At 72.4% G+C, this 57,474-nt stretch carries 49 protein-coding genes and 1 pseudogene (2 of these 50 only partly in view); 23 read left to right on the forward strand and 27 right to left on the reverse strand.

Annotation, left to right across the window (positions count from 1 at the left end):
* On the forward strand, positions 1–150 hold the 3' end of the coding sequence (locus tag IE140_RS14860) for a DM13 domain-containing protein (protein ID WP_150194033.1). Its footprint begins 429 nt before the window's first position; the window shows 150 of its 579 coding nt (coding positions 430–579); its start codon lies beyond the left edge, outside the window; its stop codon occupies positions 148–150.
* Positions 151–192: 42 nt separating this feature from the next.
* Here IE140_RS14860 and IE140_RS14865 read toward each other — a convergent pair whose 3' ends face one another.
* Together IE140_RS14865 and IE140_RS14870 are read right to left on the reverse strand one after the other, a co-directional pair.
* Complete coding sequence (locus tag IE140_RS14865; protein WP_150194031.1) at positions 193–1,011, reverse strand: PaaX family transcriptional regulator; 819 nt, start codon at positions 1,009–1,011, stop codon at positions 193–195.
* Positions 1,012–1,020: 9 nt separating this feature from the next.
* Positions 1,021–2,751, reverse strand: a complete 1,731-nt coding sequence (locus IE140_RS14870) for an AMP-binding protein (RefSeq protein ID WP_150194029.1) — start codon at positions 2,749–2,751, stop codon at positions 1,021–1,023.
* Between the two features lie 150 nt (positions 2,752–2,901).
* On the opposite strand from IE140_RS14870, the gene IE140_RS14875 reads away from it, so the two are divergent.
* From IE140_RS14875 to IE140_RS14915, 9 genes are all read left to right on the forward strand, one after another.
* Positions 2,902–4,098 carry an acyl-CoA dehydrogenase family protein gene (locus IE140_RS14875; protein ID WP_150194027.1) on the forward strand — a complete coding sequence of 399 codons (1,197 nt, stop codon included), beginning with the start codon at positions 2,902–2,904 and terminating at the stop codon, positions 4,096–4,098.
* A complete protein-coding gene (locus IE140_RS14880; RefSeq protein WP_030581469.1) occupies positions 4,095–4,496 on the forward strand; it encodes a RidA family protein in 402 nt (133 codons plus the stop codon). The genes IE140_RS14875 and IE140_RS14880 overlap by 4 nt, the downstream gene beginning before the upstream one ends.
* 299 nt (positions 4,497–4,795) lie before the next feature.
* On the forward strand, positions 4,796–7,699 hold the full coding sequence (locus IE140_RS14885; RefSeq protein WP_150194025.1) for a Na+/H+ antiporter subunit A: 2,904 nt from the start codon (positions 4,796–4,798) through the stop codon (positions 7,697–7,699).
* Complete coding sequence (locus tag IE140_RS14890) at positions 7,696–8,316, forward strand: Na(+)/H(+) antiporter subunit C (protein ID WP_032777493.1); 621 nt, start codon at positions 7,696–7,698, stop codon at positions 8,314–8,316. The genes IE140_RS14885 and IE140_RS14890 overlap by 4 nt, the downstream gene beginning before the upstream one ends.
* Positions 8,313–9,965: a Na+/H+ antiporter subunit D gene (locus IE140_RS14895; RefSeq protein WP_150194023.1), complete on the forward strand. Its 1,653-nt coding sequence runs from the start codon at positions 8,313–8,315 to the stop codon at positions 9,963–9,965. The genes IE140_RS14890 and IE140_RS14895 overlap by 4 nt, the downstream gene beginning before the upstream one ends.
* Complete coding sequence (locus IE140_RS14900) at positions 9,962–10,588, forward strand: Na+/H+ antiporter subunit E (protein WP_032777497.1); 627 nt, start codon at positions 9,962–9,964, stop codon at positions 10,586–10,588. Before IE140_RS14895 ends, IE140_RS14900 begins: the two co-directional genes overlap by 4 nt.
* Positions 10,585–10,989, forward strand: a complete 405-nt coding sequence (locus IE140_RS14905) for an MrpF/PhaF family protein (RefSeq protein WP_229826796.1) — start codon at positions 10,585–10,587, stop codon at positions 10,987–10,989. Before IE140_RS14900 ends, IE140_RS14905 begins: the two co-directional genes overlap by 4 nt.
* Entirely contained in the window at positions 10,986–11,339 is a 354-nt protein-coding gene (gene mnhG / locus IE140_RS14910; RefSeq protein WP_150194020.1) for a monovalent cation/H(+) antiporter subunit G, read from the forward strand. The genes IE140_RS14905 and mnhG overlap by 4 nt, the downstream gene beginning before the upstream one ends.
* Positions 11,340–11,429: 90 nt before the next feature.
* Positions 11,430–12,167, forward strand: coding sequence for a CDP-alcohol phosphatidyltransferase family protein (locus tag IE140_RS14915; protein ID WP_150194018.1), 738 nt, complete (start codon positions 11,430–11,432; stop codon positions 12,165–12,167).
* Here the strand turns inward: IE140_RS14915 and IE140_RS14920 are convergent.
* The gene (locus IE140_RS14920) at positions 12,136–12,585 is read right to left on the reverse strand and encodes an FAD synthase family protein (protein WP_006128276.1); all 450 of its coding nucleotides are present in this window, start codon (positions 12,583–12,585) and stop codon (positions 12,136–12,138) included. The genes IE140_RS14915 and IE140_RS14920 overlap by 32 nt on opposite strands.
* A gap of 151 nt (positions 12,586–12,736) precedes the next feature.
* Between IE140_RS14920 and IE140_RS14925 the strand changes: the two genes are divergently transcribed.
* Genes IE140_RS14925 through IE140_RS14935 form a run of 3 tightly spaced genes read left to right on the forward strand, consistent with a single transcriptional unit; the run spans position 12,737 to position 16,928 of the window.
* Positions 12,737–13,999, forward strand: a complete 1,263-nt coding sequence (locus tag IE140_RS14925) for a glycosyltransferase (RefSeq protein ID WP_189460423.1) — start codon at positions 12,737–12,739, stop codon at positions 13,997–13,999.
* Entirely contained in the window at positions 13,996–15,687 is a 1,692-nt protein-coding gene (locus IE140_RS14930) for a lipopolysaccharide biosynthesis protein (protein ID WP_189460425.1), read from the forward strand. Before IE140_RS14925 ends, IE140_RS14930 begins: the two co-directional genes overlap by 4 nt.
* Positions 15,684–16,928, forward strand: coding sequence for an MATE family efflux transporter (locus IE140_RS14935; RefSeq protein ID WP_150194409.1), 1,245 nt, complete (start codon positions 15,684–15,686; stop codon positions 16,926–16,928). Before IE140_RS14930 ends, IE140_RS14935 begins: the two co-directional genes overlap by 4 nt.
* Here the strand turns inward: IE140_RS14935 and IE140_RS14940 are convergent.
* Positions 16,897–18,429 (reverse strand): hypothetical protein, encoded by a 1,533-nt coding sequence (locus IE140_RS14940; RefSeq protein WP_150194407.1) that lies wholly within the window; start codon positions 18,427–18,429, stop codon positions 16,897–16,899. The two genes, IE140_RS14935 and IE140_RS14940, sit on opposite strands and share 32 nt — an antisense overlap.
* Before the next feature lie 108 nt (positions 18,430–18,537).
* Here IE140_RS14940 and IE140_RS14945 point away from each other — a divergent pair, with 108 nt between their 5' ends.
* Positions 18,538–19,701, forward strand: coding sequence for a glycosyltransferase (locus tag IE140_RS14945; protein ID WP_109180423.1), 1,164 nt, complete (start codon positions 18,538–18,540; stop codon positions 19,699–19,701).
* 12 nt (positions 19,702–19,713) lie between these two features.
* On the opposite strand, the gene IE140_RS14950 is transcribed toward IE140_RS14945, so the two are convergent.
* The 4 genes from IE140_RS14950 to gmd all read right to left on the reverse strand — a co-directional run bounded on the left by IE140_RS14950 (position 19,714) and on the right by gmd (position 24,898).
* Positions 19,714–20,553, reverse strand: a complete 840-nt coding sequence (locus tag IE140_RS14950) for a glycosyltransferase family 2 protein (protein ID WP_032768627.1) — start codon at positions 20,551–20,553, stop codon at positions 19,714–19,716.
* Entirely contained in the window at positions 20,550–21,281 is a 732-nt protein-coding gene (locus tag IE140_RS14955; protein WP_189460427.1) for an Rv1352/Rv1906c domain-containing protein, read from the reverse strand. Before IE140_RS14955 ends, IE140_RS14950 begins: the two co-directional genes overlap by 4 nt.
* Before the next feature lie 3 nt (positions 21,282–21,284).
* The gene (locus tag IE140_RS14960) at positions 21,285–23,543 is read right to left on the reverse strand and encodes a LamG domain-containing protein (RefSeq protein ID WP_150194405.1); all 2,259 of its coding nucleotides are present in this window, start codon (positions 23,541–23,543) and stop codon (positions 21,285–21,287) included.
* Between the two features lie 341 nt (positions 23,544–23,884).
* Positions 23,885–24,898, reverse strand: coding sequence for a GDP-mannose 4,6-dehydratase (gmd, locus tag IE140_RS14965; RefSeq protein ID WP_150194421.1), 1,014 nt, complete (start codon positions 24,896–24,898; stop codon positions 23,885–23,887).
* Between the two features lie 114 nt (positions 24,899–25,012).
* Here gmd and IE140_RS14970 point away from each other — a divergent pair, with 114 nt between their 5' ends.
* The gene (locus IE140_RS14970; RefSeq protein WP_150194402.1) at positions 25,013–25,996 is read left to right on the forward strand and encodes a GDP-L-fucose synthase family protein; all 984 of its coding nucleotides are present in this window, start codon (positions 25,013–25,015) and stop codon (positions 25,994–25,996) included.
* A gap of 74 nt (positions 25,997–26,070) precedes the next feature.
* On the opposite strand, the gene IE140_RS14975 is transcribed toward IE140_RS14970, so the two are convergent.
* The 9 genes and pseudogenes from IE140_RS14975 to IE140_RS15010 all read right to left on the reverse strand — a co-directional run bounded on the left by IE140_RS14975 (position 26,071) and on the right by IE140_RS15010 (position 39,439).
* A complete protein-coding gene (locus IE140_RS14975) occupies positions 26,071–27,630 on the reverse strand; it encodes an exopolysaccharide biosynthesis polyprenyl glycosylphosphotransferase (protein WP_189460436.1) in 1,560 nt (519 codons plus the stop codon).
* A gap of 376 nt (positions 27,631–28,006) precedes the next feature.
* The gene (locus IE140_RS14980) at positions 28,007–30,373 is read right to left on the reverse strand and encodes a hypothetical protein (protein ID WP_150194400.1); all 2,367 of its coding nucleotides are present in this window, start codon (positions 30,371–30,373) and stop codon (positions 28,007–28,009) included.
* Positions 30,374–30,457: 84 nt separating this feature from the next.
* Positions 30,458–30,994, reverse strand: coding sequence for a hypothetical protein (locus tag IE140_RS14985; RefSeq protein ID WP_093443778.1), 537 nt, complete (start codon positions 30,992–30,994; stop codon positions 30,458–30,460).
* A 215-nt stretch (positions 30,995–31,209) separates the two neighbouring features.
* Positions 31,210–33,876 (reverse strand): SpoIIE family protein phosphatase, encoded by a 2,667-nt coding sequence (locus tag IE140_RS14990; RefSeq protein ID WP_150194399.1) that lies wholly within the window; start codon positions 33,874–33,876, stop codon positions 31,210–31,212.
* Between the two features lie 96 nt (positions 33,877–33,972).
* A pseudogene (locus IE140_RS36020) lies at positions 33,973–34,146 on the reverse strand (alpha-ketoglutarate-dependent dioxygenase AlkB); the annotation flags it as partial.
* A gap of 90 nt (positions 34,147–34,236) precedes the next feature.
* Complete coding sequence (locus IE140_RS14995; RefSeq protein WP_229826797.1) at positions 34,237–34,764, reverse strand: alpha-ketoglutarate-dependent dioxygenase AlkB family protein; 528 nt, start codon at positions 34,762–34,764, stop codon at positions 34,237–34,239.
* Positions 34,765–34,803: 39 nt separating this feature from the next.
* The gene (locus IE140_RS15000) at positions 34,804–36,381 is read right to left on the reverse strand and encodes a GMC family oxidoreductase (RefSeq protein ID WP_150194397.1); all 1,578 of its coding nucleotides are present in this window, start codon (positions 36,379–36,381) and stop codon (positions 34,804–34,806) included.
* 14 nt (positions 36,382–36,395) lie between these two features.
* On the reverse strand, positions 36,396–37,973 hold the full coding sequence (locus IE140_RS15005) for an APC family permease (RefSeq protein WP_189460438.1): 1,578 nt from the start codon (positions 37,971–37,973) through the stop codon (positions 36,396–36,398).
* Positions 37,970–39,439, reverse strand: coding sequence for an aldehyde dehydrogenase family protein (locus tag IE140_RS15010; RefSeq protein ID WP_032768613.1), 1,470 nt, complete (start codon positions 39,437–39,439; stop codon positions 37,970–37,972). The genes IE140_RS15005 and IE140_RS15010 overlap by 4 nt, the downstream gene beginning before the upstream one ends.
* A 226-nt stretch (positions 39,440–39,665) precedes the next feature.
* Between IE140_RS15010 and IE140_RS15015 the strand changes: the two genes are divergently transcribed.
* Complete coding sequence (locus IE140_RS15015) at positions 39,666–40,076, forward strand: hypothetical protein (protein WP_189460440.1); 411 nt, start codon at positions 39,666–39,668, stop codon at positions 40,074–40,076.
* Between the two features lie 126 nt (positions 40,077–40,202).
* Positions 40,203–41,420, forward strand: coding sequence for an FAD-dependent monooxygenase (locus IE140_RS15020; protein ID WP_150198144.1), 1,218 nt, complete (start codon positions 40,203–40,205; stop codon positions 41,418–41,420).
* 16 nt (positions 41,421–41,436) lie between these two features.
* Here the strand turns inward: IE140_RS15020 and IE140_RS15025 are convergent, their stop codons facing one another.
* The 6 genes from IE140_RS15025 to IE140_RS15050 are packed head-to-tail and all read right to left on the reverse strand — an operon-like array spanning position 41,437 to position 49,157.
* Positions 41,437–42,165 carry an ABC transporter ATP-binding protein gene (locus IE140_RS15025; RefSeq protein ID WP_093813233.1) on the reverse strand — a complete coding sequence of 243 codons (729 nt, stop codon included), beginning with the start codon at positions 42,163–42,165 and terminating at the stop codon, positions 41,437–41,439.
* 10 nt (positions 42,166–42,175) lie between these two features.
* On the reverse strand, positions 42,176–42,988 hold the full coding sequence (locus tag IE140_RS15030) for an ABC transporter ATP-binding protein (RefSeq protein WP_150198146.1): 813 nt from the start codon (positions 42,986–42,988) through the stop codon (positions 42,176–42,178).
* A complete protein-coding gene (locus IE140_RS15035; protein ID WP_150198148.1) occupies positions 42,985–45,009 on the reverse strand; it encodes a branched-chain amino acid ABC transporter permease in 2,025 nt (674 codons plus the stop codon). Before IE140_RS15035 ends, IE140_RS15030 begins: the two co-directional genes overlap by 4 nt.
* 1 nt (position 45,010) lies before the next feature.
* Positions 45,011–46,225 carry an ABC transporter substrate-binding protein gene (locus tag IE140_RS15040; RefSeq protein ID WP_093443760.1) on the reverse strand — a complete coding sequence of 405 codons (1,215 nt, stop codon included), beginning with the start codon at positions 46,223–46,225 and terminating at the stop codon, positions 45,011–45,013.
* Positions 46,226–46,269: 44 nt separating this feature from the next.
* Positions 46,270–46,674, reverse strand: coding sequence for a roadblock/LC7 domain-containing protein (locus IE140_RS15045; RefSeq protein WP_093443758.1), 405 nt, complete (start codon positions 46,672–46,674; stop codon positions 46,270–46,272).
* On the reverse strand, positions 46,671–49,157 hold the full coding sequence (locus tag IE140_RS15050; RefSeq protein ID WP_150196859.1) for a sensor histidine kinase: 2,487 nt from the start codon (positions 49,155–49,157) through the stop codon (positions 46,671–46,673). The genes IE140_RS15045 and IE140_RS15050 overlap by 4 nt, the downstream gene beginning before the upstream one ends.
* 413 nt (positions 49,158–49,570) lie before the next feature.
* Between IE140_RS15050 and IE140_RS15055 the strand changes: the two genes are divergently transcribed.
* Genes IE140_RS15055 through IE140_RS15070 form a run of 4 tightly spaced genes read left to right on the forward strand, consistent with a single transcriptional unit; the run spans position 49,571 to position 53,286 of the window.
* Complete coding sequence (locus IE140_RS15055; RefSeq protein ID WP_229826798.1) at positions 49,571–50,227, forward strand: TetR/AcrR family transcriptional regulator; 657 nt, start codon at positions 49,571–49,573, stop codon at positions 50,225–50,227.
* Entirely contained in the window at positions 50,134–51,384 is a 1,251-nt protein-coding gene (locus tag IE140_RS15060) for a non-ribosomal peptide synthetase (RefSeq protein ID WP_229826822.1), read from the forward strand. The genes IE140_RS15055 and IE140_RS15060 overlap by 94 nt, the downstream gene beginning before the upstream one ends.
* On the forward strand, positions 51,381–52,565 hold the full coding sequence (locus IE140_RS15065) for an acyl-CoA dehydrogenase family protein (RefSeq protein ID WP_150196860.1): 1,185 nt from the start codon (positions 51,381–51,383) through the stop codon (positions 52,563–52,565). The genes IE140_RS15060 and IE140_RS15065 overlap by 4 nt, the downstream gene beginning before the upstream one ends.
* A complete protein-coding gene (locus IE140_RS15070) occupies positions 52,558–53,286 on the forward strand; it encodes a thioesterase II family protein (RefSeq protein WP_150196861.1) in 729 nt (242 codons plus the stop codon). The genes IE140_RS15065 and IE140_RS15070 overlap by 8 nt, the downstream gene beginning before the upstream one ends.
* 147 nt (positions 53,287–53,433) lie before the next feature.
* Here IE140_RS15070 and IE140_RS15075 read toward each other — a convergent pair whose 3' ends face one another.
* Genes IE140_RS15075 through IE140_RS15085 form a run of 3 tightly spaced genes read right to left on the reverse strand, consistent with a single transcriptional unit; the run spans position 53,434 to position 55,805 of the window.
* The gene (locus IE140_RS15075; protein ID WP_150196862.1) at positions 53,434–54,207 is read right to left on the reverse strand and encodes a hypothetical protein; all 774 of its coding nucleotides are present in this window, start codon (positions 54,205–54,207) and stop codon (positions 53,434–53,436) included.
* A gap of 48 nt (positions 54,208–54,255) precedes the next feature.
* Positions 54,256–55,164: a PaaX family transcriptional regulator C-terminal domain-containing protein gene (locus tag IE140_RS15080; RefSeq protein ID WP_150196863.1), complete on the reverse strand. Its 909-nt coding sequence runs from the start codon at positions 55,162–55,164 to the stop codon at positions 54,256–54,258.
* On the reverse strand, positions 55,161–55,805 hold the full coding sequence (locus IE140_RS15085; RefSeq protein ID WP_189460442.1) for a GNAT family N-acetyltransferase: 645 nt from the start codon (positions 55,803–55,805) through the stop codon (positions 55,161–55,163). Before IE140_RS15085 ends, IE140_RS15080 begins: the two co-directional genes overlap by 4 nt.
* A 131-nt stretch (positions 55,806–55,936) precedes the next feature.
* Here IE140_RS15085 and IE140_RS15090 point away from each other — a divergent pair, with 131 nt between their 5' ends.
* Together IE140_RS15090 and IE140_RS15095 are read left to right on the forward strand one after the other, a co-directional pair.
* Entirely contained in the window at positions 55,937–56,956 is a 1,020-nt protein-coding gene (locus IE140_RS15090; protein ID WP_229826799.1) for an alpha/beta hydrolase family protein, read from the forward strand.
* 51 nt (positions 56,957–57,007) lie between these two features.
* Positions 57,008–57,349: a hypothetical protein gene (locus IE140_RS15095; RefSeq protein ID WP_150196866.1), complete on the forward strand. Its 342-nt coding sequence runs from the start codon at positions 57,008–57,010 to the stop codon at positions 57,347–57,349.
* 41 nt (positions 57,350–57,390) lie between these two features.
* Here IE140_RS15095 and IE140_RS15100 read toward each other — a convergent pair whose 3' ends face one another.
* On the reverse strand, positions 57,391–57,474 hold the end of the coding sequence (locus IE140_RS15100) for a MarR family winged helix-turn-helix transcriptional regulator (RefSeq protein ID WP_150196867.1). The gene runs 420 nt beyond the window's last position; only the last 84 of its 504 coding nucleotides appear in the window; its start codon lies beyond the right edge, outside the window; the stop codon is at positions 57,391–57,393.

A 57,474-nucleotide genomic window follows, 5' to 3' on the forward strand; every position in this document is an offset into this window, starting at 1 on the left:
CACGAGAGCCTCGGCAAGCTCAAGGGCAACAAGGGGTCCCACAACTACCGGCTGCCCGAGGGCCTCGACCCGGCGGGCTTCACGAGCATCAGCATCTGGTGCGACCGGTTCGACGTCTCCTTCGGCGCTGCCGAGCTGGTCCGCGCCTGACAGCCGACGTGTCCGTCCCTTCTGCGCGCCGGGCCGCCGCCCTCACTCCCGTACGTACCGCTCCCCGGCGTCCCGCAGCCGCTCGTGCAGCCGGCCGAACACCTCCGCCGACCGGCGGCCCGGCCAGTCCGCGGGCAGCAGCTCCGCCGGCAGACCCGGGTCCGCGTACGGCAGTTGGCGCCAGGAGTCCAGCCCCAGCAGATAGTCCCGGTAGGCGGTCTGCGGGCGGGGCGGTCCGTCGGCCCCGGACGCCTCCCAGTCGCGCAGTACCGGCTCGTGCAGCTCCAGGAAGTCGTGGTGCAGCCGCGCCACCGTGTCCAGGTCCCACCAGCGGGCGACCGCCTCGCGGGTGGCGGCGAAGCCGAGGTGCTCACCCCGGAACAGGTCGACGTACGGGTCGAGTTCGAGCCGTTCCAGGGTGTGCCGGGTCTCCTCGTACAGCCCGCCCGGAGCGATCCACACCCCGGGCGCGGCCGTGCCGAAGCCCAGCCGGGCCAGCCGGGAGCGCAGCACATGGCGCTTGCTGCGCTCGGCCTCGGGCACGGAGAACACGGCGAGCACCCAGCCGTCGTCGAGGCTCGGCGCGGGGTGCCGGTAGATCCGCCGGTCCCCGTCGTCCAGCAGCTGCCGGGCTTCCGGGGAGAGCGCGTACCCCGCCGAGCCGTCCCCGGCCCGGGCGGCCACCAGCAGCCCGCGCCGTTTCAGCCGCGACACGCACGAGCGTACGGACGGGGCGTCGACGCCCACGGCGTGCAGCAGGCGGATCAGCTCCGACACCGCGAACGGGGCGCCGTCCGCCGGACGGCCGTAGGCGCCGTAGAGCGTGATGATCAGGGAGCGGGGGGTGCGCAACTCGGCCACGTGATCACTCTAGGCTCTGTCCTCCCGGAGGTCTTCCCGGAGATCTTCCCGAAGGTCTTCCCGGAGCAGGAACCGCTGGAGTTTGCCGGTCGCGGTGCGCGGCAGCGACTCCTCGAACACGAAGAGGCGCGGGCACTTGTGCGGGGCCAGGTTGGCCTTCATATGGGCGCGCAGCGAGTCCGCCGTCTGCTCCGAGCCCTCGGTCAGCACCACGTGCGCCACCACGATCTCGCCCCGCAGTTCGTCCGGCCGGCCCACCACGGCCGCCTCAGCGACCTCCGGATGGCGCAGCAGGGCGTCCTCCACCTCGGGGCCCGCGATGTTGTAGCCGGAGGAGATGATCATGTCGTCGGCGCGGGCCACGTAGCGGAAGTAGCCGTCCGGTTCGCGGACGAAGGTGTCGCCGGTCAGATTCCAGCCGTGCCGGACGTACTCCGTCTGCCGGGGGTCTGCGAGATAGCGGCAGCCGACCGGGCCGCGCACGGCGAGCAGCCCCGGCTCGCCGTCCGGCAGTTCCTCCCCGTGCTCGTCCACCACCCGGGCCTGCCAGCCCGGCACGGGCACCCCGGTCATGCCCGGCCGGATCGCCTCGTCGGCCGCGGAGATGAAGATGTGCAGGAGTTCGGTGGCCCCGATGCCGTTGATGATGCGCAGACCCGTGGCCTCGTGCCAGGCCCGCCAGGTCGCCTCCGGCAGGTTCTCCCCGGCCGACACACAGCGCCGCAGCGCCGACAGGTCGTGGCCGTTCAGCTGGCCGAGCATCGTGCGGTAGGCGGTCGGCGCGGTGAACAGCACCGAGACCCGGTGCTGGACCAGCGCGGGCAGCAGATGCTGCGGACCCGCCTGCTCCAGCAGCAGCGTCGAGGCCCCGGCCCGCAGCGGGAAGACCAGCAGCCCGCCCAGGCCGAACGTGAAGCCCAGCGGCGGGCTGCCCGCGAACACGTCGTCGGCCGAGGGGCGCAGCACGTGGCGGGAGAAGGTGTCGGCGATGGCCAGGAGGTCCCGGTGCAGATGCATACAGCCCTTGGGGCGCCCGGTGGTCCCCGAGGTGAAGGCGATGAGCGCGACCTCGTCGGCGGCCGTGTCCACCGCCCGGTACGGGCCGGAACCGGAATGCGCGGAAGCCCGCCGGGCGAGGTCACCGGGCCCGTCCCCGCCGAACGGGGTGATCCGCAGCCCGTCCACGTCCGCCGCCGCCAGATCCTCCACGGACCGGGCGTCGCACAGGGCGTGGCCGATCCGCGCCAGCGAGCAGATGGTGGCAAGCTCCGTGGCGCGCGCCTGCGCCAGTACGGTGACGGCGACCGCGCCCGCCTTCATGACGGCGAGCCAGCAGGCGGCCAGCCAGGGCGTGGTCGGCCCGCGCAGCAGCACCCGGTTGCCCGGCACCACGCCCAGGTCGTCCGTCAGCACATGGGCGATGCGGTCCACGGCCTCCCGCAGTTCGCCGTAGCTCCAGACGCCGCCGTCGCCGGAGCGCAGCGCGGGACGGTCGGCGCCGTACTCCTCGATGGTGCGGTCCAGCAGCTCGTGTCCGCAGTTCAGCCGGTCGGGGTAACGCGGCGCCGGATCGTCCAGGAGGAGCTTCGGCCACTGCTCCGGCGGTGGGAGATGGTCGCGCGCGAAGGTGTCGGTGTGGGCGCCGGCGGTGCGCCCGGCCGGCTCGTGAGGCGCGCCGGGGACGCGTGCGGACGCGTCGGCGGCGGCTGTGGGCGTGTTCGGCGAGGAATTCGGCTCCATGAAGGATCGCCCCCTTGTCGCCTCTGGAGCGTATCGTTTGGGTGACGGTAGTCAACGGTCCGCGATAAGCCATGGCGTGCGATGCGATGCGACGAGATGCCACCCGACGCGACGGGGCACGCGACACGACGCGACAAGAGAGGCGCCGCCATGACGGCATTCTCCCTCGAACCGGAACAAACCGCCTGGTGCGAGGAGCTCCGTACGCTCGCCGCACAGGAGCTGCGCCCGCTCGCGGAGAAAGGGGAGCCCGGGCGTGTCAACCGCCCCCTGCTGGCCGCCCTCGGCGAGCTGGGCCTCCTCGGCCGGATGCTGGGCTCCGGCGCGCTGGACCTGTGCCTGCTGCGGGAGTCGCTGGCCCGGGGCTGTACGGAGGCCGAGACCGCGCTCGCCCTCCAGGGCCTCGGCACCACCCCGATCGTCCAGGCGGGCACCCCCGCCCACCGCGAACGCTGGCTCCCCGGGGTCCGGGCCGGGCGGGCCGTCGCCGCGTTCGCGCTGAGCGAGCCGGGAGCGGGCTCCGACGCGGCGGCCCTGAGCCTGGCCGCCGACCACACCGCCGACGGCTGGCGGCTCACCGGCGAGAAGTGCTGGATCTCCAACGCCCCCGAGGCCGACTTCGCCGTGGTCTTCGCCCGCACCACCCCCGGCGCCGGATCCCGGGGCATCACAGCGTTCCTGGTCCCGTCCGACCGCCCCGGACTCACCGGCTCCGCCCTCGACATGCTCTCCCCGCACCCCATCGGCACCCTGGAGTTCGACGGCGTACCGGTCACCGCCGACGACGTCCTCGGCGAACCCGACCGGGGCTTCCGGGTCGCCATGAACACCCTCAACCTCTTCCGCCCCAGCGTCGGGGCCTTCGCCGTCGGAATGGCCCGGGCCGCCCTCGACGCGACCCTGGACCACACCGCCCACCGCACCGCGTTCGGCGGCCCGCTGAGCGATCTCCAGGCCGTCTCCCACCAGGTCGCCGAGATGGCCACCCGCACCGAGGCCGCCCGCCTGCTGGTCCACGCGGCGGCAGCGGCGTACGACGCGGGGGAGAGCGGGGTGCCGCGCCGGGCGGCCATGGCCAAGCTGTACGCCACCGAGACCGCGCAGTACGTCGTCGACACCGCCGTCCAGCTGCACGGCGCCCGCGCCCTGCGCCGGGGCCATCTCCTCGAACACCTCTACCGCGAGGTCCGCGCGCCGCGCATCTACGAGGGCGCGAGCGAGGTGCAGCGCGCCATCATCGCCAAGGAGCTGTACGCGAACGCCGCCCGGCTTCCCGATCCGCACGAGCCGTCCGCCGAGCCGTCCGCCGAGCCGTCCGCGTCCCCGACCCAGGAGCCGTCCGCATGAGTCCGTCCCACCGGATCAACCCGGCCGAACTCTCCCCGCCCACCGGCTTCAGCCACGCCGTCGTCGCCACCGGCGGTCACCTGGTCTTCCTCGCCGGACAGACCGCCCTCGACCCGGAGGGCAAGGTCGTCGGAGCCACCCTGCCCGAGCAGTTCGCACTCGCGCTCGGCAATCTGCTCACCGCTCTCCACGCGGCCGGCGGCGCCCCCGCCGACCTCGCCCGGGTCACCGTCTACGCCACCGACGTCGACGACTACCGCTCCCACTCCGCCGAACTGGGCCGGATCTGGCGCAGGCTGGCGGGGCGCGACTACCCGGCGATGGCCGTCATCGGCGTCGCCAGGCTCTGGGACGAACAGGCGATGGTCGAGATCGACGGGGTCGCGGTCCTCCCGTGACGGGGCTCGGGGTGAGGCGGGAAGGTCCGCCGCACTGCTTAAAGAGAAGGCAAGACCCCCGTTAAGAAGTCGTCAAAAGGCTCGCGTTAGGCTCTTCGCGTGCGGTACGACGCGGAACACCTCCAACGCCTGGCGCGGCCTTCCCCCCGTCCCCAGCTGGCGCCCCCTCGGGACGGCGTCCGGTCTCGGCGTGCCGGTGAGCGCGCGGCGTGCCGGTCCGGGGAATCTCGCGGGGACGTATATCTGTATTCGGTGCCCTTTACTCCGGTTTGTTCGCCGCCTGCCCGGGACACCGCGCTGTGATCGGGCTCATCATCGGTCACTTCCTCCTGGCGGCCTTCGCGGGCCCCTTGGTGCACCGGCTCCGTCGGCGCGCCTTCCTCGTGCTGGCGCTGCCCCCGGCGGCGGCCACCGTCTGGGCGTTCACCCAGTGGAGCACCGCTGCCGACGGTGAGGCGGTCACCTGGACCTGGAAGTGGATTCCGGACTACGACGTCGGCCTCGATCTGCGGCTGGACGCACTCTCCGAGCTGATGGTCCTGATGGCCGCCGGGGTCGGTGCCCTCGTCCTCGTCTACTGCGCCTCGTACTTCAGGGACGACACCCCGCAACTGGCCCGGTTCGCGGGGAACCTCCTCGCCTTCGCGGGCGCGATGCTCGCCCTGGTGCTCGCCGACGACCTGATCACGCTCTACGTGTTCTGGGAGCTGACCACGGTCTTCTCCTTCCTGCTGATCGGGCACAGCAGCGAACACCGGCACAGCAGACGCTCCGCGCTCCAGGCGCTCACCGTCACCACGCTCGGCGGCCTCGCCATGCTGGTCGGATTCCTGATCGTCGGTCATGCCGCGGGCACCTACCGGATCTCCGCCATCGTCGCCGACCCGCCGGAGACCAGCCTCGCCGTCTCCGTCGCCCTGGTGCTGATCCTCGCGGGCGCGCTGTCGAAGTCCGCGATCTGGCCGTTCTCCATGTGGCTTCCGAACGCCATGGCCGCCCCCACCCCGGTCAGCGCCTATCTGCACGCCGCCGCGATGGTCAAGGCCGGCGTCTATCTGGTGGCCCGGCTCTCCCCGGCCTTCGCCGACGTCCCGGTGTGGAAACCGGTGGTCATCGTGCTCGGTGGCGCGACCATGCTGCTCGGCGGCTGGCGCGCTCTGCGCCTCAACGACCTGAAGCTGGTCCTCGCCTACGGGACCGTCAGCCAGCTCGGCTTCCTCACTCTGCTCGCCGGGACCGGCAACCGGGACGCGGCCCTCGCCGCCGTCGCGATGATCCTCGGCCACGCGCTGTTCAAGGCGCCGCTCTTCCTCGTCACCGGCATCGTCGACCACGCCACCGGCACCCGGGACCTGCGGGGGCTCTCCGGCGTCGGCCGCTCCCTGCCGTACGTCGCCGGGGTCGCCGTGCTCGCCGCCGCCTCCATGGCCGCCCTGCCCCCGCTGCTCGGATTCGCCGCGAAGGAAGCGGCCTTCGAGGCGCTGCTGCACGGCTCGGCCGCCGACCGCTGGGCGCTCGCCGTCGTCGTCGCGGGCTCCGCCCTCACCACCGCGTACACCCTGCGGTTCGTCTGGGGGGCCTTCGCGCGCAAGCCCGGCGTCCCCGACACCCCCGTCCACCGCGTCGGCCGGGCCTTCCTGGCCCCGCCCGCCCTGCTCGCGGTGCTCGGCCTGGTGCTCGGTCCCGGCGTCGGCCTGACCGACGGGCTGTTCAGCGCCTACGCCGACAGCTATCCGGCTCCCGCCGACCCCTACCACCTGGCGCTCTGGCACGGCTTCGGCATCGCCCTGCTGCTCTCCGCCGTCGCCTGGATCGCGGGAGCGGGCCTCTTCCTCGCCCGGGACACCGTCGCCCGCGTGTCCCGCCGCGTCGCCTGGCCCACCGCCGACAGCGTCTTCGGTCATCTGCTGCTCGGCCAGGAACGGCTCGCCCTCCAGGTCACCGGCTTCGTTCAGCGAGGCTCCCTCTCGGTCTACCTGGCGACCACGCTGCTCGTGATGGCCGGCGGTCAGCTCGCCGTGTTCGCCATCGACCAGCCCTGGCAGGGGGCTCCGGCTCCTCGGCTCTGGGACAACGCCCTCCAGGGCGGCATCGCCGTGCTCACCTGCGTTGCCGCCTTCCTGTGCCTGACCGTACGACGCCGGATGAAGGCCGTGGTCCTCAGCGGGCTGATCGGCTACGGCACCGCGCTGCTCTTCGTCGTCCAAGGCGCACCGGACCTGGCACTCACCCAGTTCTGCGTCGAGACCGTCGCGATGGTCGTCTTCGTCCTCGTGCTGCGCCGGATGCCCGTCCACTTCGAGGAGACCGTCTCACCCTGGCGGCGCGCGATCCGCATCCCGGTGGCACTCGTCGCGGCCGGTACCGTCGGCGTCGCCCTCTGGGTGGCCGCCGCCGCGCGTACGGCCGAACCGGCGGGCGCGGCCATGGTCGAGGAGGTCCAGGAACACGGGTACAAGGACGTGGTCGCCACCATCCTCGTCGACCTGCGCGCCTGGGACACCCTCGGGGAATCCGCGGTGCTCGCCGCCGCGGCGATCGGGGTCACCAGCCTCATCTACCTGCACCGCCGCAGCGAGGGACCGATGACGGCGGACGAGCTGAAGGGTCGTACCGCCTGGTCCATCGCGGCCGAGCACACCGCACGGCTGCCGCAGGGCGACGAGGTGGCCCCCGAGCGCGGCTGGCTCGCCGCCGGATCCACCCTCGCCCCCGAACACCGCTCGATCGTCTTCGAGGTGGTGGCGCGCCTGCTCTTCCACCCGATCCTGATCCTCTCGGTCTACCTGCTCTTCTGCGCCGAGAACATGCCCGGCGGCGGCTTCGTCGCCGGACTGGTCGCCGGAGTCGCCCTCATCACCCGCTATCTGGCGGGCGGCCGCTTCGAACTGGCCCAGGCCGCCCCCCTGCAACCGGGGCTCTTCACCGGACTCGGCCTCTTCATCTCGACCGGGGTGGGCCTCCTCGGCCTGATCGACGGAACCGTTCTGCACGCTTTCACCTACCACGGACATCTGCCGGTGTTCGGCGACTTCCACATGAGCACGCCGATCCTGTTCGACTTCGGCGTCTACCTGCTGGTGCTGGGCGTCGTCCTGGACATCGTCCGGGCTCTCGGAGCCAAGATCGACCGGCAGATCGAACGGGCCGCCGGCGCGCTGAGCGCCACGGGCGGCCCCGAGGCGGGAGGGGATCCCCGATGACCGTCAGCGCCGCACTCCTCCTCACGGCCGTGGTCCTCTGCGCCGTGGGCGGCATCCTCATGCTGACCCGACCGCTGACGCGGATCCTGCTGGGCGCCGTCATCCTGAGCAACGGGGTCAACCTGCTGATCCTCGCCTCGACCGGTACCGCGGGTGCCGCGCCCCTTCTCTACGGGGTCGATCTGCGCCGGGTCACCGACCCGCTGCCCCAGGCGATCGCTCTGACCGCGATCGTGATCACCCTCGGCACCACCGCCTTCCTGCTCGCCATGGCCTACCGCAGCCACCAGATCACCGGCACCGACGAGGTACACGACGACCTGGAGGACCGGCGCATCGTGCTGCGCGCCGAAGTGCTCTCCGAACGCGCCCAGTTGCGGGAGGAGTTCCGCTCCGGATCCGAGCCGACCGCGGACGAGCGCGAACGCTACCGCGAGGAGCGCCGTCGGCTCCGCGACCGGCTCCGCGCCGACCGGGCCCGCCAGGCCCGGGGCCGCGACGCCTCCGGCGACCTCTGGAACGACATCATCGGCGCCGACCCCGAGGACTACGTCCGCGATGGCGACGCCAAGGCCGACGACCGTTACCCCCGAGACGAACGAGGAGCCGCCGGATGAACGCGCTCGTCCCGTTGCCGGTGCTCCTGCCGCTGTGCGCCACCGGACTCAGCCTCACCTTCGGCACCCGGCTCCAGCGCTTCCAGCGCTTCATCAGCGTCGCCGTACTCACCGCGGTCCTGGCGCTCTCGGTCACCCTGATGATCGCCGCCGACCGGCAGGGCCCGCTCTCCGTCCACCTCGGCGACTTTGCGCCTCCGCTCGGCATCACCCTGGTCGCCGACCGGCTCTCCGGACTGATGCTGACCGTCTCCTCGGCCGTCACGCTCTGCGTACTGATCTACTCCCTCGGCCAGGGCATGACCGACCGGGACAAGGAGACCCCGCTGGCGGTCTTCCATCCGGCCTACCTGATCCTCGTGGCCGGGGTCTCCTGCACCTTCCTCGCCGGCGACCTGGTCAACCTCTTCGTCAGCTTCGAGATCATGCTGGTCGCCAGCTTCGTCCTGCTCACCCTCGGCGGCACCGGCCCCCGGATGCGCGCCGGATCGACCTACGTGATCATCTCGCTGTTCTCGTCGATGGTCTTCCTCATCGCCATCGCGATGACCTACGCGGCCCTGGGCACCGTGAACTTCGCGCAGCTCGCCGAACGGCTGCCCGACCTCTCGCTCGGCGTGCAGACCCTGATCCAGGCGATGCTGCTCACGGTCTTCGCGATCAAAGCCGCCGTCTTCCCGCTGGCCGCATGGCTGCCCGACTCCTACCCGACGGCGCCCGCACCGGTCACCGCCGTCTTCGCGGGGTTGCTCACCAAGGTCGGCGTCTACTGCATGATGCGGACCGAGACCCTGCTCTTCCCGGGCAACCGGATCGGCGACCTCCTGATGGCCGTGGCGCTGGCCTCCATGGTGATCGGCATTCTCGGCGCGGTCGCCCAGACCGACCTCAAACGACTGCTCTCCTTCACCCTGATCAGCCACATCGGCTTCATGATCTTCGGTATCGGCCTCGCCACCCGGGAGGCGTACGGCGGTGCCATCGTCTACGTCGTCCACCACATCACCGTCCAGACCACCCTCTTCCTGGTAGCGGGGCTCATCGAACGCCGGGGCGGCACCACGGAGCTGACCCGGCTCGGCGGTCTGGCCAAGGCCGCACCGATACTGGCCCTCCTCTTCTTCGTCCCCGCGATGAACCTGGCGGGCATCCCCCCGCTCTCCGGCTTCATCGGAAAGCTGGGGCTCATGCGGGCGGGCGTCGCCGACGGCAGCGCCTGGGCCTGGATCCTGGTCGCGGGCTCGGTCGTCACCAGCCTCCTGACGCTGTACGTCACCGCCAAGGTGTGGAACCTCGCCTTCTGGCGCGCGGCCCCGCCCGGACAGGCCGAGTCGGGCACGGTCCTGGAGTCCGGGGACGACAGCGACGACGACACCGACGAGGGCCCCGACGGCGTCCCCGGCACCGGTGACGAGGGCATCGCGGTGCTCGACCGCCCGGCCGAGGGCGCGAGCACCGCCACGCTCCAGGCGCGAGCGGTCACCACGACCAACCGCCTGCCCCGGCCCATGATGGCGGCCACCGCGGCAACCGTCGCGCTGGCCCTGTCGTTCACGGTGTTCGCCGGGCCGCTCACCGCCTTCACCGACCGCTCGGCCGTGGAACTGCTGGAGCGAACGCCCTACATCGAGGAGGTGCTGGGCCGGTGAGCCGTTTCCCGCGGTTCTCGTTCCGTGACAAGGACCTGCCGCCGCTGAGCTGCCGGGTCGGCCGTCGCGGACGCGTGCTGGACCTGCCGCTGATCGCCTGGCTCACGCTCATCTGGGTGCTGCTCTGGTCCACGTTCAATCTGGCCAACATCATCACGGGCGTGATCGTCGCGGCCGCCGTCTGTCTGGCCTTCCCGCTGCCCCCGGTCGACCTCGGCCTCCGGCTCCATCCCTGGGGCATCCTCCGACTGGCCGGATATCTGCTCTACGACATGTACACCTCGGGTGTGAAGGTCACCCGGCAGATCTTCGCGGGTATGCCCCACCGGGCCGCCGTCATCGGCGTGCCGCTGCGCTGCCGCAGCGATCTGATGCTGGCCGCCGTCGCCGTCGCCGTCTCCAATGTCCCCGGCGGTTCCGTCATCGAGATGCGCCGAGCCACCGCGACCGTCTTCCTGCACGTCTTGGACGCCGACCGGCCCGAGGAGCTGGAAGCGGCCCGGCGCCAGGTCTGGCGGCTGGAGGAACTGACCGTACGGGCCTTCGGAACCGCCGACGAGATCGCCCGGGTCGCCGAACCGCCCCCACCGCCGCAGCTCACCGCCGGAAGGCCCGCACCATGAGCGTCTTCGAACAGATCGACCGCGTCCTGCTGACCGCCGCCATCGTCCTGGTCCTGGCAGCCGGGCTCCTCCTGCTGGTCCGGATCTGGCGCGGGCCCTCCATGCTCGACCGGGCGATCTCGCTGGACGTCATCGCGGCGCTGATCATCGCCGGGCTCGGAGCCAAGTCCGCCGTGGCGCTGGACTCGTTCTACTTTCCGATCATGCTGGTGCTGGCCTTCCTGGGGTTCACCGGATCGGTGGGCATCGCCCGCTTCATCGCCGTGCGCGACCGGCCCCAGGCCGTGACGGTGATCGCCCCGTCTCCCGCTGCGCCTCCCGGGGCCGGCGGCCGCTCCGGGGATGACGCCGGCTCCGGTTCCGACGCCGGCTCGGGCCCGACCAAGGAGGACCCCAAGTGAACGTCTGGATCCAGCTCCTCGACACGGCGGGCGCCCTCCTCGTCCTGATCGGCGCCGCGATCTCGCTGCTCGGGGTGATCGGCATGCTGCGGCTGCCCGACGTCCTCTCCCGCAGCCACGCCGCCACCAAACCGCAGACGCTCGGCATGCTCCTGGTCCTCGCCGGAGTCGCTCTCCGGCTGCGCACCGGCATGGACCTGGCGACCCTCGCGCTCATCGCCTTCTTCCAGATGCTCACCGGACCCGTCGCCTCGCACCTGGTGGCCCGCTCCGCCTACCGCACCGGCCAGGTCGACCACGGCGAGCTGCTCTTCGACGAGCTCGACGAACAGCTCACCGACGGGAAGTAAGCGCGTACTCGCGCCCTGTCGGGGCCAAACACCCCATGGGCCCGGGCCCGCGTGCCATGATGCGGGCACTGCCGGACGCTGGGGGGCGTAGTGGGAAGCACGGGCACCGTGCTGCGCGAATTGCGCGGCGCACAGAAGAGCGCCAAGGGCGTCTCGCTCTACTCGCGGTACGTGAACCGGCCCGCCGGCCGCCTGCTCGCGGCCGGAGCCTACCGGGCTGGACTGACGCCCAATCAAGTAACCTTGATCAGCGCGCTGTTCACCTATGGTGCGCTGACGGCCGTCGCGCTCGTCGAACCGTCGTGGACGCTCGCCGTCCTGGTCTACGCGGCCCTCGCGGTCGGCTTCGCCTTCGACTCCGCCGACGGGCAACTCGCCCGGCTCACCGGCCGGGGCGGGCCCGACGGGGAGTGGCTGGACCATGTCGTGGACTGCGGGAAGCTCCTGCTCGTCCACACCGCGGTCCTGATCTCCTTCTACCGTTTCGGTGAACTGCCTTCGGATGCCTGGCTGTTGCTGCCGCTGGGCTTCCAGCTGGCCGCCGTGGTCACCTTCTGCGCGGGGCTGCTGCGCGAACACCTCGGCAAGACGGCGGCGAGCGCACAGGGTCCGTCCTGGGCGGCGCCGCAGGCTGCGCCCGTCTCCCGGGTGCGGGCCGTGGCCCTGCTGCCCGCCGACTACGGGGTGTTCTGCCTGGTGTTCCTGCTGCTCGGCGCACCCGGGGCCTTCCGCGCCGGGTACGCCGTGCTGGCGGTCGTGCACACGCTGTTCCTGGCGGCCTTCCTCGCCAAGTGGTTCAGGGAGCTGAAAGCGCTCCGGGCCGGTTGACGAGGACGTCCAGCGCCCGGCGCAACTGGGTGCTGGACGTATGCACGGTGTACGGGAAGTAGACGACCTCCACGCCCACTTCGGCGAAGTCGCGCTCCAGCTTCAGCCCCTTCTCCGTGCCCCGCCAGTCGTCGCCCTTGAAGATCACGTCGAACCGGACCTGCTGCCAGGTCTCGACCTTGTCCGGCACGGTCTCCACGAACGCGGCGTCCACGAAGCGCACGCTGCGGACGATCTCCAGTCGTTCGCGGAGCGGGATCATCGGCGTATGGCCCTTGGCGAGCGCCGCCATCTCGTCCGACACGACCCCCGCGACCAGGTAGTCGCACTGACTGCGGGCATGACGCAGGATGTTGAGGTGGCCGACGTGGAACAGGTCGTACACCCCGGGTGCGTAACCCACCCTGTGCTGCACCATCCGTATCTCTCCCCCCACGGTGAACGTGATCCGGTGATGTTCCAACGACCTTACTGTGAAGAACACTTGTGCAAGCCGTGAACGGATAAGCTCGACGGGGGCTGTTCCTCGCCGGGAACAGCGGCTGTCGTGGGGGGAAGGCGATCGTCCGATGTCCGATGCTGCAAGGCCCGGTCCGTTCCGGGGCCGCCGACTTCTGCTGGTTTCGACCAACTACGCTCCGGAGCTCACGGGCATAGGCCCGTACGCCACCCAACTGGCCGAGCACTGGGCCGCGTCCGGCGCCCGCGTCCGGGCGCTCACCGGCATGCCGCACTACCCGTCCTGGCGCCTCGAGGAGGGCTACCGGGGCGTGTGGCGGACGGTGGAGATACGGGGAGGCGTCGGCGTGCACCGACGCCGCCACTACGTGCCGCCACGTCAGACCGCTCTGAAGCGAGCCGCGTTCGAGGCGAGCATCCTCGCCACCGGGCTGATCGGACCACCGCCCGGCCGCCCCGACGTGGTGGTCTCCCAGATGCCCAGCCTCGCCGGCGGAGTCATCGGGGCGCGCCTCGCCCGGCACCACCGGGTGCCCTATCTCCCCGTCGTGCAGGACCTGATGGGCGCCGCCGCCGCGCAGAGCGGTATCCGGGGCGGCGGCAGGGCCTCCGCCGTCGCCGCGGCCGCCGAGCGGTACGCGCTGCGCGGGGCCGCCCTCGTCGGCGTCATCCACGAGAGCTTCGTCCCCGGCGTCCGGGCCCTCGGCGTCGACCCCGGCCGCATCCGCCTCGTCCCCAACTGGACCCATGTGCAGGGCCCCACCGCCGACCGGGCCGCGACCCGGGCCCGGCTCGGCTGGCCCGACGGCGTCCCGGTGATCCTGCACTCCGGCAACATGGGCCTCAAACAGGGCCTGGAGGTCCTGGTGGAGGCCGCCCGCCTCGCCCCCGGCGTCCGCGTCGTCCTGATGGGCGACGGCAACCAGCGCGACGCCCTGCGCGCCCGCGCCGAGGGGCTCGTCAACATGGAGTTCCTGGAGCCCGTGGCGGCCGAGGAGTTCACCGACGTCCTCGCCGCCGCCGACGTCCTCGCCGTCACCCAGCGCGCCTCGGTCCTCGACATGAGCGTCCCCTCCAAGCTCACCTCGTACTTCACCTCCGGCCGACCCGTGATCGCCTCCGTCGCCGACGAGGGAGGCACCGCGGACGAGGTCCGCCGCTCCGGCGCCGGAGTCCTCGTCGCCCCCGAGGACCCGGCCGCCCTGCTGGAGGCCGTACAGAAACTCGCCGCCGACCCGGCCGCCGCCGACGCCCTCGGGGCCGAGGGCCCCCGGTACGTCGCACACCACCTGAGCCGGGAGGCGGGGCTCGCCCGCTTCGACGACCTGCTCGCCGAGGTCCTGCGGGACGGACAGGGCGGTGGCCTCCGATGACACCCGTGAACCGGGTCGTGGACGACCACGACGAGCCCGCGCTGCTGCGCGACCAGTTCCGCCAACTCCTGCGCTACCGCGCCCTGCTGGCCGTCGGCGTGGTCGTCGGCCTGCTCGGCGGGGGCTATCTGGCCCTCGGCGGCGAGAAGACGTACACCGCGACCGGCGAGGTCCAGGTCCGGTCCGCCATCGCCGACCCCTTCGCCGCCGGAGCCACCGCGGACAAGGGCATCAACATCGGCTCCGAGCGCCAGACCGCCGCCAGTGACACCGTCGGCACCCTGGCCGCGGGCGCGCTCCTCAAGCAGGGCGACGACGTCACCGCCCGCGAACTGCTCATCGGACTCCAGGTCACCAACCCGCCCAACACCCTCACCCTCCGGTTCTCCTACACCGGCGCCACCCCCGAGCAGTCCCGGGCCCGCGCCGAAGCCCTCGCGGGCGCCTATCTGGCCCACCGCAAGGCGCGCACCGAGGAGAGCATCGAGAACATGGCGGGCGGCTACCGCGCCCAGCTGAAGCCGCTGGAGGAGAAGCGCGATCTGCTGGAGGAGCAGGTCGGTGCGGGCGCGGCCGAAGACGTCACCAGCGCCCGCGCCAACATCATCGTCTCCATCTCCGAGCTGACCCGGAAGATCTCCGAGCTGAAGGCCCTGGACACCACCCCCGGCTACCTCAACAAGAAGCCGGTCGCCCCGGCCTCGCCCACCGGCGCCGGCCTGCCCCTGCTCCTCGGCCTCGGCGGGGTCGTCGGCCTGGCGCTCGGGCTGCTGCTGTCCTGGGTGCGGCTCGTCTTCGACCCCGCCGTACGCTCCGACCGCGAACTGGTCCGCTCGCTCGGCGCACCGCTGCTGGGCACCCTGCCCCGGGAGCGCGCCGCCGGGGCGGGGCTGCTCGCCATCGGCCGCGGCGGATCCCGGCTCGCCGAGGAGTACCGCGCGGTCGCCTTCCGGCTCGCCTACGACCCGTCGTTCGCCGAGAGCCGCCGCCTGCTGGTCACCGCCCCGCGCGGGGACAACGCGGAGGCCGCCGCAGCTGCCGCCAACCTCGCCGCCGCCTTCGCCGAGATGGGCCGGGACGTCCTTCTCGCCGAGGCCGATCTGCGCACCCCGACCCTCGCCAGGGAGCTGGGCTCCGCCGCCCACGAGACGCGTTCGCCGCGCTGGGCCGCCGACGAGGGCGACGGCAGCTGGCCCACCGGCAGCCGCTCCGGCGTGGACGTCCCCGGCTCCGGGGCGTTCACCCTGATCCCCGGCACCGTCGTCGACAACGTCCCGCGCGCCCTCACCTCCCCGCCCGTCGGCCGGATCGTCGGCGAGGCCGACAGCCCTGGCACCGTCGTCATCGTGCTCGCCCCGCCCGTCCTCGCCTACGCCGACGCGGTCGCCCTCGTCGACCGGGTCACCGGTGTCATGATCGTGTGCGATCCGCGCGAGGTGCACCGCAGCGACCTGGAGCGCATCCGCGAGATCATCAGCGCCTCCGGCGGCTCCGTCCTCGGCGCCCTGCTCCACCCGCCCCGGCGCCGGCTGCGCCGCGCCGAGCGCCGCACGAAGTCGGCCCGCCGCCGGTCCGGAGGATCCGGACCCACCCCGCCCACCCCGGAGCCGGACACCCCCGAGACCACCGGAGACCCCACCGAGACCCTCGGTCTGCGCTCCCTGACCCTCCCGGCACCCCGCCGGTGAGAGCCCGCACCGCTGTCCTCTGCTCGGTCGCGGACCAGGGAGTGGCGGCGCTCACCAACATCCTGGTGCTTCTTGCCGCCGCACGGCTCTCCACCCTCGCCGACTTCGCCCGCTTCTCCGCGGTCTACCTGGTCTTCACGGTCCTGCTCGGCGTCTCGGGGGCGTACACCGGGCAGCCGCTGGTCCTCAAGCGCGGGGCGGGGGAGGAGACCCGGGGCGCCTGCCGGTCGGCCGTGGCCTTCACGGTGCTCGCCGCCACCGTGCTCGGCGCGCTGCTCGCCGCCGTCTGCGTTCTCGTCCCCGGCGACACCGCCCGCGCCCTGCTGATGCTCGGCCTCGTCCTCCCCGTGGTGCTCGGACAGGACGCCGTACGGTACGCCTTCTCCACCCTCCAGCAGCCCCATCTCGCCCTGCTCTCCGACCTGTTGCGGCTCGGCTGCGTGCTCGGTGCGCTCTCCGTACAGGACTACGGGGTGTCCCCGGCCCGGCTGATCACCGTCTGGGGCCTGTCCGCGCTGCCCGCGCTTCTGCTCTCCGCCGCCCTCCTCCACCGCGCCACCGCCGGAACCCCGCTGCGGCTGCGCCCGATGCTGCGGCGCGGCCACCTCGGGCAGCGCTTCACCGTCGAGTTCGGCGTCGGCAACGCGACCGGCCAACTGTCCGTCCTCGGCCTCGGCGCGGTCGGCAACCCCCTCCTGGTCGGCGCGCTGCGCGGGGCGACCACCCTGTTCGGGCCGCTCAACGTGCTGTTCACCTCGGCCACCTCCTTCGGCCCGCCGATCCTGGGCCGCATCGGCGACGAGCGCCGCCGGATCCGGGCCACCGCCGCGCTCGCCGCCGCCCTCGCGGGGACCGCCGCCCTCTGGGCCACCGTGCTCGCCCTGCTGCCCGAGACCGCCGGACGCCAACTCCTCGGCGACACCTGGCCGGTGGCTGCCGAGCTGCTCCCGGCTACCGGCAGCCAGTACGCGGCGATGGCGGTCGGCACCTGCGGACTCCTCGCCCTGCGGATGCTCGACCCGCGCACCACGCTCGCCATCCAGGTCGTCTTCTCGCTCACCTCCGTGGCGTTCCTCGCGGGCGGCTACGTCCTCGGGGGCGTCCCGGGCGCCGCCTGGGGGCTGTTCCTGGGGTCGCTCTGCAAGGCCGTCGCCACCTGGATCAGGGTGGCCCGGCTGCGCCGGCGCACCCCGGCCCGTGACGAGGACGTCAGCGCCGACGCCCTGCCCGCCGCTCCCTGAACGTCGCGATGGCGACCAGACACAGCGCGGCGATGGCCAGCTTCCCCGCCGCCTGGAGGAGCGGGCCGCGCAGCAGGATGAAGGTGTATCCGGCGATCAGCGGCGCGGCGATGGCCAGCACACTCCCGGGGCCGGGACCGGCCCGGGTGACGGCCAGGGCGTAGCGGCGGTCGGTGCGCGCCGACGCGTAACCGATCAGCGCCATCCCGCCGATCATGCCGCTCGCGCCGAGGTCGACCCAGAACTCCGTCCACAGCGGGGCCGAGAGGTTCGTCATCCGCAGCCCCATCCACTGCCCGACCCGGACCCCGGTGTCCTCCGGTTTTCCGCTCCACACCGCGCGCGGCACGAAGAACAGCCCGGAGCCCGCCAGTTGGCGGCCATAGGTATGGCCCCGGGTGTCGACCCACGAGATGGTGTTGGCGAACATCACCATCTGGTCGTAGTCCTTGGTCACCAGCGGATCGAAGACCGAGGCCGACTGCACGGACCGCTGGCTCCCCTCCTCGTACCGGAACCTGTCCGCGTACGGGAACAGCACCAGCGCCCCCACCACACCCGCCGTCAGCACCGTCCGGTAGACCGCGGCGCTGCTCGGGAACGCGGCGAACACGAATGCCACCACCACCGTCAGGAACCAGTAACGGGCGTTGGAGATCGGGTTGTTGACCAGCAGGTTCAGCGCTGCCAACGCCACCCACACCAGCACCGTCGACGGTCGGCGCCGGGCCCGGTAGGAGGTCGCCAGGCGCCGGGTGTAGAAGAGCAGCGCCAGCAGCGCCGGAACCTGTCCGAAGCCCTTGAGGAACGCCGAGCCCACATTGGACCCCTCCGTGACGACGCCGCTCGCCGCCACGGTCTCGTTGATCTCCTGCCGGCTGGCGAAGAAGACCGCGGGTCCGCCCAGCTTCAGCACGTAGAACGCGCTCGCGGTGAACGCCAGCAGCACCAGCAGCCGCAGCCGCAGCGGATGAGCGACCGCGGGCCCGCTGCCCACCCCCTTCGCGGAGGGCGTCCGGCGGCGCAGCGGGCGCCGGGAGGCCAGCAACGCCCCCAGGTCGTAGGCGGCGCACCCGACCAGCACCATCGCGATGGCCGTGACCAGGTCCTGGCGCGGCCCCACCATCGGTGTCGGCGTCTGTCCGATCACCACCTGGGCGAACGGCGCCACGCCCATCGCGATGTACACGAACATCCAGAAGACGCCCTGGAGCAGCCGCCGCCGGGTGGAGAGGATCATCGTCGCTAGCCGGGCGCCCGCGTAGCAGGTCAGCACGAGCTGGAGCCAGTACGCCGTGTCCCGGACCCCGTCGCCGGGCTGGGCGGCGATCACCGCGGGCAGGAAGCAGACCAGGCCCAGGATGAGCGGCACGGACAGCGCCCGCGACAGCATCGACCAGGCGATCGGCCGCTCCGGAGGAGCACCGGGAACCCAGGGCCCCCGCGAGCCCGCGGCCGTGGGAGTGGCCTGCTCCCGCGCCGACGTGTGCACCGACGTCATGCGCCCCCCCGGGATCAGTGAACCGCTGAACACTCTAACGAATCAGCCCACTTGAGGGGGGTCGATGACTACGCTGTGAATACTTGGCCATAGTCGAGGGGAACTCTGGTGAAAATCCTGCACGTTGTCACGCTCCACACCCCGGATCACGCCTTCGGCGGACCGACGCGCGTGGCCTTCAACCTCTCCAAGGTCCAGCGCGCGCACGGCGACGACGCACGCGTCATGGCTCTCGGCGACGGCTTCCCCGGCGGCGAACTGCCCGGCGAGGTGGAAGGAGTTCCGGTCCATCTCTTCCAGGCCCGGCACCTCCTCCCGATGTTCGAGGTCAGCGGCATCACCTCCGCCGCCCTGCTGAACACCGCCCGCCGCATGATGCGCGGCGCCGACCTCGTCCACGTCCATCTGATGCGGGACCTGGTGACCCTGCCGGCGGCGCTCCTCGCGCTCGCCACCCGTACGCCCCTCGTCGTGCAGACCCACGGCATGATCGACCCCACCGAGAAGAAGGTCGCCCAGCTCACCGACCTCCTCGGGGTCCGCAAGGTGCTGCGCGAGGCGGACGCCGTGCTGCATCTGACCGAGATGGAGCGGCTCGACGTGAACGCCGTCGCAGCCCCCGTCCCGCTCACCCGCACCGTCCGGCTGGTCAACGGGGTCCGCCCGCAGGAGCGCAAGCCCGCCCGTGAGCCCGGCCGCCCGCCCACCGTGCTGTATCTGGCCCGGATCCAGGAGCGCAAGCGGCCCGAGGACTTCGTCGCCGCGATGCCGCACGTCCTCGCCCGCCACCCGGACGCCCGGTTCGTGCTGGCCGGTCCCGACACCGGCGCCCTGGCCGGCACCCTCGGGCTCGCCCGGCAGCTCGGGGTGGCTGAATCCCTCCACCACGTCGGCCCGTTGGAGCACGATGAGGTGCTGGCCGCCGACCGCGAGGCCGATGTGTACGTGCTGCCCGCCATCGAGGAGCCGTTCCCGGTGTCGGTGCTGGAGGCGATGTCGGTCGGCACCCCGGTCGTCATCACCCGCACCTGCGGCCAGGCCCCCGATGTGGCGGGGGCGGGCTCGGGCCGGGTCATCGACAGCCGGGTCGGCGAGGACGCGGCCAACGCCCGCAAGGTCGCCGACGCGATCCTGGAGCTGCTGGAGCCGGAGGCCGCCGAGCAGGCGGGCAAGGCCGCCTGGGAGCTGGTGAACGAGCAGTTCACCATCGAGGCCGTCACCGCCACCCTCCGGCGGACCTACGAGGACGTGGTCCGCCGGAGGCGAGGGTGAGGGGAGTGCTTGTCAACGTACTGGCTTCTCGCGGGACTTGAGTGCGATCTGCCAGCGGTAGAAGCTCATCGCCAGTGCGAAGTCGAAGCCGGCCCGGCCGTCCAGGAACCCCCGCTTGTAGAGATACATGTAGGCGAAGGACACCACCGGCTTGAACGGCGCCTTGTGGAACAACTGCCCCTGGCGCGACTTGACCTGGCGCACCTGCTCCTTCACGTGGGGGTGGTGCTCCAGCCAGGCCTCCCAGTCCGAGTAGCGGTTGTGCCGCTCGAACCAGGCGGTCACCGGGTCGAGGTCCTGGTGCTCGATCGGGTGGGTGAGGGTGCCCACGCTCGCCGCGACCGGCTGGTAGTGGCCCTCCACCTCCCCGATCCCCGGGGCGTCCAGGTCCCCGACCTCCGGGTAGTGGCAGCGGGTCCGGTCGGTCAACGACCGCTTGCGGATGGTGTATCCGTGCCGCAGCCGCTTCCCGGAGAACCAGTAGCCGAGCGGTATGTCGTACGCCGCCGGCTTCGGCGCGTCCGGGTTCCGGAAGGTCTCCCGCAGCTCGGCCAGCAGCCCGGGGCTGAGCCGCTCGTCGCCGTCGAGCAGCAGGATCCAGTCCAGGTCCGTGCGGACGTGTTCCAGGCACCACTGCTTCTTGCGCGGATGCCCGCCGTCCCAGGTGTACGTGACCACCTCCGCCCCGCACTCCTCGGCGATCTTCACAGTGTCGTCGGTGCTGTGGGAGTCCACCACCACGACCGCCTCGAAGTGGCCGAGCACCGATTTCACCGCCTCCGCGATGTTCAGCCCCTCGTTCTTCGTGGGGATCGCCACGGCTATCGGGAGTTTCGGTGTACCTGCGGTCATCCCGCGGCTCCTTCGGGCAGCCAGGCGTAGCAGCCTGTGGACGTGAACGTGACGGCGGATTCGGGGATGGTGATCTTCCGGGACTTCCCGGTGTCGGAGGCGCCGGAGGCCAGCTCCTTGCCGCCCGCCCCCTCGATCTGCCAGGAGCAGTCCGGGGTGGGGGAGGCCGAGCGGTATACGCCCGGACGGAGCTGCTTCCCGGTGTGCTTGCCGTCCGGGTAGCCGTACGCCGCCTCGTCGACCAGGTCCTGGTGCTGGGTGCAGAGCCCGGCGACGGCGTCCTTCGCGTCGGGGATCTCGCCCGTGACGATGGCGCCGACCGCGGTGTCCCGGTCGCCCTTGACGAGGTAGCGCAGCTTGTCGCAGGTCTCCTGGCCGGTCTGGAGCACGGCCGCCGGGTCCATCCCCTTCGGCACCCGGTCCTTCAGATACTCCTTCTGCTTCTTGGTGAACGTCCCCGTGGCCGGGGTGATCTCGTCGGCGGGCGTCTTCGGGACCTCGGCCGTGGCAGCCGGAGCGGACGCCTCCGGGGTCGCCGGCTCCTCGGTGGGCGGCGTGGCGGGCTCGGTGGCGGTGGTGGCGGACGGGCCGGGGGCGGCGGGCCCGGAGGCCGCGGGGCGCTGGGCGCCCGCGGCCTCCGGGTCGTTCCCGTCCGCGGACGAGCCGCAGGCGGCCAGCGCCGCCGCCGTCAGAACGACGGCGGCGCAGGCCAGGAACGGGTTTCTCATCTCTCAGCCGTTCCTCAGGGCGTAGTGCGCGCTGATCGTGGATCCGCTCAGCGCAGTCGGATAGATGGCGGTCTCGTCGATCTGCCCTTCGAAGAAGTTGCTGGTGGGACGGCTGGGCCAGCCGGACAGGTTGTCCCCGCCGACCCGCCAGTAGCCCGGCCGGCTGTCGTTGCCGGAGACGAGGATGTTCGACGCGCGCAGCTGCCCGTCGACGTACAGGGACATGCCCTGCCCCAGCGGGCCCTGGGTGGCGACGACGTGGTGCCACTGGCCGTCGTTGTACGCCCCCGAGGTGGTGACGGTGCGGGCCCCGCCGCTCTGGACGCCGAACACGAGGCGCCCGTCGTTGCGCATGTAGATGTGCTTGTCGTGGCGGGTGCTGTTCTGCTGGGTCAGATTGCCGAAGCCCACGATCTTCCCGCCCCGGGTCGTGGTGGTCCTGATCCAGGTCTCGATGGTGAACCGGTCCGGCTGCGGGTGCTGACGGTTGCTGTAGGCGTAGTCGTTGCTGCCGTTGAACCCGATCGCCGTCGAGGGCCCGGCGACCGCCGCCGGGGTCTGCCGGTAGGCGGGGCCGTTGCGCATGAACCCGTTGTTCAGATTGCCGCTGCTGTCGTGTGCGAACGTGGAGGTGCCCTCGTCCCAGCGCCAGTAGAGGCTCGCCCCGTCGGCCCTGACCCGTGCCGGGTACGCCTCCGTCTCGCTCGCCACGGTGGCGGACTGGGCGGGGGACTTGGCGCTGGTGTTGGTGCCGTCGCTCGCGGTGATCCGGTACGAGTGGGTCTCGCCCGGTGCGACGTCGGTGTCCGTCCAGGTCAGCTGCGGACGGTCCCAGAAGACCGAGTAGCCGGTCGTCGTGTGGATCGGGGTGTTCGAGCCGTCCTTGTAGATCCGGTAGGTCAGCTCACCGTCGTCGGTGTCGAAGCTGGTCTGCCAGTTCACGTCGATCCGCCCGGGGGTCAGCGTGGAGAGGCTGACGTTGGGCACCCACGGCACGCCCGTGTCCGGGCCGTCCGCGAACCGGGTCAGCCCCTGCTGCGCCTTGGTGTTGACGGTGGTGAACTCGCCGCCCACCCACATGTAGTGGCGCCCGCCGCTGCTCGTCTGGGCCATCACCCGCGGCCCGACGGGCTCGCCGATCCCGTCGTTGGTGTCCGGGAACCAGGGCAGCAGCTTCGGGTCGTCGACCGACTGGGCCAGCAGGTGCTTGCGCGGCTGGTCCGGGAACGCGTCCATGCTGGAGCAGTCGTGGGCGTGGCTGCCGCTGTACAGCACCCCGGAGTGCACCAGCACCGACTGGGTCGCGCCGAGGCAGGTGTCCCGCCAGCGCTGCTCGAAGTCGCCGAGGTTCAGTGCGATGCGACCGTCGAACACCCCGCCGCCGGTGCCCTCGTTGGCGGTGTAGAAGCCGCCCGCGTCGGTGGTGATGTCCTGGACCGTGGAGTTGTTGTGGATGAACCCCGGGTAGGACTTGGTGAGCTGTCCGGTCGTTGCGTCGACGACGGCCAGCGCGTGGGTGTTCGTCCCGTTGATCCGGAAGAAGTCCCCGCCGAGCAGCACGTTCTGCCCGTCCGGGGTCACCTCGACGGCCCGTGCGACCTCGTCGGCGTCGGCCGTGAAGGGCAGCAGTGAGGCTCCGGTCGTGACGGCGGCGAAGTGGCTTCGGGTCTGCCCGCCGACCGTGGTGAAGTCGCCCGCGAGATAGACCGTGTCGTCGGTGACCGCGAGCCCCCGTACGGTCGCCGAGACCCCGATCTTGAAGGTGCTGCTGACAGCGCAGGTGTCGGTGTCGATCGCGGCGATGTTGCTCACGCTTTCACCGTTCACCGCACCGAACCGGCCGCCCGCGTACAGCGTTCCGCCGTCCGGTGAGAGAGCGAGGGCCCGTACGGTCGCGGTCCCCGAGGAGACGGTGAAAGACAGCGAGCAGTCGGTGGGCGCCCCGGTCGCCGCGTCGAACGCGGCGAAGTTCACCGCGGGCTGTTCGTCCGTGCCGGGGGCCGCGGTGGGGGGCCGCAGGGTGGAGAAGGTGCCGCCCGCGTAGACGACGCCGTCGCCGGCGGCCATCGACCAGACGATCCCGTTGGTCTGCCAGGTGGAGAGGTCGTCCGCGGTGATGGCGACCGGTGGTGTCAGCGCCGCTGCCGGAGAGGCCCCGACCGTGGTCGCGGTCAGGGCTCCGGCCAGCAGGCCGAGAGCGGCGGACGCGGCCCGCACACGGCCGCGCCCTCCGCCTCTGCGCCCCGTACTTCCGTTCATCATTCAGCTCCGAAGGTGAGATTCGCGCTGCGGCCCGAAGGCCGCGGATGCTGCCTCGCCCGACCGGCCGCGGGGACGGTGCGTCCCCCCGGGGGCCGAGGCGAGTGGGGAGGCGGGGCCGGGGCCCCGCCCGTGACCGGCGCGTCGAGCTCCACCGAGCGGTCGGCGGAGATCGGTGGTGGCGCCGGTGATCGTCCCGGGCACGGGCGCGGCGAGCGCCGGCCGGGAGTCATGGGTGGCCGCCGGCCCGGTGCGGGCGTCGGCGGTCGCACGGCCCTGTCGGCCCGGTAAGGGAACGGCGGGCCGGCGGCGGAGCGGCCCACGCACCCGGGGGCCCTGGCCCTTCACCGGTCCACCCGGACGGCGGCTCCGGACAACTGGTCGGCCAGCTTGCGGATATCGGCGTCGACCATGATCCGGGCAAGCTCCCGGGACTTCACCTCGGGCTTCCACCCCAGCAGCTCCTCGGCCTTGGAGGCATCACCGATCAACGCGTCGACCTCGCTGGGGCGTTCGTACTTCGGGTCGTAGCGCACATGCTCGCGCCAGTCGAGGCCCGCGTGCTCGAAGGCGTACTCCAAGAAGTCCCGGACGCTGACGCCCTCGCCGGTGGCGATCACGAAGTCGTTGGGGGTGTCGCACTGGAGCATCCGCCACATGGCGTCCACGTACTCCGGCGCGTACCCCCAGTCCCGGACCGCGTCCAGGTTGCCCAGGTGCAGCCGGTCCTGGAGCCCCGCCTTGATCCGGGCGACGCCCCGGGTGATCTTCCGGGTCACGAAGGTCTCGCCCCGGCGCGGCGACTCATGGTTGAAGAGGATCCCGTTCACCGCGAACATGTCGTACGCCTCGCGGTAGTTGACCGTGGCCCAGTAGGAGTAGACCTTCGCGACGCTGTACGGGCTGCGCGGGTGGAACGGGGTCTTCTCGTTCTGCGGGGGCGGGCTGGCCCCGAACATCTCGGAGGACGAGGCCTGGTAGATCCGGGTCTGGATACCGCTGGCCCGGACCGCCTCCAGGAGCCGGATGGTGCCGAGACCGGTGACGTCACCGGTGTACAGCGGGGCGTCGAAGGACACCCGTACATGCGACTGCGCGCCCAGGTTGTAGACCTCGTCGGGCTGGATGTCGCGCAGCAGGTTCACCAGTGCCACACCGTCGGACAGGTCCGCGTGATGCAGGACGAAGGAGCGCTCCGGCTCCTCGGGACCCTGGTAGATGTGGTCTATGCGCTCGGTGTTGAAGCTCGAGGAACGGCGTATGAGCCCGTGCACCGTGTATCCCTTGTCGAGCAACAACTCGGCCAGATACGAACCGTCCTGGCCTGTCACTCCGGTGATGAGCGCGGTCTTCGCCACGATTCCCCCTTCTCTGCTGATCGCCTCGGCGGCGATGTTCACCGATATTCCGGAATTGGAGCGTTCTGCGGCAAAGTGTCACCGCAGTCCTTTTCTGCTGGCACAATCCGAGCCATGACGACCGAACTCCCCGTCCCGTCCCAGGAATCCGCCCGTTCCCTACTGCGGCCCGGCTCCCGCATATTCGTCGCGGGACACCGCGGCCTGGTCGGGTCGGCGGTGGCCCGCCGCCTCGCCGACGACGGCCACGAGGTGCTCACCCGCGGCCGCGACCTCCTCGACCTGCGCGACGCCGCGCGGACCGAGACGTATCTGAAGGAGGTCCGCCCGGACGCCGTGGTGCTGGCCGCCGCCAAGGTGGGCGGGATCATGGCCAACAGCACGTATCCGGTGCAGTTCCTGGAGGACAACCTGCGCATCCAGCTCAGCGTGATCGCGGGCGCGCACGCGGCCGGGACCGAACGGCTGCTCTTCCTCGGCTCGTCGTGCATCTACCCCCGGCTCGCGCCCCAGCCGATCCGCGAGGAGTCGCTGCTCACCGGCGAGCTGGAGCCCACCAACGAGGCGTACGCCCTCGCCAAGATCGCCGGAATCGTCCAGACCCAGTCCTACCGGCGGCAGTACGGCGCCTCCTACATCAGCGCCATGCCCACCAATCTCTACGGGCCCGGCGACAACTTCGACCTGGAGACCTCGCACGTCCTGCCCGCGCTGATCCGCCGCTTCCACGAGGCGCGCCGGGACGGGGCCCCCGAGGTGACCCTGTGGGGATCCGGATCGCCGCGCCGCGAGTTCCTCCACGTCGACGACCTCGCCGCCGCCTGTGTGAGCCTGCTGGAGGCCTACGACGGCGACGAACCCGTCAACATCGGCTGCGGCGAGGACCTCACCATCCGCGAACTGGCGGAAACCGTACGGGAAGTGACGGGGTACGAGGGACGCGTCGACTGGGACACCTCCAAGCCCGACGGGACCCCCCGCAAGCTCCTCGACGTCACCCGGCTGAACGCCCTCGGCTTCACGCCGAAGATCACGCTGCGCGACGGCATCGCCCGCACCTACGCCTGGTGGCTCGGGCAACTCCCGCCCGGACAGTGACCGTCCGCCGCCGGGAGCACCCTCCCGGCGGCGCACCGGTGGCGCCGCTCCTCGCATCCGCACGCCCGCCGTCCTCAGTACGCCCCGCGGCCGTCGGTGACGGCGCGCACGGTGCGGGCGAGAAGTCCCATGTCGGCGGCGACCGACCAGTTGTCCACGTACCAGAGGTCGAGCGACACGGTCTCCTGCCAGCTCAGGTCGGAGCGCCCGCTCACCTGCCACAGGCCCGTGAGCCCCGGCTTCACGGCGAGCCGCCGGTGCTCCCGCTCGTCGTAGCGGGACGCCTCCTCCGGCAGCGGTGGCCGAGGCCCGACCAACGACATATGGCCCAGCAACACATTGAGCAGTTGCGGGAGTTCGTCGATCGACGTACGCCGCAGCATCCGGCCGACCGGAGTCACCCGGGGGTCGCTGCGCATCTTGAACAGCGGCCCGTCGACCTCGTTGACCACGGCGAGCTGTGCCTTGAGCTGCTCCGCGTCCGCCACCATCGTGCGGAACTTCCACATGGTGAACGGCCGGTTGTGCTGCCCCTGCCGCACCTGCCGGTGGAAGACCGGCCCCCGCGAGGACAGCCGGACGCTCAGCGCCACCGCCAGCAGCAGCGGGGCCAGGGCCAGCAGTCCGAACAGGGCGCCCGCGCGGTCCAGCACGTTCTTCACCACCGCCTGCGGCCCCCCGCGCAGCGGCGGCGCGATGTGCAGCAGGGTGAGCCCGGCCGCGGTGACGGGACGCACCCGCTCGGCCGCGACGCCGGTCAGCTCGGAGAGCACGGACAGGGCGACGCCCCGGTCGTGCAGTCCCCAGCCGAGGCGGCGCAGCCGGTCACCGGTCAACTGGGGCCCGGGAGCCACCAGCACCAGGTCCGCCCCGTGGGCATAGACCCCGCCGAGGACCGTCGGCACATCGTCGTCGGCCGGGCAGGACGCGAGGCGCCCCGGCACCTGCACCCCCTCCAGCTTCAGCCGGGCGGCGCCCACCGGGATGGCGGCGACCAGCGAGAAGTCGTGATCCGTACGGGAGATGAGCAGCTCGGCCGCCCGGTCCACGCCCGACGCCTCGCCGACGAGCAGCACCCTGCGGACCCGGCCGGCCCGCCGGGCGGTGCGTGGCCACCGCCGCAGCCCCGCCACCGCGGCGGCTACCAGCAGCCCCGGCGCGACGGCCACGACGGCCGTGGCCGGGTCCACCGGGCTGCCCGCGGCGGTGTGCAGCACGGCCAGCAGGCCGATGAGCACGAGCCAGTCACCGACCGCCCCGACGGCACCGGCCGCACCGCCCGGTCCGTTCCGCGGCCGGTCGGTGTACCGCCCCCGGGCCCCCCGCAGTCCGGCCCACAGCAGCCCCGCCACCGCGGCGGCCGCCACCGGACGGGGCTGGTCCCCCGCGCGCAGCAGCAGCCAGGCCGGACCGGCCAGACCCAGCAGATCGGTCAGCGCGGCGAGGACCGGGCCGTGCGCGGGCTTTCGCTGGACCGGCACCGGGCCGGCCGGGTCGCGCTGAGCCGTCGGGGCCCTCCAGAGCTGCTCCAGGGCCGCCGTGCGATTCCGGGAAGCGGCGGTGCGAGGGCGCGGCGCGCCCCGTAGCCCCACCGGTCCGGACAGATCGGTATCAGGTATTTCGACATGCCCCATGAGCCCCCCAGCCACAGTTGCACCCCCGCAAACGGGACGCATCCGTCGATCCCATGGACTGACGGATGCGCCCTCGCTCGGTGCACGATATCCACACACGTGCCATTTCGCTGGAGTTCTCGTGAAGTTCAGACGGCTCGGTCCAGACACCTCCGATCGGCCGGAACCGTCCGATGTCGCCTGGTGGGCAAGGAGATTGATGGAGTGACAGCCGAGTAAGCGTTTGTACCCGACGGGGCCGAAGGGGCGGCCCACCCGGGGTCCGGCTCCGCCGCGCCGGGGCGGGAACGCGTGAACCCCCTGGCGGGCGGTGTGCCCGGCCAGGGGGTTCGGGTGCCGCCTCCCGGACCCGAGGGGCGGAAAGGGCGTTACGGCGTCAGAGTGCGCCTTCCGTGCGCCTCCTGGCGCGCCGGTGGACCAGCACCCCGGTGCCGACGAGCGCCGCTGCCGCGAGAGTTACCGACATCACAGTGGCCCCGGTGGCGGCCAGGCTGCCGCCGCCGGACGTGGCGGCGGTTCCGGTGCCGCCCGCGACGCCCCCGCCGACGGTGGAGCCGGAGCTGCCGGCCGTACCGGTGGAGCCGCCGGCTGCGGCGGTCGAGCCTCCGGTCGTCCCGGTCGTCCCGGTCGTCCCGGTCGTCCCGGTCGTCCCGGTCGAGCCGGGGTCGCCGGTGGCGGTACCGGTCGAGCCCGAGTCGCCGGTGGTCGTACCGGTGGAGCCGGAGCCGTCGGTGGTGGAGCCGCCGCTCGACTGCGTACCGCCGTCACCCCCTGTCGAACCGTCACCTCCCGTGCTCCCGGCGCCGTTCGAGGCGTCGCCGGTGCCTCCGGTGTCCCCTCCCGTGTCTCCTCCGGAGTCGCCGCCTGTGGCCGGGGTGACCGTGAGTGTCACGGCGGCGGTGCGGGTGGTGCCGACGTCGTTGCGGAACTCGGCGCGGTAGCGGTAGCCGTCCTGCGCCGTGCGCGCGGTGAACGTGAGGGCGGGTTCGGTCGCGCCCTCGACGTCCTGCCAGGTCTGCGCGCCGTCCGTGCTGACCTGCCAGCGGACCGTGGGCTCCGGGGTGCCCTCCGCCTCGGCGGTGAGGGCGACCTCCTCGCCCTCCTCCGCCGTGAGGTCCTCGGGTGCCTGGGTCACCAGGGGCGAGACCTGCCGGACCAGCCTGGTGATCTTCCCCTCGGCGGGGCTGGTCACGAAGACGGTGGCGCCGCCCGGTTCGACGGCGAGCGAGGCCGCGCCGGCCTGGGAGTGGTTGCCGGGCAGCGAGAGGTCCTTCGCGGCCGGGGCGAAGTCCTCGGTGCCGTACACGGTCAGCGTGCCGTTGTTGTCGTTGGCCGGGTCGGAGAGGTCCCCGCCGTCCTGCCAGACGACATAGGCGCGGCCCGTCGCCGTGTCGAAGGCGGCGTCGCGGGCCAGGTCCTTGCCGACGAGCGTCTTGACCAGGGTGCCCGCGGCGTCGAAGACCAGCACGGACCGGTCGACCCCGACCCAGACCGCCCCGGTGGCAGGGTCCGTCTCGGTGAATCCGGCCATGCCCCCCGGCCCGCCGGGCAGGTCGAAGGAGCCGGTGACGGTGAACGACGCGAGGTCCACGCGGTGCAGTTTCCCGGCCGTGAAGTCGGTGTACCAGACCGCGCCCCGCTCGGGGTCGGCGGCGAACTGGGTGCCGCCCGGCAGGACGAGCGTCCGGGTCGCCGTGCCGGTGGCCCGCTCGATCTCGGAGAGCGTCGCGCCCTGGGCGACCAGGACCGTGTCCGGGGTCGTGCCGGGGGCGATGTCGGTGATCGTGGACCCGGTGAGCCAGACGCCCGAGGCCGCCTCGTCGCCCGACTTGGCGCTGCCGACGCCCCGCAGCGGGTAGTTGTAGACGACGCCGTCGCCCGGCAGCGGTCCCGCGATGCGCGCGGCGGCCGAGGCCCGCAGCGCTCCGGTGGAGCCGGGGGCCTGGCTGATCCAGCTCTCGGACGTCCCGTCCTCGGGGTTCAGCACATGGAGCCCGCGCTCGTCGACGTCGGCCGTGTCGGGGAGGTTGTCCGCGCCGGCGTACAGCTTCTTCGAGTCGGGGTGCAGCAGCAGGTCCAGCGGCTTGCCCGCGGTGGTGAACTCGGCGGCGGACTTGTACGAGACGGTCCCGGCGGGTACGTCGACGCCCTCGCCGCCGCCCGGTTCGCCGGGCTCCTGGCCGGCGAAGGCGACGGGTATGCGGACGTCCTGCGTACGGTTGCCCGCGGCGCGGTGGTCGGCGCGGGTGACGACGGAGCAGGCCACCTCGGCGCAGTCGAGGCCGTCGCCCTTCTCCGTGATCTCGATCTCCACGTCGAAGGTTCCGCCGGGCCCGAAGGCGGAGGCGAGGTCGCCCTCGTACGGGTCGCCCGGGGGCACGATCCACTGCGAGGTCTTCGAGCCCCCGCTCATGTCGGCCCCGCCGAGGCAGGGGGAGGGCACGCGGTTGTCCCCGTTGTCCTTGCACAGGGCGACGTAGATGCCGGTGGTGAGGCCGTACCCCTCGCCCTGGACCCGGATCCTCTGCCCGGCCGGGTCGAGACCGGTGGTGGCCGAGACGGTGAGCTTCTGCCCCTGGGGGCCGGTGGCTGTCTTCGGGGTGCCGGCGTCGGCGCTGACCGCCGCGCCGGCGGGAACCCCGGCGAGCAGCAGGGCGGCGACGGCGGCCGTGCCCGCCCGGCGTCTCAGCCTGCTCTGGCCGCCGGGCGGGGTGCCGGGAGCGGTGCCCGGAGTGGATGTCATGTCATTCCTCGTCACGACGCGTGGGAGCCCGGCCCCGGCACGAACGGCCGGGACCGGGCGAAGGGATGGCGAACTCGCTTGGTGTTAGACGAAGTTGATCGGGGCGTGGACGTCGTACTTGCGGTCGTTGGTGTCGGTGTGGTCGGCGCGGGTCACGATGGCGCACTCCACGGTGTCGCCGCAGACGTTGCCGCCGCCGAGGTCGGCCTTGACGTGTATCTGGACGCTGAAGGTTCCGCCCGCGCCGAACGGCGAGGTGTTGGGGAGGACGCCGCCCAGGCCCGAGACCCAGTGCGAGGCGCCGGTGGTGCCGGACTCGTCCTGGCCGCCGAGACACGGCGACGGCTTGTTGACGCCCTGGGCGCCGTCCACCACGCACAGGCTCACGTAGACGCCCTGGGCGGTGTTGTAACCGCTGCCGGTGACAGTGATGTTGGCGCCCGAGGCGGCCGCGCTGTCGGGGGCCGTCAGCGACAGGTTGTAGGTGGTACCGCCTTCGGTGACGGTACGGGTCCCGGTCGCGGCGGCGGCGGGGGAGGCGAAGGTCACGGCCAGCGCGGCGGCGGCGAACGCGGCGAGGCCCGCACGGGCGGCGGTACGGGTGGAGGGAACAGCACTCACGGGATGAGCACCTTTCTCGGCATCGGTAACCAGAACCACGGACACCCAGTCGACTTAGGTAAGGCACACCTAAGTCGAAGTCTGTTGGGTTGTCAACAAAGTGGCTCGGCCCGTAGGGAGAGGGGGCCCGGCCCGTACGGAGAGGGGGCCCGGCCCGTACGGAGAAGGGGCCCGGCCCGTACGGAGAAGGGGCCCGGCCCGTACGGAGTGGGGCGTCAGCCCTCGTCGGCCGGCGGCAGCGTCTGCTCGGTCCAGATGGTCTTGCCCGTCGGGGTGTACCGGGTGCCCCACCGCTGCACGAGCTGCGCCACGATGAACAGGCCGCGCCCGCCCTCGTCGTCCTCCGCGCTGTGCCGCAGGTGGGGGGAGGTGTGCCCGGTGTCCGCGACCTCGCACACCAGGGTGCGGTCCCGGATGAGGCGGAGCCCCAGCGGCCCGCCCGCGTACCGGACCGCGTTGGTGACCAGTTCGCTGACGACAAGCTGGGTCGCGAACACCAGCTCGTCCAGGCCCCAGGCCTCCAGTTGCCCGGTGGCCAGTTCACGGGCGCGGCCCACCGACACCGGCTCCGCGCTCAGCTCCCAGTCGGCGACCAGCTCCGCGTCGAGCTCACGGGTGCGGACCAGGAGCAGGGCCGTGTCGTCGGCGCTCGTGCCGCCGGGCACCAGCTCGGACACCGCCCGGTCGCACAGCTCCTCCAGCGCCGCGGAACGGTCGCCGAGCACCCGGCCCAGGGTGTCGAGGCCGTGGCCGATGTCGTGGTCCCGGGCCTCGACCAGACCGTCGGTGAACAGGGCCAGCAGGCTGCCCACCGGCAGCTCGAACTCCATCGACTCGAACGGCAGGCCGCCGAGGCCCAGCGGCGGTCCGGCGGGCAGGTCCGGGAAGGACACCCCGCCGTCGGGGTCGACGATCGCCGGCGGCAGATGCCCGGCCCGGGCCATGACGCACCGTCGGGAGACGGGGTCGTAGACCGCGTACAGGCAGGTCGCCCCGGTGGTCACGTCGTACGTCTCGACGGCCCCGCCGTACGCGTCCGGCGGCTCCTCCGCGGGCTGCCCCACCAGGTCGTCCAGCCGGGTCAGCAACTCGTCGGGGGGCATGTCCAGTTGGGCGAAGGCCCGGACGGACGTGCGGAGCCGTCCCATGGTGGCGGCGGCCTGGAGACCGTGCCCGACCACGTCCCCCACCACCAGGCCGACCCGGGTCCCGGAGAGCGGGATCACGTCGAACCAGTCCCCGCCGACACCGGTCACGTCGTCGGCGGGCAGATAGCGGTAGGCGGTCCGGACCGCGGACTGCGGCGGCAGGTGGTGCGGCAGCAACTGCCGCTGGAGGGCGAGGGAAGCGGTGCGCTCACGGGTGTAGCGCCGTGCGTTGTCGATGCAGACCGCGGCCCGGGCCGCCAGTTCGTCGGCGAGGGCGACCTCGCCGTTGTCGAACGTGGTCGCCCGGTCGGGGGCGGGCGGCCGGCCCGAGGCGTCGGGCCCCACGCCCCGGTCGAAGGTGACGAGCCCGAGGATGCCGCCCCCGGCCCGCAGGGGGACGACCAGGGTGCCCTCGTCGAGCACGAGCCCGCCGGAGGAGAGGCTGCGGTGCTGGGGGGATCCGGGCGGATAGGCGACCGGCGGATACGGGTGCCGGTCGTCGTCGCCGGGGGACGCGGCCCCCGACTCGTCGGGCGGTCCGAACTCCGCGCCTTCGGCGTCCGGCGGTCCGGACTCCGAGCCTTCGGAATCCAGCGGTCCGGTGCCCCGGACGCCCGGGCCGGGATCGGGGTCGGGGAGGGCCGGATCCGGGGTGGCGGTCCCCGGCTCCGAGCGGTCCGCGACCCGGAGCAGCGACATGTCCGCCGGGCTGCCCACCGCCGCCGTCTCCCCGGTCACCGCGGCCCGCGTGACATCGACCCGTACGGTCGCGGCGAAGTCCGGCACCGCCACCTCGGCGATCTCCTCGGCGGTGGTGGCCACGTCCAGGGCGGTGCCGATCCTGCGGCCGGCCTCCACGAGCAGGGTCAGCCGCTCCTGGACCCGGTAGCGGTCGGTGATGTCGAACGCGTCCTCGCACACACCGAAGACGTGCCCGTGGGCGTCCTCCAGCCGGTAGTAGGCGCAGGACCACAGGTGGTCCCGTCCGGGGTCGCTCGGCTGCTGCGCCCTGAAGTTCAGGTCGAGGACCGGCTCCCCCGTGTCGAGCACCTGGTGCATGACGTCGTCGAGCGTCTGCGGGTAGCCCGGAGTCACGAACGAGCCGTCGCCGTACAGTTCGTCGGCCCGCATGCCCCGGAACGCGGCCAGCGGCTGCCCGATCTCTCGTTCGTAGGCGGTGTTGCACCAGGTCAGCCGCAGATCGGTGTCGTAGATCGCCAGCCCGACGGGCGACTGGGTGGCCAGCCCCTGGAGCAGGGCGAGCCGGGACTCCCAGTGCCGCAGTTCGCCCACCTCGGCCGCCACCAGGATCCGGTCCGGGGTGCCGGGGCCGCGGTCCGCCGCCCCGCCCGGCAGCGGGCACATCGCCGTCGCCACCAGCAGCTCACGGCCGTCCCGGGCGTGGGCCACGTGGATCTCGTTGCCGACGAGGGACGGCGGTCCGATGCCGGTGGCGGTCGTTCCGGGAACCCCGGTCGTTCCGGGCGCCCCGGACGCGTCGGTCCCTGCGACCGCTTCGATCTCGACGGGGGGAGCGCCCCCCACCGGGTGCACGGAGAGGAACGCGCTCAGCGGCCGCCCCAGGGCCTCGGCGGGCCCGTATCCGAGGAGCTCGGCCGCCGCCGGACTCCAGCCGATGACGGTGCTCTCGGCGTCCAGAACCGCCGTGGCCGCCCTGGTGATGTCCAGAGGCCCACGGAAATCGGCGCTCTCCGCCGTGTTCGCCGCGCTCACGGCGCGGCCCCGGCCAGGTTCATTACTCTCAGAATCGGCCCTGCCCGGGACCCGCACAACCGCGGTGCCCCGGGGTGCGGCCCCGGGAAGCCGGGGTCAGCGCACCCCGTCGGGCCGGAACTGCACGCTGACGCGCGGCCCGACGGCCCGCGCGGTCTTGGGGACCGCGTGCTCCCAGGTGCGCTGACAACTGCCGCCCATGACGATCAGGTCGCCATGGCCGAGCGGCCTGCGGACGGGCGCGGGGCCCGGGCGGCGCGGCCGCAGCGCGGGGGCCTGTCGTTTGGATCAGGCCGGGCTCGCGGGGTCCGGCACGCGCATCTGCGGCGTTGTCGTCAATCACCAACGCTCCGCGTTGCCTCAATCCTCCGCCTTGCAGCTGCACGCACCGGACCCCGCTCCCTGATCCGGCCTGATCCAAACGACAGGCCCCAGATGCCGGGGCGCCCCCAGCGAGAGGATCGCGACCATCGTGTCCACGCTGCTTCCCCGCCCTATGGTGTCCCCGTGCCAGGCGACCCCGTCCCGCCCGTCGCGGTAGAAGCACAGCCCCGCCGTGGTGAACGGTTCGCCCAGCTCGGCGGCGTAATGCTCGCCGAGCTCGGTGCGGGCGGCCGCCAGGGCCGGATGGGGCAGGGTGTCGTGGCGGCCGAAGAAGGCCAGCAGCCGGGGGACCGCGACCACGCGCTCGTACATCACGCGCTGCTCGGCCCGCCAGGCGACGTCGCGCACCAGCGTCTCGAACAGCGTGTCCGCGCCCCGGAGCCACTGCGGCAGTACGTCGATCCAGGCCCCGTCGCCGAGATCGGTGCGCCGCAGTCCGCTCAGGGGGCGGGTGGAGACCTCGGCCTCCTGGTCGAAAAGCGAGCTCTGCAGGTGTACGGCCATGAGGAGAGCGTAACGTTATTCGAGCGTGTGTGCGAATAACTAGCGAGCGACCGGGATGGGGCCCTCCTTGATCAGATCGGCGCACTTCTCGCCGATCATCATCGTGGTGATGCACGGATTGACCGTCGGCAGGAACGGCATGACCGACGCGTCCGCCACTCGCAGCCCGGTGACGCCCTTCACCCGCAGCTGGGGGTCGAGCGGCGAGTCCGGGTCCTCCGCCGGGCCCATCCGTACGGTTCCGGCCGGGTGGTAGACGGTGTTGTGCGTCTCGCGGATGTAGTCGAACAGCTCCGCGTCCGTGGTCGCGCCGGGCCCCGGGGCCAGCTCGGCCCCCGCCCACGCGGCCATCTCCGGCTGCGCCACGATCTCCCGCGCCAGCCGCAGCCCGTACGTCATCACCCGTACGTCGTGCTCGTCGGTGAAGTAGCGCGGATCGACCCGCGGCTTGTCCCGGAAGTCCCGGGTCCGCAGCCGCACCGTGCCCCGGGACCGGGCGCGGGTGACGTTCGGGGTCAGGCAGAACGCGTTGTCGGAGGTGGGGTAGCCGCGCCGGTAGGTGTTCATGTCGAACGGCACCGAGCCGTAGTGGAACATCAGGTCCGGCCGGTCGAGCCCCGGCTCGGTGTCCGCGAAGATCCCGATCTCCCACCACTGGGTGGAGGTGGTGACCATGGGCTGCTTCGCCTCCCACATGATCACGCCCTCCGGGTGGTCCTGGAGGTGCGAGCCGACGCCGGGGGAGTCCACCCGTACGTCCACGCCGGTGTCCCGCAGATGCCCGGCCGGCCCGATACCGGACAGCATCAGCAGCTTCGGGGAGTCGATCGCCCCGCAGGAGACGATCACCTCGCGCCGCGCGCGCACCGTCCCGCTGTGCACGGTGTCGGGCTCCAGGTACTCCACCCCCGTGCACCGCTCGCCGTCGAACAGCAGCCGTTTCGCCTGGAGCCCGGTCCGTACCTCCAGGTTGGGCCGCTTTCCCAGCACCGGGTGCAGATACGACACCGAGGCCGAGGAGCGGGTGCCGTCCTCGCGTGCGTTGATCTGGAACCAGTGCGCGCCCCGGATCACGGTCGAGCCCGTGTTGAACGGGACGGTGGGGATGCCCGCCGTCGCGCACGCCTCCAGCAGGGCCGTACCGCACGGGTCGCGGGGCGGTACGGTCCGGATGGTGACGGGACCGGAGCGGCCGTGGTGGTCGCCGGGGGCGTCGTTGGTCTCCAGCCGCTGGTAGAGCGGGTAGCAGTCGGCGGCGCTCCACCCGGTGCAGCCGAGCGCCGCCCACTCGTCCAGGTCCTCGGCCGGGGCCCAGAAGGCGATGCAGGAGTTGTGCGAGGAGCAGCCGCCGAGCACCTTGGCGCGGGCGTGCCGCATGAAGCTGTTGCCCCGCTCCTGCGGCTCCACCGGGTAGTCCCAGTCGTAACCGGACTCCAGCAGCGCCATCCACCTCTCCAGCCGCAGGACGCTGTCGTCCCCGACGTCCGAGGGGCCCGCCTCCAGTACGCAGACCGTGACGTCGGGGTCCTCGGTGAGCCGGGCGGCGACGACGGCACCGGCGGTACCGCCGCCGACGACGACGTAATCGAACGCGGGTGCGGAGCTCTCTTCGGGCATCGGGTCTCCAGGATTCAGCCGGCCGGGGGAGGGGCGGTGGGGGTGGTGGGGTCGTCCTGGGCCTCGAAGCGGTGCTCGGCGAGTACGCCGGTCCGGTGCCGCTGGACGAACCAGTAGTAGGCGAAGCCGCCGAGCGCGACGACGCCGATGAACAGGAACGCGCCCCAGCGCAGATACCAGTGCTGCGGGCCGGTCGCGTTGTACACCTCGGCGCGCGGCCAGGCCAGGTTGAGCGACATGGCCGTGCCCCAGAGCACGGCGAGCACATTGACGGGCAGCCCCCAGCGGCCCAGCGAGAACGCGCCCTCGCGCGGCCGCCAGTCGCCGCGCAGCCTGCGCACCAGCATCGGCACGGTGACCAGCAGATACGCCACGTAGATCATGATGATCGCGATGCTGGTGATCACCGAGAAGATCTGCGGCTGGTTGATGTTCACGACCAGGATGACGACGCCCACCACCCCGATCAGCACGGCGGGCACCACGGGCGTCTTGAACCGGGGACTGACCTTGGCCAGCTTCGATCCGGCGGGCAGGTTGTTGTCCCGCGCCATGGCGAACATCAGCCGGATCCCGGCCGCCTGCACGGCCAGCACGCAGACCGTGATCGCGACGACCACCGCCCAGAGGAAGATCTCCCCGATCGTGTCGCCGAGCGTCGCCAGCACCACGTACTGCAGTCCGCCCGTCGACAGCTCCTCGGCCTGGAGGTCCGGCACCGAGAGCAGCGCGAAGAGCAGGATGAACGCGCCGATCAGGAACGACGCGATGAGCGCCCGCAGGATGGCGCGGGGCGCGTTGCGGCCCGGGTTGTGCGACTCCTCGCCGAGCGAGGACGCGGTGTCGAAGCCGTACATCACATAGGCGGAGGCCAGCGACGCGGTGAGGAACGCGCCGAAGTAGCCGAGCGACTGGCCGCTGCCCAGCCCGTACGTCTCCGTCAGCGCGGTGCTGGGGCCCCGGGTGATGTGCGCGGCCAGGAAGACGATCAGGGCGACGGCGGCGATCAGCTCGATGAAGACACCAGCGGAGTTGATCCGGGCCATCAGCTTGACGCCGAACGCGTTGACCAGCGTGGAGAACAGGATCAGCACACTGCCCAGCAGGACGGCGTTGGCCGCCTGGTCGTTCTTGCCGCTCCCGTCACCCACGAACTGGAACCAGTCGTCGATCTGCGGCAGCGTGATCTGGTAGGCCAGCGCCACGGCCGACAGGGTGACCATGGTGGCCGTCATCATCATCCAGCCGCCGAGCCAGCCGACGTGCGGACCGCCCATCTTCTTGGCCCAGTTGTAGACCGAACCGGCCACCGGATAGCGGGCGGCCAGCTCGCAGAAGCACAGGGCCACCATCAGCTGCCCGCAGAAGACCATCGGCCACGACCACCAGTAGGCGGGACCGCCGAAGGTGACGCCGAAATAGAAGAGCTGGAAGGTGCCGGTCAGGATCGAGATGTAGCTGATCCCGGCGGCGAAGGTGTGGAAGTTGCCGAGCGTGCGCTTCAGTTCGGGCTTGTAGCCCAGCTCGCCGAGCGCGTCGTCGTCGTGACCGCCGGCCGCCGCCTGCCCCTCGGGCACCTCGGCGCGCCTCATTCGAACCACCGCTGCGGGGTCGCGGAGGCATTGCGCCAGATGTGCTTGGCCTCCTGGTACTCGGCGAGGCCGGCGGGCCCCAGCTCACGGCCGAAACCGGACTGCTTCATGCCGCCCCACTCCGCCTGCGGTACGTAGGGGTGGAAGTCGTTGATCCACACGGTGCCGGCCCGCAGCCGCGACGCCACCCGGTGGGCCCGCCCGCCGTCCTGCGTCCAGACGGCGCCCGCCAGCCCGTACACGGTGTCGTTGGCCAGCCGGACCGCGTCGTCCTCGTCCCGGAACCGCTCGACGGTGAGCACCGGACCGAACGACTCGTCCTGCACCACGGACATCGAGGTGGCGCACTCGTCCAGCACCGTGGGCGGGTAGTAGAAACCGTCCGCCAGCGCCGGATCGTCGGGCCGCGCCCCGCCGCAGCGCAGCACCGCGCCCTCGGCGACGCCCTCCGCGACGTACGCCTCGACCTTGTCGCGGTGCGCGGCGGAGATCAGCGGACCGCTGCGGGCGTCCTCGTCGAACGGCCCGCCGAGCCTGATCCGGCCCGCCCGCGCCACCAGCTCGTCCACGAACCGGTCGTGCAGCTCGTCCTGCACGAGGAGCCGCGCCCCGGCGGAGCAGACCTGCCCCGAGTGCAGGAACACCGCCATCAGCGCGTAGTCGACGGCGGTGTCGAAGTCTGCGTCGGCGAAAACGATGTTGGGATTCTTGCCGCCCAGCTCCAGCGCGACCTTCTTCACGGTGGGCGCGGCGGCCGCCATGATGCGCCGCCCGGTCGCGAGCCCCCCGGTGAACGACACCAGGTCGACCCGAGGATCCTCGGTGAGGGGCGCACCCACGGCCGCGCCCGCCCCCAGCACCAGATTGGCGACCCCCTCCGGTAGCTCGGCCTCGACGAGGAGCCCCATGAGCAGGACGGCGGTGTGCGGGGTCAGCTCGCTGGGCTTGAGGACGAACGTGTTGCCCGCCGCGAGCGCCGGGGCGACCTTCCAGGCGGTCTGGAGCAGCGGATAGTTCCACGGGGTGATGAGCGCGCACACCCCGACGGGCTCGTACACGATCCGGCTGTCGACGTCCGCGAGCCCGGTGTCGACGACCCGCCCCGCGTCCCCGGCCGCGACGAGGTTTCCGAAGTACCGGAAGCAGTTGGCGATGTCGTCCATGTCGTAGGCGCTCTCGACGAGCCGCTTGCCCGTGTCCAGCGACTCGGCCCGCGCGAAGGTGTCCTTGTCCCGCTCCAGCAGCTCCGCCACCCGCAGCAGCAGCCGCCCCCGCTCGGCGGCCGGCGTCCCCGGCCAGGTCCCGCGGTCGAAGGCGGCCCGGGCGGCGGCGACGGCGGCCTCGGCGTCCTGCGGCCCGCCCTCGTCGACGGTGGCGACCAGCGTGCCGTCGGCCGGACAGCGGATCTCCCGCTTCCGCCCCTCGGCGGCAGCGGTCCACTGGCCATCGATGAACAGCTCCGGCATGGGCTCCTCCTGTACGAGGCCGGGACGGGCGCCCCGCCGGGCGCGGGCCACGGCGCCGACCGGCTCCCTGCGCGACGACGTCAGGACAGACGGTAGGGGTGGCGGGGCGGGTGCGCATGGCGGGCGGGGCCGATCGGGGCAGGCGGGGACGGGCACGTCGGCACGGCTGAGATCGTTGCCCGGGGAACGCCCGCGATGCCCGCGACACGAGAGGGACGATGTGCTGATGGCCGACCGGAGGGAAGACGCTCACGCGGCCGAGGACGAGGGCGGGTGCCTCCGACGGGTCATGGCCGTGCCCCTCGGGATCCTCTACCTGCTCGCGGCCGGTCTCTGCTACTCGGCGTGGACCATCCGCCCGTCGGGAACCTGGGACGAGGACGCGTACGGCGCCATCACCCTGTTCTGCTTCCTCGCCATCGTGGTCAGCGTCATCGCCCTGGTCATCACTGCTGCCCCTCCTGCAGTGCGTCGCGCGATGGGCCCCCGGTGGCTGGCGCCGCCGCTGGTCCTCGCTGCGATCGCGGTGACCAGGTGGGTCCTGGGCGGGCTGAGGAGCGTGCTGCTCGGTGGCTGGTGCCCCCGAGGGCTCGGGTCGGCGGGCGCGCGCCCCGATAGGATCAAGCCGGGGTCCTGACCGCAGGTTCGGGGTCAACAGCCGTTGATGCAGGGTGATTTACGCCCGGTCGCGCCGCCGCCACGACAACGGTGTCGCTGCCGACGCCCGGAACGCCCGGAACACCGAGTGAGTGGAGTGCCAGTCATGCGTGGAGGCAGTGTCGCCGTGGTCGGCGGCAGCATAGCGGGGTGTGCGGCGGCTCTCGCCGCGTCGCGCGGAGGGGCCGAGCGGGTCACCGTGCTGGAGCGCGCCGACGACCGGCTCCGTGACCGAGGCGTGGGGATCGCCCTCCACAGCGACCGGTACGACGAGCTGCGGGAAGCCGGGTACGTGGCCCCGGAGATGCCCTGGGCGCCGCTGACCCGGCGGGTGTGGAGCGTGCGCGACGGGGAGGCCGACCACGGCCGGGTCGTCGGCGAGCAGCCGTTCCCCTTCCGGGCCTACAGCTGGGGCTCGTTGTGGAGCGAACTGCGGCGCCGGGTGCCCGACGGGGTGTCCTACCGGTCCGGGTCCGTCGTCACCGCTGTCGAACCGGACGCCGACGGCGCGACGCTGCGGCTCGCGGACGGGTACGAGGAGCACTTCGACCTCGTGATCGGCGCCGACGGATACCGCTCCGTCGTCCGCGAGGCCATGTTCCCCGGCGCGGACGCCACGTACGCCGGATACATCGGCTGGCGCGGCACGTCGCCGGACGTCGCCGGCCTCCCGTCGGACGGCAACGACGCGCACAACATCGTTTTCCCCGGCGGCCATTGCATGATCTACCGCATCCCGGACGGCGTCGGCGGACACCGGCTCAACTGGGTGCTCTACACCGCGCCCCCGCAGACCGACGGCCTCCACCCGGACCTGCGGACCCCGACCTCCCTGCCGCCGGGCCGCCTCAACTCCGAACTCACCGCGCACCTGCGCGCCCTGGTCGCCGACACCTTCCCGCCGTACTGGGCGGCCCGCGTGCTCCGCACCCCCGCCGAGACCACCTTCATCCAGCCCATCTACGACCTGGAGGTGCCGCACTACACCTCGGGCCGGCTGGTGCTCGTCGGCGACGCCGCCAGCGTGGCCCGGCCGCACATCGGCGGCGGCAGCGTGAAGGCGCTCCAGGACGCCACGGCGCTGGAGGCCGCGTGGGTGGCCGGGGACAGCTGGAAGGAGGTCCTGGAGGGCTACGACGCACGGCGCGGAAGCGTCGGGGCGGCCATGGTCGCGCTCGCCCGCCGGATGGGCGACGCGCAGGTCGAGAACACGCCCGACTGGACCGCCATGGACCAGGCCGGTTTCGACGCGTGGTGGCAGGCGCAGAACAGCGGCTCCGACCGGCGCAGCGGCTTCGGCGGGCACAGCATGAAGGCCGGGTAGGGCGGGTGGCTCCCCCTCAGGCGCCCGTCGCCGTCAGTTCCAGCGCCGCGTGCAGCGCCGTCGCGTCGGCGCGGGCGTCCTCCCCGGACAGGCGCAGCGTCATCCGCCCCGAGGTGAGGACCGTGAGCGTACGGGCGCACGCGACGGCCCGGGCCGGGCTGGGGGAGACCAGCAGGACGGCGATGCCCTCGGCCGCCAGAGTGGTCACCAACGCGTCGATCTGCCGCACCAGTACGGGCGCGAGGCCCTCCGTCGGTTCGTCGAGCAGCAGCACCCGCGGCGAGCCGAGCAGGGCGCGGGCCAGCGCCAGCATCTGCTGTTCGCCGCCGGACAGATCCGTACCCCGGTTGCCCCGGCGTTCGCCCAGCCGGGGCAGCAGCTCCAGGACCCGCGCGGGGGTCCACACACTGGGGCGGGTCGTGTCGCCCCGGCGCGGCGGACGGTGGGACAGCCGCAGGTGCTCGTCGACCGTGAGCCCGGCGAACACCCGGCGGCCCTGCGGTACGAGACCGATCCCCGCCCGGGCGATCCGGTGCGCCGGCTGCCCGGTCACGTCACGGCCGTCCAGGCGTACGGTTCCGGCGCTCGGCCGCATCAGCCCGGCGACGGTGTGGACGAGCGTCGTCTTGCCCGCGCCGTTGTGGCCGACCACGGCATGGACCGTACCGGCGGGCACCGACAGGTCGAGGCCGTGCAGGACGGTGCCGCCGTGGTAGCCCGCGGTCAGGCCGGTGAGTTCGAGCATCGGGGGCCGGTCATCCTTTCGCTTCGGTGACTGCTGCCGGCGAGCCGGTGCCGTGGTACGCGTCGCGGACCTCGGGGTGCGCCAGCACCTCCTGGGTCTCGCCGGTGACGAGCACCTTCCCGGCGGCCAGCACCGTGACCGTCGAGGCGATCTGGGCGACCACCTCGACATGGTGCTCCACCAGGACGACCGCCACGCTCGCCGGCAGACCGCCGAGGATGCCGAGCAGCCGGCCGATGTCGCCGTCGGTCAGTCCGGCCGCGGGCTCGTCCAGGAGCAGCAGCCGGGGCGCGCCCGCCAGCGCCGCCGCGAGGTCGAGCATGCGGCGCTGCCCGTGCGAGAGCGTGGAGGCCGGGCGACGGGCGAGGTCCGCCAGTCCCACGGTCTCCAGATGGCGGCCCGCGGACTCGGTGTGCTGCCGGTAGCGGGACGGGCTGCGCCACGCCCCGCGGCGCTTCGGATGGTGCGGCCAGCCCGCCAGGACGACATTGTCCAGCACCGACAACTCGGCTATCACGGACGGCTGTTGGAAGCTTCGGGCGATGCCGAGACGGCTGCGCCTGGCGGTGGCTGTGCGGGTGATGTCGGCGCCGTCGAGGACGATCGTGCCGTGGTCGGGCCGGTCCGTGCCCGCGATGAGGTTGAGCAGGGTGGTCTTGCCCGCGCCGTTGGGGCCGATGACGGCGTGCCGGGCGCCCGCCGGGAGCCGGAGGCTGACGTCGTCGACGGCGGTGAGCGTGCCGTATCTGCGGGTGAGCCGGGTGAGGTCCAGCACGGGCGGCGGGGCGGACGCCGGTGCCGCGGTGGTGGGTTCGGGTGTCATGGCGAGACCTTCCCGGCGGGGGACGGGGTGGGAGCGGGCGGCGGCTGGTCCGGCGGCCTGGGCGCGTCGGAGGACGGCCCGCCGCCGGATCCGCCGCGCAGACCCGCGAGCCCGCGCGGCAGCACGTACACCGTCGCGACGAACAACACGCCCAGCAGCAGCGGCCCGTGGCCCGGCCAGGAACCGGCGACCCAGTCCCGGGTGGCGACGATGAGCCCGGCGCCCAGCAGCGCGCCGATCACCGACGTCGTACCCCCGATGACCACCGCCAGCAGGGCGAACGCGGCGATCTCGAACCCGACGTCGGCGGGGGAGAGGTACTGCTGCACGGTCACCATCAGCGAACCGCCCACCCCGGCCAGCGCGCCCGCGCAGATGTGGGCCACCAGCAGATACCTCCCCACCGGGTGCCCGGAGGCGCGCATCCGCGCCTCGGCGCCCCGGGTGCCGGTCAGCAGCTTCCCCGCCGGGGAACGCAGGACGAGCAGGGTGAGGGCGACGGAGACGACGGCCACGACGAGCGCGTAGTTGTACAGCTCGCTCTCCTCCAGCATCCCCTCCCCGCCCCACAGCGCCCGGGTGGCCGGGAAGCCGACGAGGCCGTCCGCGCCGCCGGTGACGGACTTGAGCTGGTTGACGACCGCTCCGGTCAGCTCGCCGATCGCGAGCGTGATCATCAGTACGGTCGTGCCACGGGCCCGGATCACCGCGGGCCCCACCACCGCCGCGAAGACGGCGGCGGCGAGCGCCGAGAGGACGAGCTGGACGGGGCCCACGGTCCACCCGGCGTCCGCGAGGTTCGCGGTGGCGTACGCCCCCACGGCGAACGGCGCGGTCTGCCCGAGCGTCGGGAGTCCGGCGTACCCGGTGAGGATGGTGACGCTGACTGCGAGCAGCCCCAGGGCCAGGGCGGAACCGGCCAGCGAGATGCTGTACGCGTCGAGCAGGGCGGGCAGGGCGATCAGCACGACGAGGAGGACGAGCAGCGGGGCCGCCTGCCACCACGCGGCCCTGCCGGGCAGCCGGGCCGGCCACACCGGGGAGCGCTTCCTGCCGGAGAGGGGCCCCTCGGCCGCCCGGCCCGCCGGTCGGCCCGCCAGCAGGCCCCGGAGCCGCGCGACCGGGTCCGGGCCGGGCGCCTCGGAACCGTGCCCCGCCCCCGCCGGCTCCGCGAAGCGGGAGCGCAGCACCAGCACCGCCGCCATCGCGGCGAACAGCAGGTACGGCGCCAGCTCGGGAGCCACCGAGACGCCCAGCGTCTGCACCTCGCCCACGGCGACCGCCGCGAAGAAGGTCGCCCACAGCGAGCGCAGCCCGCCGAGCACGACCACCACGAGGGAGAGCATCAGCACGTTCTCCGACGTACCGGGACCGGGGCCGATGATCGGCGCCCCCAGCACGCCCGCCGCCCCGGCCAGCGCACCCGCCGCCGCGAGGACACCGGTGTGCACGGCCCGGGGGCTGTGCCCGGTGGCCGCGAGCATCTGCGGATCGTCGGCGGCGGCCCGTACCGCCGCACCCATCCGGGTCCGCGTCAGCACCCACGTCCCGAACGCCGCGAGCAGCACGGCCATCACGATGAAGCAGAGCCGGTACGCCGGGTAGCGGTGGCCCAGCAGCGTCACCGAGGAGTCGAGCGCCTCGGGTACGCGTACGGGGAGTTCGTCCGCGCCGAAGAACTGGATGAGCAGATCGCCGCCGATCAGGGCGAGGCCGAACGTCAGCAGCGCCTGCGCGAGATGCCCCCGCCGGGCGAGCGGAGCCGTCGCCGCCGACAGCCCCGCCCCGGCGACGCACGCCGCCGCCGTTCCGGCGGCCAGTCCGAGGGCGAGACCGCCCCAGGTCCCGTCGCTCAGCTCGGCCCCCGTGTACGCGCCGATCGCGTACAGCGTGCCGTGCGACAGATTCAGCACACCCGCCGTGCCGAAGGCGAGACTCAGACCGGCGGCGACGACGAACAGCAGCAGCCCGAAGGCCACGCCGTCCACCGCCGGTATGAGATGGGCATCCAGGAGTTCCATCTCAGCTGCCGAGCGTCGCCAGGTCCTGGACCATGACGTTGGCCAACTTGGATCCGTCGGGCCGCACTTGGCGCAGGTACCAGGTCTGCACCGGCGAGTGGGCCTTGTCTCCGAACTCCCAGGCGCCGCGCGGGCTGTCGATCTGGCCGAGCCCCGCGATGGCCTTGTTGATGGTCTGCGGGGTCACGTCGCCGTCCTTCGCCGCGTCGGCGATCGCCTTGTCCAGCACGGCCGCCGCGTCGTACGACGCCATGGCGTAGGTGGTGGGCTGCGTGTCGTGCTCGGCCGTCCAGTCGGCGGCGAACGTCCGGTTGGCCTCGTTGTCCAGGTCGGCCGCGTAGTTCAGGACGGAGTAGATGTCCTTCGCGGCGGGGCCCTGTGCCTGGAGCACGCTGCCCTCGGTGACGAAGGCCGTGTACAGCGGCAGATCGGCGATGTCCGACTGGGCGTACTGCTTGGCGAAGTCGATCGCGGCCTTGCCCGCGTAGAAGCAGTACACCGCCTTGGCGTCCGTCTTGGCTATCTCCGCGAAGTACGGCATGAAGTTCGTCGTCTTCGGGAACGGCGTCCAGGTGGTCTTGCCGTCGGGGTTGGCGAGCTTGCCCTTCACCCGCTTGAACTCCTCGGTGAAGCCCCGCAGTTCGTCGTGGCCGCCCTGGTAGTCGGGGCCGATCGCGTAGACGGGGCCGTCGACCTTCTCCTTGATGTACGGGGCGATGGCCTTGCCCGGTTCGTCGGACAGGAAGCTCGTGGTCCAGACGTACTCGATGTCCTTGACCGGCGGCCGGGCGTTCGACCCCAGGAACGGGATCTTGGCCTGCTGGGTCAGCGGCAGCACCGCGTTGACCGAGCCACCGCCGACGAGGCCCGTCAACACGTCGACCTTGTCCTTCTTGACCAGCTTGGTGGCCGCGGGCACAGCGGTCGGCGGGCCGTCGCCCTCGTCCGCCACGATCAGCTCGACCTTTCGGCCGCCCAGCTTGTTGCCGTGGGTGTCCAGATACAGCTTGAAGCCGTCCCGCAGCTCCGTGCCGACCGGTTCGTAGGTGCCCGACAGGGAGGCGACCAGGCCGATCTTCACGGTGTCGTCGGAGGAGCCGCTGCCACCGCCGCTGCAACCGGTGACGGCAGCGAGACCGAGGGCGAGGGCGGCGGCACCGGCCGGGCGGAGCCGGACTCTGCGGCGGCGGGGGGCGGATGGGGCGAAGGGGAACATGAGGGCTCTCATCGGGGGAGGGGGAAGGGGGAGGGGGAAGGGGGTCAGCGCGTGGGCGGCAGGCTCGCGTCGCGGGTCTCGGGGGAGAGCGAGTCACCGACCTGGTTGATCAGTTCGGACATCATGTAGCTGACCTCGCCGATGTCGGCGTCCCGGGTGGTGGTGACGAGCAGCGAGGCGCCGCTGGAGACCGCCATCGAGAACATGTAGCCGCCCTCCATCGCGGTGAGGCTGTGCTCCACCGGGTCGGTGTTGGTCAACTGCGCCGCTGCGGAAAGCAGGTTGACGACGCCGGACGCGATGGCGGCCAGCCGCTCCGCGTCGTCGCGTTCCACGCCGGTGTACGCCAGCGCGAGTCCGTCCACGGACACGGCTATCGCCTGGGTGACTTCCGGGAGGCGCCCGGCGAAATCGCTCAGGATCCAGCTCAGGTCGGAGGAGGTGGTCATTTCTCGGTCCGTTCGGTGTGGTCGTCCGGGGCGGAACGCCCCCGGTGGTTCGTGCTCCTGTTGATCCCCTGGGCATAGGCCGCCAGTACGTCGGAGACCTGCCGGGAGTCCCGGCGGCGGGGCGACGGCCGCGGGACACCCGCGCCCGGGCGCTGTTCGGCGCCCTCCCGCCGGCCCGCGGTGGGCCACTGCTGGGGCGCCCGGCGCTGCCGCAGCGGCAGCCCCGAGGAACTGACACCCGCGACACGGGACGCCGGCTCGTCGCGTGCGGGGCGCGGCGCGGGCGTCGTGCCGTGTTCCCGGTCCCGTGCGCCGCCGCCAGGCCCGTCCTCGCGGGGCCTCTCGTGGCCGGGCAGGGCTCCCCGGTCACTGCCGTCCGCCGGTGCGTCGGGCCCGGCGGCGCCGAAGCCCGCACCCGGGCCCGTACCGGCGCTCGCGCCGAGGCCCGCGCCGACCGGGGTGCCGAGGTGGTCGGACCGTGCCCCCGCTCGGGCCGGTTGCCTGCGGCCCTGCGGTCCCGGGGGTGTGATCGGCCGGGGCGTCTCGTAGCCGACCCCGTTGCCGAGGTCGTCCTGCGACGGCCCCCGGTCCTCCTTGAAGTCCAGGGCCAGCACCTTCGCGGGCAGCGTGACCTCGGCGATGGTGCCGGGGCCCGAGGAGTCGCGGAGTTCGACAACGATGCCGTGGCGCGCGGCGAGCCGGGCCACCACATGCAGACCCATGGACCGTACGTCGCCGATGCCCGCCTGCGGTTCGAGCAGCGCGGCGTTGTGGACCGCGCGGCGCTCCGCCGTCATGCCCACGCCCTCGTCGACGATCTGCACGACCGCCCGGTCCCACAGCCGCCAGACGGCGACCCCGACCTGCTTGTCCGGGGGCGAGTACCGCGTCGCGTTGTCGAGCAGTTCCGCCAGGATGTGCGCCACGTCGTGGACGGCGCGGGCGGTGATGCCGATCCCGGACTCGATCGCGCCGAGCGAGACCCGGTCGAAGCGCTCGATCTGCTGCGCGGCGGCCACGATGACGGTGGAGCACCCCACATCCGCCGAGCGCACCCGAGCGTTCCCGTAACCGCCCAGCACCAGCAGGTTGTTGGTGTTGCGCTCCATGCGCACCGCGAGGTGGTCGAGAGCGAAGAAGGCCTTCATCCGTGCGGGGTCGGCCTCGTCCCGCTGCACCGTGTCCAGCTCGGACACCATGACCGCGGTCAGCCGGGCGCCCCGGCGTGCGACACCGACCAGCGTCTCGGCCAACTGCTCGTGTGTGTGCGCCTGTTGTGCGGCAAGCCGGACGGCTTCGTGGTGGACGGCGTTGAACGCCTCACCCACCTCGCCGATCTCGTCCTCGCCCGTGGTCCGCACCGGATCGCCGGTGCGCCGGGCCACCTCCTCCGGCGTCGCACCGCGCAGCGCGCCGGGCTGGGACAGCTCGGCCATCACGGTGGGCAGCCCGGAGTGGGCGACCTGATGCGCCGCGTTGCGCAGATCGCGCAGCCGCCGGATCATGACGCGCCCCAGACGGATCGCGACCACGACGACGCCGACCAGGGTCAGCACCACCAGGGCGACCTCCGCACCGGCCGTCCAGACGAGGGTGGTTCGGACGTCGGAGACCTGGGCGAGGACGGCCGCGTCGACCCGCTTCTCGACCGAACGCAGCAGCTCCTGACGGTCGTTGGACGCCTTCTGCCACTGCTCCGGGGTGACCGTGAGGTCCTTGCCGGCGCCCGTGCGCCCGATCTCGTCCTCCAGGCGCCGGGCCTCCAGGGCCCTCGCCCCGGAGAGGGTCCGTTCCAGCCAGGTCCGCCAGGCGCCCGGGCCGAGGTCGAACATGACGCCGATCGATTCGGTGTAGCCCATACGGCCGGCGTCGAAGGTCCGCTGCGAGGCGGTGGTGAACCCGCCCGCGGCCTGCGCCCTCGCGACGGTGACCTGCTGCTGGGCGGTGTGCTCGGCGGCCTCGGACAGAGCGGCCGAGGCGCGGATCCGGTCCGCGATGTCGGCGTCCACGCCGTCGGCCTGCGCGATGCCGTCGCGGTAGCTGTTGAGGTCGGCGATCACGATCCGATAGCCGAAGGCGAGGGCGGAGACGGTGCTGCTCTTCGAGCGGACCTGGGCGCGCAGCCCGGGCATCTCCTCCATGAACCGTTCGATACGGTCCAGGGCGCCCCTGGCGCTGCCCGGTACGGCGGAGAGTCCCTCGGCCCTGCCGCGGAATCCGGCGATGCTCCGGTCGGTCTCCTCGGTGCGTAACCGGAACGCTTCCGCGTCTCCCTGCTCGGAGACCAGTGCGGTGGCCGCTGCCCGCTCACGCTGGAGCCGGTAGGTCAACTCGCTTGCTTCGTCGGCGACTTCGACCATCGAGGTCAGTCGTCCCGCCTGGAGCGCCTGGTTGGTCGCGGGGGCGAGGGCCAGCACCGAGAAGGCGACGGCCACGGTCAGCGGTGCGGTGACGAGGAGTACGAGGCGACGATTGATTTTCACTGCGCGGCTCCATCGCCGGAACCGGGCTTGAGTATCGGTGACACGCGGATACCTGTTAACGGGTTGTGGGGGTGCCGATGGGTGGTGGTGTCGGTGACGGCGTGCCGCCGGGGGAGTGGTGCTGGTGGGGTGAAAGGGGCCCCAGGGGCACGCGCGGCATGATCCTATGCCGTAGGACGCGCCTTCGGGCGGCTGAATCATCGAAAAAAATGCACATCGATCACACAGGGATGGGCCTGCTTCGCTCACAAGTGAGCAGAAACCAAAGCGTTTTGAGCCTCGGTGGCCGGATCGATGACGGTTCGGTGCCTGCGATGACGTGCACACCTGCTGCCGATCCGTGGTGCGGCCGACGGCCGCGGAGGGCCACCCCATCGCCGGGGCGCCCACGCCCGGCACGTAGACTCCGTGAAATGAGTGTGCGCCGAATCACCCCTGGCCGCCCGCGAACCAAACCCGCCGAGGAGCGGCGCGCCGACCTCCTGGACGCGGCCGAGGGAGTGTTCGCCGAGCGGGGAATCGATGCTGCTCGGATCGACGAGATCACGGAGCGTGCGGGTGTCGCGATCGGCACCTTCTATCTGCACTTCAGCTCCAAGCGCGACATCATGTCCGCAGTACAGGCCCGTTTCGTCGACCGGCTGGTCGAGCGGCAGCACGCGGCGGCGCAGAACCTGCCCGCCGACGACTGGATCGGACGCGTGGACGCCTGGCTCAGCGACGCGGTCCGCATCTATGTGGAACACGCCCAACTGCACGACGTGCTCTACGGCCACACGCCGATCAACGCTACGACGGAGATCCAGGTCAGCCCCGAGAACGCGCATGTCGAGGCGTTCCGGCGGCTCATCGCCGAGCGCCCCGATCCTCCGGCGGACGCCCCGAACCCCGCCATGGCGGCTCTTCTGATCTACAGCGCGGCTTCACGGCCGAGGACGTGTGGACCTTCGCGCACTCCTTCGCCTTCGACTACTCGGTGTGGGAGATCTGGGGCGCCCTGGGCAACGGCGCGTCGATGGTCGTGGTGGACCGGGAGACCGGACGCGACCCGCGCGCCCTGGCCCGGCTGATCGCCGAGGAGCGGGTGACGGTGCTCAGCGAGACCCCCGCGCTCTTCGAGCACCTGGTACCCGAACTGGCCGACGACACGTCACTGCGCAGGGTGTTCCTGGGCGGTGACCGGCTGGACCCGGCGATCCTGCGCCCCTGGTTCGCCCGCTTCGGCGACCGGGACGGAGCCGGCCGGGAGACCACCGGCCGGGCCCCCGCCCCCGGCATCGAGCTGTACAACCTCTACGGAGTCACCGAGGCCACCGTGGTCTCCACGTACCACCGGGTGCGCGAGGAGGACGTACGGGCCGGCCGGCCGGTCCCGATCGGCCGCGCGCTGCCCAACCAGCGGGTGTACCTGCTCGGCGAGGACGACCGCCCGGTCCCGGTGGGCGCCACCGGCCAGTTGTGCGTGGCCGGGCACGCGGTCGCCTCCGGATACCACGACCGGGACGGACTCACCGCGGAACGGTTCGGCGCCGACCCGCTGGCGGGTCCTTCCTCGGCGGCCTTCCCCCTGTACCGCACCGGCGACCTGGCCACGGCCACCCCGGACGGGGAGGTGCACTTCCTCGGCCGCGCCGACACCCAGGTCAAGGTGCGCGGCTTCCGCGTCGAACCGGGCGAGATCGAGGCCGCGCTGCGCGAGACGCCGGGGGTGCGGTCGGCGACGGTGACCGTCCACGGCTCCGGGGCGGCGCAGCGCCTCCTTGGTTATGCCGTACCGGAGGCCCCGGACGCGGCGCACACCGCGGGGCCGGTCCCCGCCGAACCGCTACGGGAACACCTGCGCACCCGGCTGCCCGAGCATAAGGTGCCGGCCGCGGTGTACTGGATCGACCGGATCCCGACCACCCCGGGCGGCAAGGTGGACGTCGCCGCCCTCCCCGTACCGGACACCGGAGGGACCGACCGGGACACCGCGCCGATGACCGAGGCCGAGCGCCTGCTCGCCGGGCTACTGGCCGAGGTCCTCCAGGTCCCGGACGTGGGCGCGGACGACACGCTGGGCGCGCTGGGCCTCGACTCGCTCGGCGCGATGCGGCTGGCGGCGCGGCTGCGCGGCGCGTACGCCCTCGATCTGGCGGTGAGCGATCTGCCGGCCACGCGTACGGTGGCGGAGCTGGCGCGTGCGGTGGAAGCCGCCCGCCCGGTCGCGGGGGAGGGGGCACGGTGAACGCGCACCCCGGACAGACCGCGACGGACGCCACGGATCACCCCGACAGCCCGGAGAACCAGCGCTGGCGGGAGCGGATCCGGCACTTCGCCGAGAAGGAGATCGCCCCGCTCTCCGCCACGATGGACAGGACGGCGGCCCTGGACCCCGGCCTGCGGGAGCGCCTCTTCGCCGAGGGGCTGATGTCGGTGGAGATCCCGCGCGGCTACGGCGGCACGGGCGGCACCCTCTGCCAGTTGATCCTCACCATCGAGGAGGTGGCGCGGGTGGATCCCGGCGTCGCCGTCGGGGTGCACGTGCACAACGTCCTCGTCGCGGGAACGCTGCTGCGGCACGCGTCGGGCGATCAGCGTCGGCAGTACCTTCCGCAACTGGCCACCGGGAAGATCGGCGCGTTCGCCCTCTCCGAGGAACAGGCGGGCAGCGACGCGTTCGCGCTGACCACCGTCGCCCGGCAGGAGGGCGCGGGCTATTTCCTCTCCGGCCGCAAGCGGTGGACCAGCAACGCGCGCAACGCCGATCTGCTGCTCGTCTTCGCCCTGGCCGACGCGGGCGGGCCCACGGCGTTCGTGGTCCCCGCCGACGCACCCAGGGTGTCCCTGGACGACCGGGTGCAGCAGATGGGGGTGCGGGCGGCGGCCACCTCGGACGTGATCTTCGACGGGACCCCGGTCCGTACCGCCCAGCGCGTCGGCCCGCCCGGCGGCGGCCAGACGGTGGCGCTGTCCGGGCTCGGCCTCGGGCGGCTCGGCATCGCCGCGCAGATGACCGGCCTCGCCCAGGGAGCCCTGGACGCGGCGATCGGCTACAGCCGGGTTCGGGAGCAGTTCGGCGGCCGGATAGCCGACCACCAGGGGGTCGCGTTCCCGCTGGCCGATGTGGCGAGCCGGCTCGCGGCGGCCCGGGCCCTGCTGTACCAGGCGGTGGACCACTACGGCAGGGGCACGGACCCGGTCGAGCTGATGCGGCTCGCCGCCATGGCGAAGTACGTCGCGTCCGAGGTGGCCGAACGGGCGGCCTCGGTGGCGGTGGAGACCCTCGGCGGGAACGGGTACACCGACGCCTACCCCGTGGAACGGCTCTACCGGGACGCCAAGGCCGGGAAGATCTACGAGGGTACGTCCAACGTCCTGCTCCGCACGATCGCCTCGATCCTGATCGGAGGGGGCCCCGGTGACTGAGCCCCTGCGCCTGCTGTGTTTCCCGTACGCGGGAGGCAACGCCCAGACCTACGTCCGGTGGCGCCGTCACCTGGCCCCGGACATCGAGGTCTGCCCCATGCAACTGCCCGGCCACGGCGAGCGGATCGGCGAGCCGCCCCGCCACCGCTGGGACGACCTGCTGGCCGACATCCGCACCAGACTGACCGACCTGACGACTCCGAAGGACCGCCCGATCGCCCTGTTCGGCCACAGCCTGGGCGCCCTGCTCGCCTTCGAGTGCGCCCGGATCCTGGTGTCCGAGCACGGCATCCGCCCGGCCCGTCTGCTGGTCTCGGGCCACCGGGCGCCCCACCTCCCCCTGCGGGAGGAGACACTTCACCACCTGCCGGACACGGAGTTCCTCACGAGGCTCAGCGAACGGTCGCGCACGCTGCGCGCGTTGACCGACCCCGAGTTCCGCAAACTCCTCCTTCCCATGCTGCGGGCCGACTTCACCGCGTCGGAGACCCACGCGTTCCGGGAGGGACCGACGCTGACCTGCCCGATCACGGCCCTGGGCGGCGAGCGGGACGAGGACGCGACCCTGGGCGAGGTCGCCGCCTGGCAACGGCACACCACGGGCCGGTTCGAGCTGGCGGCCTTCCCGGGAGACCACTTCTTCATCGACGACGCCTGGGAGGCGGTGGCGACCGCGGTCGGCGACCGGGTGCGGGTACGGGCGGGGAGCAGGCCCCGGTGAGTTGCCGGACAGGGGAGCGACGGGGGCACCGGGGCGCGCCCGGGTGCTTTCCCCGTGGACACGACGTCAGGTGATCAGCGTCGAGCAGATCGCTCCACGCGTTCTCACTGTTGGTGGGGAGCGGGAATCGAAGGTCCGGAACCCCCTTCACCCGCTCCCCCCTCCCAGCTCCGTGTCGATGTTGAGCACGCGGATCCCGGACTGCGACTGCGCGAGGAGCACCGCGGCGTTCTCCGCGAGGCGGCGGGCCGACTTGAGCCGCAGGTCCAGCCCGACACCGTCACCCCAGCGGACGGACGTCGCGATGGCGCATTCGATCGAACCACCGGATGCCACGTGGCCGGTGATCTCCTTGTGAATGCGGCGGCTGGTGCGCTGACTCGAGCGGTCCGTTGTGGCGTTGCGGTAGTTGCGAGCTCGCCTGGACAGCTCCACCGACTCCCCGATGTAGAGCACGCGGATGCCGTCGTCGCCCCTGCCGAAGTCGTAGCGGTAGAGCCCTGGCGCTCTGGGCAGTGCGGGAAACCTCGGCAGGCCGGCTTCGTCCAGGGTGACCGGGCCGGCACGTAGCCACGAGAACGCGACGCGGACGTCGAGCGTCTCCACTTCCCTGAGCCGGGATTCGTCGAAGGACACACGGCCAGACGTGCGGTTCAGCCGCGGGGACGGGCCGTTCACGGCACCCGAGGGCCCGGAACCGATCGGGAACCCGAGGCCCTGCAGCCACCGTCGTGATTGCTGCGACTGGAACCGGCCGCGCTTGGCGCCTGTCGCAAGGGAGATGACCTGCTTGACCGGCCAGCGCGCACCGTCTATTTCGACCCAGTACATGCGGATTTCCTCGGGCAGGTGACCGGCGAGGCGCCCGCGAACGAGCGCGGGCGTCAGCTCGAAGGATTCGCCATCGAGGGTGAATTGCATGGGAGGGAGGTTAGTCCCGATCGCCGATCGCCGATCGCCGATCACCGGTCACCGGCTCCGGCCGGGCGGCCGGACGGCGTGATCGTAGAGGCTGAACAGCCGCAGCCGGTCCGCGGCTCCGTCCCCCTCCGCCGCGAGAGCGTCCCAGCACTGGGCCGCCAGGGCGCGGGCGCGGGTACCGGGCCAGGGTTGGGGGAGCAGCTCGGCGGGGAGCAGGGGGTCGGGGTCCATCGCGGTGGTGAAGGCCGCCGCCAGTTCGATGGCGTACGTCAGCCGCTCGGTCGCGGTGGGCGGGGCGGCGGAGCCGGACAGCCTGGCCAGACGGTCCTCGGCGAGCGCCGCGAGCGTCTCGTGGCGCTCCGCGATCGCGGGCAGCGGCCACAGCAGCGCGGCCAGCCGGACGGGGTCGCTCTCCTCACCCACTCGCAGGTCCCGACTGGTCAGCCAGGTGAGCGAGGGCAGGACGCCGAGGTGGCGGGCGTGGGCCTCGACGATGCCGGCGATGTCGTTGGCGCAGACGTAGAGGCCTCCTTGGAGGGGGGCCGCACCGAGATGGACCAGGGTGTCGCGCAGGGTGTCGCGGGCCTGCCTGGCGATCTCGGGGATGGCAAAGGCGAACAGGCGCCAGGTTCCGTCCCAGGGGGCGAGCCCCTGGTCCTGCCGGTAGGCGTGGCGTACGTACTCGACGTCCGGTGCGAGGGAGCCGGTCGCGTCGGTGGTCGCGTGCAGCCGGGCCTTGCGCCCACGGCCCTCCTGGGTGAACCGCTCCTCGACGACCAGCCGTTTGACGCACAGCCGGACCTGCTGGCCGGTCATACCGATCGCCTCGGCGACGGAATACAGCTCGTCCGCGTGAACGGTGCCGTCCTCGCGGACGAGGGCGAACACCAGGGTCCGGGTGCTGATCGCGGGCGGCACGGACTCCGCCGCCGGGGTGCCTGCGGGCGTGCTCGTCATCGCTGCTGCTCCAAGCTGTCACCGGGTGCGCCACCGCCCGGGCGGTCCTGAAGGGCGCGATGCATGGTAGTCACGGCACCGAATCCCATGAGGCCCCTGAGATACGGGGTCTGCTCGCTGTGTACGGCGGTGAAGCCGTGCCGCTCGTACAGGGCGCGGGCGCGGGGGTTGACGTCGATGACGTCCAGGCGGATCCGCGAGCAGCCGTGTTCGGCGGCGACGGCCGCGATCTCGGTCAGCAGCAGGCTGCCGATCCCGGTGCCGCGGTGGGCGGGGTCGACGGCGATGCCGTCCATGACCAGCTCCCCCCGTTCCGGGGTCCGTTCGAGCAGGGCCAGCACAGCGAGCCGGGGGAGACCTCGGAAGAGCCCGTAGCCGGTGAGCACGTCGCGTACGCCACCGCCGGTCATGCCGCGTCCTTCGAGCCGGTAGCCGGCCACGCCCACGACGCGGTCCCCGCCAGGAGCGAGGGCGACGACGGCGCGGTCGTGGTGGAGATGGCCGGCGATGAAGGCGCGCCCGCGGTCCGGCGGGCCCAGAGCGGCCCCGAGCTTGCGGCCGAACGCCTCCCAGTACAGCGCCGCGACCTGGTGTTCGGCCCGCAGGGGAACGCCGCGTCGGACGGCGACTGCTGAGTCCATGACTTCCTCCTGACTCGTATGTACGATCATAGTACGGTCGAATTCGAAACGAGCGTTTTCATTTCGATAGATTCTTTGGGGGGCGCATGGCGACGAGAGGCGGCACCCGCGGGCGTCGGGTGGTGCGGTCCGTGCTCGCGACACTGGCCGCGGTCGCGCTGACGGCGGCGGGCCTGAGTGGACTGGTGATCTGGCAGCACACCTACGACCTGCGCGAACAGGCGGTGACGGTGCGACGGGACGGCCGGATCCTGCAGGGCGTCCTGGCCCTGCCCGAGAGGGGGAAGGGCCCCTTCCCTCTCGTGGTCGTCGTTCACGGTGACGGTCCCGTCGACGCCACGCACGACACCTTCTACCGGCCGATCTGGGAGTCCTTCGCCCGCGCCGGGTACGCCGCGCTGTCCTGGAACAAGCCGGGCGTGGGCGGCGCGCCGGGGAACTGGCTCGACCAGTCCATGGGCGACCGGGCCGCGGAGGCCCTCGACGCCATCGCCTGGGCGCGGCAGCACCCGGACATCGACGGCAGCCGGATCGGCCTGTGGGGCGCCAGCCAGGCCGGCTGGGTGCTGCCCAGGATCGCCGCCCAGGACCCCGGCATCCGCTTCGCTATCGCCGTCTCACCCGCTGTCAACTGGCTTCGGCAGGGCCGCTACCACCTCCTCGCCGAACTCCGCCGCGACGGCGCCTCCGACGCCGACATCGCCGCGGCCCTGCGCCGCCGTGAGACCGGTCTGGAACTGCTGGGGCGCGGCGCGTCCTACGAGGAGTACGTACGCGCTGTCGGTGACCCGCAGGGCATGACGGCCGCCCGCTGGCGATTCGCCGCCCGGAACCACAAGGCCGACGCCACCGCCGACCTGCCCGCCCTGCGCGGCGTCCCCGTCATGCTCGCCCTCGCCGGACACGACGCGAACGTGGACACCGCCGAGACCGAGGCCGCCTACCGCAGGCTCCTGCCCGGGCCCGCGCTGCGCGTCGCCCACTACCCGGACGCCGCCCACAGCCTGGTCGAACACGACGTCGAGAACTCCACGCTCCGGCTCACCCTGACCGCGCTGTGCGCGCCGAGGGCGCTGTTCGCCGACGGATACCTGGACGACCAGCGGCGGTTCCTGGCCGCCCTTGACGACCACCGGGGAGGGCGGCGATGACCGTACGGCCCACGAGGGGAGCCCAGGCGGGTCCGCGGCGACATCGTCAGCATGTACGCGGTGGTCGGCCTTCTTCTGCTTGCCGTGCACCTGATCCGGCCGCGCACCGCGGGACGCGCCGTCGTCGTCCTGACCCTCCTCACAGCGGCCGGCTGCCTACTGCTGGCCTGGGTGCTCGCCATCACCGGGGGCGGTGGCATCGACACCGCCGCCGCCACCGAGCAGGGCCGCCAGGCCGCCTACCTCGGCCAGTCATTCGTCCTGGCACTCGTGTTGACCGGATACGGCACTGCCCTGGTGGGACATCATCCGTCGGCGGGCCATGGCCACGCCAGTGCTCACGGCCACCGAATGATCTTCGTGTGTTCACGCCGACCGATGATCACCCGGTGACCGTATCCGTTCCCAGCGGGGTTCGTCACCGCATCGCAAGATCAGGACGGCTGGCCGGGAGTCCCGTCGGCCTCGACATTGGCCACCATCCTGCGCAGCACCTTGAGCGCGGCCACGTACTCCTC

It is taken from the genome of Streptomyces parvus (assembly GCF_014648875.1).
GTDB classification, from domain to species: domain Bacteria; phylum Actinomycetota; class Actinomycetes; order Streptomycetales; family Streptomycetaceae; genus Streptomyces; species Streptomyces parvus.

Bases quoted from the DNA above. Each gene is read 5' to 3' on its own strand.
- IE140_RS15045 (WP_093443758.1), bottom strand. From the start codon at position 46,674: ATGACCACCTCCTCCGACCTGAGCTGGATCCTGAGCGATTTCGCCGGG.
- IE140_RS14880 (WP_030581469.1), top strand. From the start codon at position 4,095: ATGAGTCCGTCCCACCGGATCAACCCGGCCGAACTCTCCCCGCCCACC.
- IE140_RS15080 (WP_150196863.1), bottom strand. From the start codon at position 55,164: ATGACGAGCACGCCCGCAGGCACCCCGGCGGCGGAGTCCGTGCCGCCC.
- IE140_RS15000 (WP_150194397.1), bottom strand. From the start codon at position 36,381: ATGCCCGAAGAGAGCTCCGCACCCGCGTTCGATTACGTCGTCGTCGGC.
- IE140_RS15040 (WP_093443760.1), bottom strand. From the start codon at position 46,225: ATGTTCCCCTTCGCCCCATCCGCCCCCCGCCGCCGCAGAGTCCGGCTC.
- IE140_RS14980 (WP_150194400.1), bottom strand. From the start codon at position 30,373: ATGACATCCACTCCGGGCACCGCTCCCGGCACCCCGCCCGGCGGCCAG.
- IE140_RS14920 (WP_006128276.1), bottom strand. From the start codon at position 12,585: ATGGTGCAGCACAGGGTGGGTTACGCACCCGGGGTGTACGACCTGTTC.
- IE140_RS14955 (WP_189460427.1), bottom strand. From the start codon at position 21,281: ATGAGAAACCCGTTCCTGGCCTGCGCCGCCGTCGTTCTGACGGCGGCG.
- IE140_RS15020 (WP_150198144.1), top strand. From the start codon at position 40,203: ATGCGTGGAGGCAGTGTCGCCGTGGTCGGCGGCAGCATAGCGGGGTGT.
- IE140_RS14925 (WP_189460423.1), top strand. From the start codon at position 12,737: ATGTCCGATGCTGCAAGGCCCGGTCCGTTCCGGGGCCGCCGACTTCTG.
- IE140_RS15005 (WP_189460438.1), bottom strand. From the start codon at position 37,973: ATGAGGCGCGCCGAGGTGCCCGAGGGGCAGGCGGCGGCCGGCGGTCAC.
- IE140_RS14895 (WP_150194023.1), top strand. From the start codon at position 8,313: ATGAACGCGCTCGTCCCGTTGCCGGTGCTCCTGCCGCTGTGCGCCACC.
- IE140_RS15055 (WP_229826798.1), top strand. From the start codon at position 49,571: ATGAGTGTGCGCCGAATCACCCCTGGCCGCCCGCGAACCAAACCCGCC.
- IE140_RS14995 (WP_229826797.1), bottom strand. From the start codon at position 34,764: ATGGCCGTACACCTGCAGAGCTCGCTTTTCGACCAGGAGGCCGAGGTC.
- IE140_RS14940 (WP_150194407.1), bottom strand. From the start codon at position 18,429: ATGACGTCGGTGCACACGTCGGCGCGGGAGCAGGCCACTCCCACGGCC.
- IE140_RS14875 (WP_150194027.1), top strand. From the start codon at position 2,902: ATGACGGCATTCTCCCTCGAACCGGAACAAACCGCCTGGTGCGAGGAG.
- IE140_RS15015 (WP_189460440.1), top strand. From the start codon at position 39,666: ATGGCCGACCGGAGGGAAGACGCTCACGCGGCCGAGGACGAGGGCGGG.
- IE140_RS15010 (WP_032768613.1), bottom strand. From the start codon at position 39,439: ATGCCGGAGCTGTTCATCGATGGCCAGTGGACCGCTGCCGCCGAGGGG.
- IE140_RS14870 (WP_150194029.1), bottom strand. From the start codon at position 2,751: ATGGAGCCGAATTCCTCGCCGAACACGCCCACAGCCGCCGCCGACGCG.
- IE140_RS15035 (WP_150198148.1), bottom strand. From the start codon at position 45,009: ATGGAACTCCTGGATGCCCATCTCATACCGGCGGTGGACGGCGTGGCC.
- IE140_RS14890 (WP_032777493.1), top strand. From the start codon at position 7,696: ATGACCGTCAGCGCCGCACTCCTCCTCACGGCCGTGGTCCTCTGCGCC.
- IE140_RS14930 (WP_189460425.1), top strand. From the start codon at position 13,996: ATGACACCCGTGAACCGGGTCGTGGACGACCACGACGAGCCCGCGCTG.
- IE140_RS15025 (WP_093813233.1), bottom strand. From the start codon at position 42,165: ATGCTCGAACTCACCGGCCTGACCGCGGGCTACCACGGCGGCACCGTC.
- IE140_RS14975 (WP_189460436.1), bottom strand. From the start codon at position 27,630: ATGGGGCATGTCGAAATACCTGATACCGATCTGTCCGGACCGGTGGGG.
- IE140_RS15030 (WP_150198146.1), bottom strand. From the start codon at position 42,988: ATGACACCCGAACCCACCACCGCGGCACCGGCGTCCGCCCCGCCGCCC.
- IE140_RS14905 (WP_229826796.1), top strand. From the start codon at position 10,585: ATGAGCGTCTTCGAACAGATCGACCGCGTCCTGCTGACCGCCGCCATC.
- IE140_RS15095 (WP_150196866.1), top strand. From the start codon at position 57,008: ATGTACGCGGTGGTCGGCCTTCTTCTGCTTGCCGTGCACCTGATCCGG.
- IE140_RS14960 (WP_150194405.1), bottom strand. From the start codon at position 23,543: ATGATGAACGGAAGTACGGGGCGCAGAGGCGGAGGGCGCGGCCGTGTG.
- IE140_RS15085 (WP_189460442.1), bottom strand. From the start codon at position 55,805: ATGGACTCAGCAGTCGCCGTCCGACGCGGCGTTCCCCTGCGGGCCGAA.
- IE140_RS14970 (WP_150194402.1), top strand. From the start codon at position 25,013: ATGACGACCGAACTCCCCGTCCCGTCCCAGGAATCCGCCCGTTCCCTA.
- IE140_RS15075 (WP_150196862.1), bottom strand. From the start codon at position 54,207: ATGCAATTCACCCTCGATGGCGAATCCTTCGAGCTGACGCCCGCGCTC.
- IE140_RS14950 (WP_032768627.1), bottom strand. From the start codon at position 20,553: ATGACCGCAGGTACACCGAAACTCCCGATAGCCGTGGCGATCCCCACG.